This is a genomic window from Micromonospora sp. CB01531, from assembly GCF_001905095.1.
Taxonomy (GTDB): Bacteria; Actinomycetota; Actinomycetes; order Mycobacteriales; family Micromonosporaceae; genus Micromonospora.
In genome coordinates this window covers 120,514-178,184 of the sequence record NZ_LWLS01000013.1, presented here as the reverse complement: position 1 = coordinate 178,184, position 57,671 = coordinate 120,514, and the positions used below count along the sequence as shown (strand labels likewise).

General features: G+C 72.2%; 35 protein-coding genes, 1 tRNA gene and 2 pseudogenes (1 of these 38 running past the window's edge). 29 read left to right on the top strand and 9 right to left on the bottom strand.

Annotated features, from left to right (window positions below):
* Positions 1 to 215 precede the first annotated feature (215 nt).
* Positions 216 to 1,802: a beta-1,3-glucanase family protein gene (locus A6A27_RS04800; protein ID WP_073833246.1), complete on the bottom strand. Its 1,587-nt coding sequence runs from the start codon at positions 1,800 to 1,802 to the stop codon at positions 216 to 218.
* Positions 1,803 to 1,990: 188 nt separating this feature from the next.
* Positions 1,991 to 3,523: a ricin-type beta-trefoil lectin domain protein gene (locus A6A27_RS04795; protein ID WP_073833244.1), complete on the bottom strand. Its 1,533-nt coding sequence runs from the start codon at positions 3,521 to 3,523 to the stop codon at positions 1,991 to 1,993.
* Between the two features lie 334 nt (positions 3,524 to 3,857).
* On the opposite strand from A6A27_RS04795, the gene A6A27_RS04790 reads away from it, so the two are divergent.
* The 15 genes from A6A27_RS04790 (at position 3,858) to A6A27_RS04725 (ending at position 34,389) form a co-directional block, all read left to right on the top strand.
* Positions 3,858 to 5,246 carry an IS701 family transposase gene (locus tag A6A27_RS04790; RefSeq protein WP_073833243.1) on the top strand — a complete coding sequence of 463 codons (1,389 nt, stop codon included), beginning with the start codon at positions 3,858 to 3,860 and terminating at the stop codon, positions 5,244 to 5,246.
* A gap of 222 nt (positions 5,247 to 5,468) precedes the next feature.
* Complete coding sequence (locus A6A27_RS44825) at positions 5,469 to 6,008, top strand: FAD-binding oxidoreductase (protein ID WP_198940188.1); 540 nt, start codon at positions 5,469 to 5,471, stop codon at positions 6,006 to 6,008.
* Positions 5,957 to 6,841 carry an FAD-binding oxidoreductase gene (locus A6A27_RS44820; protein WP_198940187.1) on the top strand — a complete coding sequence of 295 codons (885 nt, stop codon included), beginning with the start codon at positions 5,957 to 5,959 and terminating at the stop codon, positions 6,839 to 6,841. The genes A6A27_RS44825 and A6A27_RS44820 overlap by 52 nt, the downstream gene beginning before the upstream one ends.
* Positions 6,842 to 6,918: 77 nt before the next feature.
* Positions 6,919 to 7,494, top strand: a complete 576-nt coding sequence (locus A6A27_RS04780; protein WP_073833241.1) for a DinB family protein — start codon at positions 6,919 to 6,921, stop codon at positions 7,492 to 7,494.
* A 214-nt stretch (positions 7,495 to 7,708) separates the two neighbouring features.
* Positions 7,709 to 8,479, top strand: a complete 771-nt coding sequence (locus A6A27_RS04775; protein ID WP_241825072.1) for a thioesterase II family protein — start codon at positions 7,709 to 7,711, stop codon at positions 8,477 to 8,479.
* Between the two features lie 247 nt (positions 8,480 to 8,726).
* Positions 8,727 to 9,653, top strand: coding sequence for a class I SAM-dependent methyltransferase (locus tag A6A27_RS04770; RefSeq protein WP_241825071.1), 927 nt, complete (start codon positions 8,727 to 8,729; stop codon positions 9,651 to 9,653).
* Positions 9,650 to 12,283 carry an amino acid adenylation domain-containing protein gene (locus A6A27_RS04765; RefSeq protein ID WP_241825070.1) on the top strand — a complete coding sequence of 878 codons (2,634 nt, stop codon included), beginning with the start codon at positions 9,650 to 9,652 and terminating at the stop codon, positions 12,281 to 12,283. The genes A6A27_RS04770 and A6A27_RS04765 overlap by 4 nt, the downstream gene beginning before the upstream one ends.
* Positions 12,264 to 13,439, top strand: coding sequence for a potassium transporter TrkA (locus A6A27_RS04760; protein WP_073833237.1), 1,176 nt, complete (start codon positions 12,264 to 12,266; stop codon positions 13,437 to 13,439). Before A6A27_RS04765 ends, A6A27_RS04760 begins: the two co-directional genes overlap by 20 nt.
* Positions 13,430 to 14,791, top strand: coding sequence for a DUF6002 family protein (locus A6A27_RS04755; RefSeq protein ID WP_073833235.1), 1,362 nt, complete (start codon positions 13,430 to 13,432; stop codon positions 14,789 to 14,791). The genes A6A27_RS04760 and A6A27_RS04755 overlap by 10 nt, the downstream gene beginning before the upstream one ends.
* Positions 14,785 to 17,157: a non-ribosomal peptide synthetase gene (locus tag A6A27_RS04750; RefSeq protein ID WP_143193879.1), complete on the top strand. Its 2,373-nt coding sequence runs from the start codon at positions 14,785 to 14,787 to the stop codon at positions 17,155 to 17,157. The genes A6A27_RS04755 and A6A27_RS04750 overlap by 7 nt, the downstream gene beginning before the upstream one ends.
* The gene (locus A6A27_RS04745; RefSeq protein ID WP_073833232.1) at positions 17,154 to 18,833 is read left to right on the top strand and encodes a beta-ketoacyl synthase N-terminal-like domain-containing protein; all 1,680 of its coding nucleotides are present in this window, start codon (positions 17,154 to 17,156) and stop codon (positions 18,831 to 18,833) included. Before A6A27_RS04750 ends, A6A27_RS04745 begins: the two co-directional genes overlap by 4 nt.
* Complete coding sequence (locus A6A27_RS04740; RefSeq protein WP_083672420.1) at positions 18,830 to 22,333, top strand: non-ribosomal peptide synthetase; 3,504 nt, start codon at positions 18,830 to 18,832, stop codon at positions 22,331 to 22,333. Before A6A27_RS04745 ends, A6A27_RS04740 begins: the two co-directional genes overlap by 4 nt.
* Complete coding sequence (locus A6A27_RS04735) at positions 22,330 to 24,645, top strand: lantibiotic dehydratase (protein ID WP_073833230.1); 2,316 nt, start codon at positions 22,330 to 22,332, stop codon at positions 24,643 to 24,645. Before A6A27_RS04740 ends, A6A27_RS04735 begins: the two co-directional genes overlap by 4 nt.
* Positions 24,642 to 29,009, top strand: coding sequence for a type I polyketide synthase (locus A6A27_RS04730; protein ID WP_073833228.1), 4,368 nt, complete (start codon positions 24,642 to 24,644; stop codon positions 29,007 to 29,009). Before A6A27_RS04735 ends, A6A27_RS04730 begins: the two co-directional genes overlap by 4 nt.
* 55 nt (positions 29,010 to 29,064) lie before the next feature.
* The gene (locus A6A27_RS04725; protein WP_073833227.1) at positions 29,065 to 34,389 is read left to right on the top strand and encodes a non-ribosomal peptide synthetase/MFS transporter; all 5,325 of its coding nucleotides are present in this window, start codon (positions 29,065 to 29,067) and stop codon (positions 34,387 to 34,389) included.
* Here the strand turns inward: A6A27_RS04725 and A6A27_RS04720 are convergent.
* Positions 34,351 to 36,672, bottom strand: coding sequence for a lantibiotic dehydratase (locus A6A27_RS04720; RefSeq protein WP_073833225.1), 2,322 nt, complete (start codon positions 36,670 to 36,672; stop codon positions 34,351 to 34,353). The genes A6A27_RS04725 and A6A27_RS04720 overlap by 39 nt on opposite strands.
* Before the next feature lie 30 nt (positions 36,673 to 36,702).
* Here A6A27_RS04720 and A6A27_RS04715 point away from each other — a divergent pair, with 30 nt between their 5' ends.
* The 4 genes from A6A27_RS04715 (at position 36,703) to A6A27_RS04700 (ending at position 41,099) form a co-directional block, all read left to right on the top strand.
* A complete protein-coding gene (locus A6A27_RS04715) occupies positions 36,703 to 37,728 on the top strand; it encodes a 3-oxoacyl-ACP synthase III family protein (protein WP_241825069.1) in 1,026 nt (341 codons plus the stop codon).
* A 73-nt stretch (positions 37,729 to 37,801) separates the two neighbouring features.
* Complete coding sequence (locus tag A6A27_RS04710; RefSeq protein ID WP_073833222.1) at positions 37,802 to 38,035, top strand: acyl carrier protein; 234 nt, start codon at positions 37,802 to 37,804, stop codon at positions 38,033 to 38,035.
* Positions 38,032 to 38,937 carry a thiamine pyrophosphate-dependent dehydrogenase E1 component subunit alpha gene (locus A6A27_RS04705; RefSeq protein WP_073833220.1) on the top strand — a complete coding sequence of 302 codons (906 nt, stop codon included), beginning with the start codon at positions 38,032 to 38,034 and terminating at the stop codon, positions 38,935 to 38,937. Before A6A27_RS04710 ends, A6A27_RS04705 begins: the two co-directional genes overlap by 4 nt.
* A complete protein-coding gene (locus A6A27_RS04700; RefSeq protein ID WP_073833219.1) occupies positions 38,934 to 41,099 on the top strand; it encodes a 2-oxo acid dehydrogenase subunit E2 in 2,166 nt (721 codons plus the stop codon). The genes A6A27_RS04705 and A6A27_RS04700 overlap by 4 nt, the downstream gene beginning before the upstream one ends.
* A 148-nt stretch (positions 41,100 to 41,247) precedes the next feature.
* Here A6A27_RS04700 and A6A27_RS04695 read toward each other — a convergent pair whose 3' ends face one another.
* The 4 genes from A6A27_RS04695 to A6A27_RS45665 all read right to left on the bottom strand — a co-directional run bounded on the left by A6A27_RS04695 (position 41,248) and on the right by A6A27_RS45665 (position 43,898).
* Positions 41,248 to 41,661: a TrmH family RNA methyltransferase gene (locus A6A27_RS04695; RefSeq protein ID WP_198940186.1), complete on the bottom strand. Its 414-nt coding sequence runs from the start codon at positions 41,659 to 41,661 to the stop codon at positions 41,248 to 41,250.
* Between the two features lie 238 nt (positions 41,662 to 41,899).
* Positions 41,900 to 42,577, bottom strand: a complete 678-nt coding sequence (locus A6A27_RS04690) for a response regulator (RefSeq protein WP_198940185.1) — start codon at positions 42,575 to 42,577, stop codon at positions 41,900 to 41,902.
* On the bottom strand, positions 42,574 to 43,332 hold the full coding sequence (locus A6A27_RS45670; protein WP_241825068.1) for a sensor histidine kinase: 759 nt from the start codon (positions 43,330 to 43,332) through the stop codon (positions 42,574 to 42,576). The genes A6A27_RS04690 and A6A27_RS45670 overlap by 4 nt, the downstream gene beginning before the upstream one ends.
* The gene (locus tag A6A27_RS45665) at positions 43,326 to 43,898 is read right to left on the bottom strand and encodes a DUF7134 domain-containing protein (protein WP_241825067.1); all 573 of its coding nucleotides are present in this window, start codon (positions 43,896 to 43,898) and stop codon (positions 43,326 to 43,328) included. The genes A6A27_RS45670 and A6A27_RS45665 overlap by 7 nt, the downstream gene beginning before the upstream one ends.
* 222 nt (positions 43,899 to 44,120) lie before the next feature.
* Between A6A27_RS45665 and A6A27_RS04680 the strand changes: the two genes are divergently transcribed.
* From A6A27_RS04680 to A6A27_RS42845, 3 genes and pseudogenes are all read left to right on the top strand, one after another.
* Complete coding sequence (locus A6A27_RS04680) at positions 44,121 to 44,825, top strand: ABC transporter ATP-binding protein (RefSeq protein WP_073833215.1); 705 nt, start codon at positions 44,121 to 44,123, stop codon at positions 44,823 to 44,825.
* Positions 44,822 to 45,922 (top strand): annotated as a pseudogene (locus A6A27_RS47075) (FtsX-like permease family protein); the annotation flags it as partial. The gene A6A27_RS04680 and the pseudogene A6A27_RS47075, both read left to right, overlap by 4 nt.
* A 424-nt stretch (positions 45,923 to 46,346) precedes the next feature.
* A pseudogene (locus A6A27_RS42845) lies at positions 46,347 to 46,463 on the top strand (SDR family oxidoreductase); the annotation flags it as partial.
* Between the two features lie 21 nt (positions 46,464 to 46,484).
* On the opposite strand, the gene A6A27_RS04665 reads toward A6A27_RS42845, so the two are convergent.
* Positions 46,485 to 47,138: a nucleotidyl transferase AbiEii/AbiGii toxin family protein gene (locus tag A6A27_RS04665; protein ID WP_073833214.1), complete on the bottom strand. Its 654-nt coding sequence runs from the start codon at positions 47,136 to 47,138 to the stop codon at positions 46,485 to 46,487.
* Positions 47,135 to 47,461, bottom strand: coding sequence for a hypothetical protein (locus A6A27_RS04660; protein WP_073833212.1), 327 nt, complete (start codon positions 47,459 to 47,461; stop codon positions 47,135 to 47,137). Before A6A27_RS04660 ends, A6A27_RS04665 begins: the two co-directional genes overlap by 4 nt.
* 1,100 nt (positions 47,462 to 48,561) lie before the next feature.
* Between A6A27_RS04660 and A6A27_RS04655 the strand changes: the two genes are divergently transcribed.
* From A6A27_RS04655 to selB, 7 genes are all read left to right on the top strand, one after another.
* Positions 48,562 to 49,146 carry a hypothetical protein gene (locus A6A27_RS04655; protein WP_073833211.1) on the top strand — a complete coding sequence of 195 codons (585 nt, stop codon included), beginning with the start codon at positions 48,562 to 48,564 and terminating at the stop codon, positions 49,144 to 49,146.
* Between the two features lie 611 nt (positions 49,147 to 49,757).
* A complete protein-coding gene (gene fdh / locus A6A27_RS04645) occupies positions 49,758 to 53,021 on the top strand; it encodes a formate dehydrogenase (RefSeq protein WP_143193878.1) in 3,264 nt (1,087 codons plus the stop codon).
* Positions 53,018 to 54,061, top strand: a complete 1,044-nt coding sequence (locus A6A27_RS04640; protein ID WP_073833206.1) for a 4Fe-4S dicluster domain-containing protein — start codon at positions 53,018 to 53,020, stop codon at positions 54,059 to 54,061. The genes fdh and A6A27_RS04640 overlap by 4 nt, the downstream gene beginning before the upstream one ends.
* On the top strand, positions 54,058 to 55,212 hold the full coding sequence (gene nrfD / locus A6A27_RS04635; protein WP_073833205.1) for an NrfD/PsrC family molybdoenzyme membrane anchor subunit: 1,155 nt from the start codon (positions 54,058 to 54,060) through the stop codon (positions 55,210 to 55,212). Before A6A27_RS04640 ends, nrfD begins: the two co-directional genes overlap by 4 nt.
* Before the next feature lie 138 nt (positions 55,213 to 55,350).
* Positions 55,351 to 55,446: transfer RNA gene (locus A6A27_RS44105), tRNA-Sec, on the top strand.
* Positions 55,447 to 55,496: 50 nt separating this feature from the next.
* On the top strand, positions 55,497 to 56,789 hold the full coding sequence (gene selA, locus A6A27_RS04630; RefSeq protein ID WP_073833203.1) for an L-seryl-tRNA(Sec) selenium transferase: 1,293 nt from the start codon (positions 55,497 to 55,499) through the stop codon (positions 56,787 to 56,789).
* Position 56,790: 1 nt separating this feature from the next.
* On the top strand, positions 56,791 to 57,671 hold the 5' end (the start) of the coding sequence (gene selB / locus A6A27_RS04625) for a selenocysteine-specific translation elongation factor (protein ID WP_073833202.1). The gene runs 883 nt beyond the window's last position; only the first 881 of its 1,764 coding nucleotides appear in the window; it begins with the start codon at positions 56,791 to 56,793; its stop codon lies beyond the right edge, outside the window.

The window sequence follows — 57,671 nt, the reverse complement described above, 5'->3', positions numbered from 1 at the left end:
CCAGGCGGTCGGCACCACGGTGACCGGGACGTACGGCACGAGCAACGTCTGGAACCGGATTGGCGCCAACCGCTATGTGTCCGATATCTACGTCTACGCCGGATACGATGGCTTCGTCCTCAACGTGCCCCTCTGCTGAACCGCCGCGCCGCCGGCAGGGTCTCCTATCGGACCCGGCCGGCCGCCGGCAGTGCGATGAGGTAGCCGTCGGGTCGTCAGCCCTTGTGCCACTTCTGGTTGGCCGTGCCCGCGCAGTCCCAGATCTGGAGTTTCGCGCCGTCGCTGCCGTTCCAGTCCTTGATGTCGACGCACTTGTTGGCCTGGAGGTTGACCAGGTCCCCGGCCGCGTTGAGGGTGAACTGCTGGGCGCCGGTGCCGTTGCAGGTGTAGAGCTGGACGACCGCGCCGTTGGCGGTGGACCCGGCGTCGACGTCCATGCACTTGTTGTTCTGGCTCTGCAGGGCCGTGCCGGTGAACGTCCACTTCTGCGCGTTGGTGCCGTTGCAGGGCCACATCTGCAGCTGGGCGCGGTCGACGAAGTTCGCACTCGGCACGTCGATGCACTTGTTGTTCCAGTTGCTGACCACGGCCACCCCGGTGCTGGGGCTGCCACCGCCGGTGAACGGGCTCAGGATCAGCCCGGCGGCGCGGGGGTCGCCGTCGTACACCAGGGATTCGAAGCCGCCGACGTCGTCGAAGGCGAACGCGTACGCCTTGCCGTCGGCCATGTTGGCGTGGATCAGGCGGGCGTACTGGTTGGTCGGGTTGTTGCGGTAGAAGTCGGCGGCGTTGGTGCTGGGCTGGGTGTCGATGGTGCCGAGCGTTCCCCGGTTGAGCGCGGCGCAGAGCGTACGCGAGATCGGGCCGACCACCTGATCGTTCGGCGCGGGCAGGTCGCCGTCGCAGCCCCAGACGCTCGCCGAGGAGGGCCGGTTGAAGGAGGCGACCACCTGGCCGCTGCCGTTGGTGAAGGTCATGGTGCTGCCCGAGGTCCGCCCGTAGTACCGGATGCTCGGCTGGTCGGCGAAGGGCAGCACGGTCAGTGTCTTCGTGGTGTACGCGTTCCACGCCGCGGCGATGTAGGAGTCCAGGTAGGTGGGGCTGAGCAGGCCGGCGCCGGCGGCCTTGCCGGGGGCCAGGACCCGCAGCACGGTCCCGTCCGACCGGGTGTACAGGGTGTTGGCCCAGCCCGGCTGGGCGCGGATCCCGTCGATGACGGCGGTGCGTCCGTTGGCCACCGGGTCGCCGGTCCTCTTGGTGACGCCGTTGGCGCCGGTCACGGTCACGGCGTGCGGCACCGCGAACATGTCCACCTGAGAGCTGTTCAGCCACAGCCCGGCATCGTTGTAGGTGAACTCGCTCCAGTCGAAGAGGATGTCCCGGTTGGCGTCGCCGGCCGCCCATGGGGCGGGCTGCACCAGCCCGTCCGGCGTGAGGAAGAACTTCAGCTTCTGCCCGAGGGCGAAGTAGACCCGGCCGGAGAAGCCGCGCGGGACCTGGACGGTGGTGCTGCCGCCGGTGCCGGGACCTGGGATGGAGGCGTCCGGCGCGGGTGACGGCGGGATCTGGCCGCCGGTCCAGGGGACGAAGGTGCCGCCGGAGGTGACGTAGCCGTTCCGGCCGGTGGCCAGCTGGGTGCCGATGACGTACAGGTAGACCGGGTCGGCGCGGCCGGTGGTGTTGGTGACGGTGACGGGCAGCAGCGCCGGACCGACCGCGCGGGCCGGGGTGGCGACGACGGTGCCGGCGAGGCCTGCGAGCAGGGCGGACGCAACGGCGAGCAGCTTTCTTCGGAGACCCATGGATACCACCTCGGAGGGACGATGACGGGAGAGGGCGTTATCGGCGTGATCGACTCGGGTTGCGGCAGGTCGGGATGTCTGGGCGTGGGATACCGCCGATGGCGGCAGCTGGGTTGGGTTCCGCTCGCCGGTGGAGGCCAGCGGGCATGATCGCGGCCGGGCCGGCGGCGCTCACCGCCGGCCCGGCCTCAGCCGGTGCGCCACTTCTGGTTGGCCGTGCCCGCGCAGTCCCAGAGTTGCAGGCGGGCGCCGTCGGAGTTGTTCCAGTCCTTGATGTCGACGCATCTATTGGCCTGCGGGTTGACCAGGTCCCCGGCGGCGGAGAGGACGAACTGCTGGGCTCCGGTGCCGTTGCACCAGGCGATCTGGATGACCGCGCCGTTGTCGCGCGAGCCCCAGGCGACGTCCATGCACAGGTTGTTCTGGGTACGCAGCGTGCCGCCGGTGAAGGTCCAGCTCTGCGCCAGGGTGCCGTTGCAGGTCCAGGTCTGCAACGGCACGCCGTCGGAGAAGTTGGAGAACGGCACGTCGATGCACCGGTTGTTCCAGTTGCTGATGATCCGCGTCCCGCCGCCGGTCGTGGTCAGCGACAGCCCGTAGACGCCGAGGATCTCGTTGACCGGCTGGAACCACATGGTGCCGCCGGTCGTGCAGTTGCCGGTGCCGCCGGAGGTGACGCCCTGGGCCTGGTCGCCGGAGAGCCAGGACCCGCCGGAGTCGCCCGGTTCGGCGCAGGCGTTGCTGCGGGTCAGCCCGTAGACCGCGCCCTGGGCGTAGTTGACGGTCTCGTCCCGGCCCAGGATCGTGCCGCACCGCCAGCCGGTGGTCCGGCCCGACCGGCACACCGAGCTGCCGATCACCGCGTCCCGCGAGCCGGCCACCGGCGCGTTGCCGCCGGCGTAGTTGTTGACCCACGGGCGCGGGGTCCAGTTGCTGTTCGTGCGTACCCACGCGTAGTCGTTGCCGGGGAACGACGAGCCGGCGAAGGTGCCCTGAGCCACGTTGTTGTAGCCGAGGGTGGAACTGCCCGTGCCGCCGCAGTGCCCGGCGGTCACGAATCCGCCCGCGACGGCGAAGCCCACCGAGCAGAGCACGTTTCCGTTGATCACGAACTGGTCGCCGCCGCGGATGTCGTACACGGGCCGGGGCACGTCCGCCTCGGTCACGTAGCGGACCAGGGCGCGGGGTGCTCCGCTGGCCGCCACGAAGGAGGCGGCCGCCGCCGTGTGGCCCGGCTCGACCAGCACGACGACGGAGTTGCCGACGGTATCGGCGTACCAGCCACGCACGGCGGCGGCCGGCCGGTGACGCGCCGCGTACCGGTCGAGGGCGGTCCGGGCGGCGTCGAGGGTGGCCAGGCTGTGGGCGACTAGCCGGGGCTCGGCGCCTTCGGCGCGGACGGTAGCGGCCGCCGCCTGGTCGGTGACCGCCACGGTCAGCCGGCGGCCGTCGGTCAGCCAGGAGCCGGCGTACCGCGCGCCCAGCCGGGCCCGCAGCCGCCGGTCGATCACCGCCGCTCCGGCCTCGACCCGCAGCCGGGCGGCCACCTCACGGTCGGTGAGCCCGAGATCCCGGCGCATGGCCTCGGCCATGCCGGAGGCGAGACCGGTCGCGTCGGCGGCACCGGAGGTTCGTGGAGATTGCGCCGTCGCGGCGGCGGGTGGGGCGGCCAGGCCGGCGGCGAGGACCGCGGTGGCGAGGAGCCCGAGGAGCTTGTTCATCGATCTCCTTCCGGCCGGGCCCGACGAGCGCGGGACCGGTGTGAGACGGGGGAGAGAGCGCTCTCTCATAGAAGACTGCCGATTGGTTAACTTTCTTGTCAAGTCACGTCGGGGGCGGGCCGGGTGGGACCAGGCCCGCCGCCGTCCACTGCTAGGCGCGGACCTAGTCCACGAGCGCGCGGGACGGAAAAGGCGCCGACGCGTCGGACGGGCCCGGCCAGTCGCCACCCGCCGTCAGGTTGCCGACCTAACAAAAGCACTACTAATAGTGCTTTGTTAGGTCGTTGTGGCGTGTCGCTTGAATGAGCGTCGTGCTGGTGCTTGGGTCCGGTGCGTGGATGAGCGGGAACTCGTTCGGGTGCGGGCGCAGTTGGAGGATTTCGCGGCAGGGGTGTTCGCGGGGTTGCGGCGGTCGGACCAGCGTGCGACCGGCTTGCGGTATCTGCGGGGGTTGATGCTGGACGGCCGGCGTAAGTCGATGCAGCCGATGGCCGAGCGACTCGGGGTCGATCACCAGCAGTTGCAGCAGTTCCTGACCTCGTCCACTTGGGATGTGGCCGGTGTGCGACGGCGACTGGCGACGACTGCGGTCGACCTGGTGACGCCTCAGGTGTGGGTGGTGGACGACACCGGGTTTCCCAAGGACGGCAAGGCCTCGGCCTGCGTGGCCCGGCAGTACTCCGGCACGCTCGGCAAGGTCGCCAACTGCCAGATCGCCGTCAGCGTCCACGCGGCGACCGACGCCGCCTCGGCGGTGCTGAACTGGCGACTGTTCGTGCCGGAGTCCTGGGACGACACCTGCGTCCCCGGCCCGGACGGCAAGCCCGCGAACCCGCACGCCCGCAGGCTGCGCCAGCAGCCGGTCACCCTCGACCAGGCCGGGGCGAAGAAACCACACCCGCGCGTGCAGCTGCCTCGCGAGGAACAGATCGACCAGATCCGCCGGCGGCGCACCGCATCGAAGGTCCCCGACGCCGAGCGGTACCGGCCGAAGTGGCTGATGGCCCTGGAAATGCTCGACGAGTTGGCCGCGTGGGGGCTGCGTCCGCCGCTGCTGACCGCCGACGCCGGCTACGGCCAGGTCGCGGAGTTCCGCCAGGGCCTGACCGAACGCGGCATTCCCTACATCGTGGCGACCACGTCGAGCACCACCGCTCAACCCGGCGACGCTCAACCCGTCGAGGTCCCCTACGCCGGAATCGGCAAGCACCCCACACCGAAGTACCCCCATCCTGCTCGCAGCCTGAAGGACCTCGCCCTCGCCCACGGCGCCGACGCAACACGTTTGGTGCGCTGGCGTGCCCGGCTACCCGCGCCCGACCGCGCCCCGGACCGGCCAGTCGGTGAGCTGTCCGGGCACTTCTTCGCCCTGCGGGTGCGCCCCGCGGGCCGGGTGATCCGACGCGGACCCCACCGCGGCGATGACGGTGTCCTGCCCGACTGCTGGCTGCTCGTGCAGTGGCCTCCCGGCCAGGGCGAGCCCACCGACTACTGGCTGTCCGACCTGCCCGCCGACACACCACTTGCCGAACTGGTCCGCCTGGCCAAGAGCCGCTGGCGCGTCGAGCACGACTACCGCGAACTCAAGACCGCCCTCGGACTCGACCACTTCGAAGGCCGATCCTGGATCGGCTGGCACCGCCACGTCACCCTCGCCGCAGCCGCCCAGCTGTTCCTCACCCAACTACGGCTCACACGCCCAAAAGCAACGGGGCAGACCTGAGCCTCTACGCCGTCCTCCGGCAACTGCAGTACCTACTCGCGACCTGGCTCGGGTTCTGCCCCCTCTGCCGCCAACTCGTCCCAACCTAACAAAGCACTACTAAGGGTCCGGTTCCGGACAGCGGCATCCGCGTGGCGATGTTAGCGTCGCCGCCACCCCCGGATTCCCGCCAACCGTCACACCTCCTGTATGGCGGGGGCCGCTGCCTCGTCGGGAGCCGCAATGACCTCGATCAACGCCAGCGCCGACGTGGCTCGGGCCACCGAGCGGCTGCGCCCCGTGTTCGGTGACCGGCTACTGCTGCCCACACACAATGGGTTCGCGTCGGCTACCCGGATCTGGAACTGTGCGGTCACGCACCGGCCCGTCGCGATCGTCCGGTGCCTTGACAACGACGACGTACGCGCCGCCGTGTTGACCGCCCGCGAGTACGACGTGCCGCTCTCCGTCCGTGGCGGGGGCCACGACTGGGCAGGGCGGGCGCTGCGCGACGGCGGGTTGGTGCTTGACCTGTCCGGCATGCGGCAGGTGGCGGTGGATACCGAGGCGGGTACGGCCACGGTCGGGGGCGGCGCGCACATCGGCGATGTTTCCGGCGCTGGGCAGCAGTACGGCTTAGCCACGCCCACGGGGACCGTACGGACGGTCGGGATGGCCGGTCTGACCTCGCCGGCGGTTACGGTCCACTCTGCGGGCGGTACGGGCTGGCGGTGGACAACCTGCTGCGCGCCGATGTCGTACTGGCCGACGGCCGCCTCGTGACCGCCAGCCCGGACGGCGACGCCGAACTGTTCTGGGCCTTGCGCGGCGGCGGCGGCAACTTCGGTGTGGTCACCAGCCTGATGTACCGGCTGCACGAGCTGCCGACCGTGCTGGCCGGGATGACGCTGTTCCCGTTCGCCCAGGCGGCCACCGTGCTGACGGGGTACCGCGAGATCGTGGCCACCACCGCCGACGAGGCGACGATCATGGCGGGCTTCCTGCCCAACCCGGACGGGCCACCCCTGGTGTTCCTCTGCCCCATGTGGAGCGGAGCTGACCTCGCCGAGGGCGAGCGGCTCATCGCGGGGCTGGAGCGGCTGGGCAACCCGATCATGAGCCAGATCGCCGCAACGCCGTATCACGACGCGCTGAGCATGTTCGACGGCGCGATGCGTGAGGGCAACCACTACCGGCTGCGTACCCGCTGGCTGTCTCACCTGTCCGAGGCCGCCGCCGAGGAGCTTACTGACGCCGCCGCGCAGATCGCCTCGCCGTACTCGGCCATCTCCATGCACCACTTCCACGGCGCCGCCGCCCGAGTGGGCCAGGCCGAGACCGCCTTCGGGCTGCGCACGGACCACCTGCTTGTCGAGATCGTCGGGGCGTGGGCGCCGGAGGACGCCGAAGCGGGGCACGGCGACTGGGCCGACCAAACGTCGCAACGGTTGGCGCCGTTGGCGTTGCCCGGCGGTTACCCGAACCTGCTCGGCGCGGATGAGCCCGAGCGGATCCCACCGAGTTACGGCCCCAACTACGAGCGGCTGGTCAGCGCCAAATGCCGCTACGACCCGGACAACATCTTTGCCTCCGCCGTACCGACCCTTGCGGTCTAGGGCGTGCCCGGCCGATCATGAGCGCTGTGGATTGTCCGGGGCAGCGCCGACACCCGACCGGATGCCATAGTGCCGTCGTGAAGGCAGACCTGCACAGGTACTTGAAGGGCGGCCGCGACGCGCTGCTGTGGAAGCTCGATGGGCTCAGCGAATACGACATTCGGCGTCCGTTGACCCGGACCGCAACCAACTTGCTCGGCCTGGTGAAGCACTCGGCGGCCATGGAGATCCTCTACTTCGGCGTCGTGTTCGGCCGACCGTTCGAGCAGGAGCTGCCGTACGTCGGCGACGGAGCGGAAACCAACGCCGACATGTGGGCGACCGCGGATGAGACCCGCGAGGAGATCGTCGCACTGTACCGTCGCGCGATCGCCCACGCCGACACCACCATTGAAGCCCTTGCAATGGATGAGGTCGGCCGCGTGCCGTGGTGGGGCGATGCGGCGGTCACGTTGCACCACGTCCTGGTCCACGTCACCGCGGAAACACAACGGCACGCCGGCCACGCTGACATCGTGCGCGAACTCATCGACGGCGCGGCCGGGCTGCTGCCCAGGAACGACAACTTGCCCGCCGCCGACGAGTCATGGTGGCTGGACTACCGCCAGCGAGTGGAGCAGGCTGCCCTCGACGCCAGCAAACGCAGCAACTAGGTTTCCTGTCGATCTTGGAGCCAGATGATGGCGGCGATGAGGACCAGGCTGGCCGGTAGAGGGATGCGCGTTTGGCGTAGCGGGTGGCCAGGTCACGCCATTGCTTGCGGCGGTTGAAGCAACGTTGCTGGCCGCCTGACCGTTATCCGTTGCGGAGCCGCCCGGGGTCACGGCCTGGACGGCTCTGCACCTTGGTTGACCTATGCTCGCGGTCATGTCCCCGGTGAGTGCGGGCGGCGCGAGCCGCTGGTTCGGGTCGCTGGCGCAGTCCACCGGCGATGCGCAGGTCTTCGTCTTCCCGTATGCCGGTGGCATCGCCGCGTCGTTCATGGAGTGGCAGGCGATGGCTGAGCCGGAGCTGTCGTTGCAGGTCGCGCTGATGCCGGCCAGGGGAGTCCGGATGCACGAGCCGCCCGTGGACGACGTTACGGAGCTAGTGGATCAGCTGACGACGGCCGTCATCGAGCGGGCGTCGGGGCCGTTCCTGCTGTTCGGGCACAGCCTGGGTGCGCTGCTGGCGTTCGAGGTGACCCGGGAGCTGCGCCGCCGGGACGCGCCCGATCCGCTGGCGCTGCTGGTCAGCGGGGCCGAGGCGCCGCAGACCCGGCTGATCACGCAGCGTTATTCTGAACTCGACGACACCGGCCTGATCGAGGCGTTGCGCGACTTCGGGGCCACCCCGGCCGGATTGCTGGCGGACCGGGAGATGATGGAGATCATCCTGCCGGGCATCCGGGCCGACTTCGCCCTGTCCGAGCGGTACACCTACCGTGCCGAGCCGCCGCTGGAACTGCCGGTGCACGTGCTGCTCGGCGAGCGGGACGGGCACGTGGACCTGGACCGGGCGGCCGGGTGGGCGCTGGAATGCGCGGCCCCGCCGCAGCGACATGTGTTCGCCGGTGGGCATTTCTTCCTGACTGATTACCAGTCGGAAATCTTGGACCTTATGCGACGCATCGTCGCCACTCACACCGCTGCGGCGTAATCATCGACAATGGATGTATATAAGGACTCTTGCCCACCCGAGGGCTTCCATTGTGTCGGGTGTTCGACGTAGCCGCCCGGCGAGATGCGGTGCTAAAGTTCGCCATCCGTTTCATCAAAGGGACGTCGCTGACGAGGCGGCAAACCTTTCGTGCGCCGAGGTGCTCATGAGCCCGTCGTACTTGCCGTCCTTGATTTTGCGTGAGTACTTGCATGTGGTGGCGACCGTCCACCCTCAGCTGCGCGAGATGCTTGATTTCGAGCGGCCGGGTGCGGCTGCGGCGTTGGCGGAGCTGGCCGCCACGGTCAGCGAGTTCGACACCGACTCCACCGGCCGGGGCGACTCTTATCGCCGGGCCCAGCGCGACACCCTGGTGCGCTGGACCGGAATGCGGCACCTGCTGGAGCTGGCCACTCCGGCCGGATCCGAGGCGGTCACCGTCATCCTGGACGTGCTCGGCGGCGACGGCACCGTGGCGCGCGCGGCGAGCAGCCAGTCTGCCTGTTTCGAGTCCAAGCTGGCGTTCATCACCGGCGACCTGTCCGGCCACATGGTCGACAAGGCGCTCGCGCACGGCCTGCCCGCCGTACGCCAGGCCGCGCAATTCTTGTTTCTGCGCGACGCCAGCCTGGACGCGGTGCTGCTCGCCTACGGAACGCATCACATCCCGGGACACCAGCGGCCGCTGGCGGTGGCGGAGGCGGCCCGGGTGGTCCGCCCCGGTGGCCGGATCGTGCTGCACGACTTCGACGAGTCGAGCCCGATGGCCGGATTCTTCGGTGAGGTGGTGCATCCGCACGCCTCCGGTGGCCACGACTACCAGCATTTCAGCCGGGCGGAACTGGCCCGCCTGTTCGCCGAGGCCGATCTGCCGGTGCGCATCGTCGACCTCTATGACCCGCTGATCGTGCGCGCCGACACCGCACAGTCCGCGCACGCGCGGATTCGCGACTATGTCGGCGACATGTACGGGGTACGGGAGTTTCTCGCGACGCTGAGCGATGACGAGGTGTGGCGGCTGCTGACGCACCACTTCGACCACACCGGCTACCTGGCCGCGCTCGGTGGCCGTGACGGCATCCCGGCGCGGCCGGTGGTCTACCGGGCCGACGGGCAGTTCGTCGCCGAGGTGCCCCGGATGGCGATCGTCGCGGTCGCGACAAGGACGGCATGACCGCCATGTCCAGCCCGCGCTACCTGCTCGATCTGGTACACCGCCCCTCGGGCGCCGACGCCGGCCGGCCCGCGATCGTCGCCCCTGACGGTGAGCTGAGCTACGCACAGCTGTGGGAGCGGATCGACGCGACGGCCGAACTGCTGCGCCGGGCCGGGATCAGGCCGGGTGACCTGGTCGGCCTCTACCTGCACCGATCCGCCGACTACGTGACGTCGCTGCTGGCGACGCTCACGGTGGGCGCGGTCGCGGTGCCGATCGATCCCGAGCTACCCTCCGGCCGGGCCGAGCAGATGCTCGCCATAGCCGCACCCCGGCTCGTCCTGTACGCGGACCGGCCCGCTACCGTCGCCGCGCCGGCGGGCACGCGCTGGCGCGATGTGGGTACCGCCAAGGCGGTGCCGGGAACCGACCTGCCGGATCGCGCGGGCTGGCTGCCGCCGGGGGAGCAGGCCGCGCTGGTGTTGTTCACCTCCGGTTCCACCGGCCAGCCGAAGGGTGTCGTGCTGCACCACGCCGGGCTGGTCAACCGGCTGGCCTGGGGCCACGACTGGTTTGGTTTCGCCGCCGACGACCGGGTGCTGCACAAGGCGTCGATCGGGTTCGACGCGTCGGTGCACGAGATCTTCTCCCCGCTCATCGCGGGGGGCACCGTGGTCATCGCGGGCCCGGGCCTGCAATTCGACAGTCTCGGCCTGGTCCGGCTGATCCAGCGGGAAGCCGTCACTACCGCGCATTTCGTGCCGACCATGCTGCGGCACGTCCTCGACGAGCCGGAACTCGCCGGATGCGTCACGTTGCGGCGGGTGCTGTGCGGTGGTGAGGCGCTGGACATGCAGCTGGTCCGGCGGTGGCGTGAGGCGCTGCCGTGCGGGCTGTTCAACGGGTACGGCCCGAGCGAAACCTCGATCAACGTGTCCTACTGGGACTGCTCTGAGGCGTACGCGGGCAGCATCGCCCCGGTCGGCCGGATCATCGCCGGCGTGTCGGCGCGGGTGCTGGACGAGCAGTTCCGGCCGGTCGCCGACGGCGAGACCGGTGAGCTGTGGATCGGCGGGGTCGCGGTCGGCCTGGGCTACCTGCGCGACGACGAGCGGACAGCGGAACGTTTCCGGCCCGATCCGGCACAGCCGGGTGCCCGGCTCTACCGCACCGGTGACCTGGTGCGGGTCGCGCCGGAGGGTTTCCTGGAGTTCCGGGGCCGGGTTGACGACCAGATCAAGATCCGAGGCATCCGGGTGGAGCCGGGCGAGGTCGCCGCGGTGCTGCGCAAGCATCCCGCCGTGCACGACGCGGTGGTCGTGGCCGTGCCGGACAAGGATTCCGAGCCGCGCCTGGTCGGGTACGTGGTGCCGCAGCCACGGCGGGCCCCGGCGATCGGCGGGCTGACCCGGTACCGGCTGCCCAACGGCATGGCGGTGACGGCGGCGTCGCCGGACGAGGCGGTCTTCCTCTACCGGCAGATCTTCGACCACGCGGAGTACTCGCGGTTCGGCGTACATCTCGGTGACGGTGCGGTCGTTGTCGATGTGGGCGCCAACATCGGCCTGTTCTCGCTGTGGGCGACCCGCCAGGCGCGCGACGTGCACCTGATCGCGGTCGAGCCGAACCCGGACACCCTGCCTTACCTTCGGGCCAACCTCAGCCTCTACGCCGAGTCCGCATGCATCGTGGAGGCTGCGGTGACCGATGTGGCGGGCACGGCCAAGCTGATCTCGTTTCCCGAGCTGAGCTACCTGTCCGGCCTGGGCGCCGACCGGGTCGAAGCCGCGTCGGACCTGGTCCGATCGCACTACCGGCAGGGTGGCGGCGGCGCCGACGAGACCGAGCAGGCCGCGCTGCTGGCCGACGCGCACCGGCGCCTGACCTCCGTGGCGCACGTGGTGCCGACGATGACCCTGTCCGAGCTGCTGGACCGGTTCGGGCTGGACCGGGTTGACCTGCTGAAGGTCAACACCGAGGGCGCCGAGCTGAGTGTGCTGCGCGGCCTGCGCCCGGAGCACTGGCCCCGCATCCGCCAGGTGTGCCTGGAGGTCGAGCGCAGCAGCGTGACCGCGCCGCAGGTGCGCGAGCTGCTGTCGACGGCCGGGTTCGAGGTGCACGAGATCGGCGACTGGAACGTCGGCGCGGACGCCGATGTCAGCTACATCTACGCGATGCGGCCGCAGGATCCGCCGCCGGTGGCCTCGCCCTGGGATGAGCCCGCCGACCAGCTGCTGACAACCGGGCTGCTCCAGGGATACCTGGCGTCGGTGCTGCCGCCCGCGATGCACCCGGACCAGCTCGTCTTCGTCGACAGCCTGCCCCGCCTGCCCAACGGCAAGGTGGCCCGGCTGGAGCTGCCGCCGCCACCCCGGCGGCACGCGGAAGCGGCCCCGGAGCAGGGCAGCGCCCTCGCCGACCGGCTGCGCGAGGCGTGGCGGGTCACACTCGGCGTCGATGCCGTCCATGACGACGACAACTTCCTCGCCCTCGGCGGGCACTCGCTGACCGCGCTGCGGGTGGCGCACCGGGTGCGCGAAATGACCGACCTGGAGGTGTCCCCGGCGAGCTGCCTGCGCGCCGGGTCCTTCGCCGACTGGTTGGCCCGGGTCACGGACGCGAGACGCGATGTCAGCCCCCCTCGGTAACGCGCCGCGGCACGTCGTCGTGGTGGGCAGCGGCCAGCTCGCCCGCTCGCTGTGCGATTCCCTGGCCTCGATTCACACCCCCCAGCGGGTACGCGTGACCGTGCTGGCCCGTGACCTGACCGCCGCCCTCGGCGCGGCCCGGGGCGCGCAGGTACGTGCCACGGTCGCCGGGACCGGGGTCAGCTTCACCGCCGAGCCGTTCACCGCCGAATCGTCCACCGACCCCGGCGACGGGTACGCCGCCGACGCCGTGTCGATGGCCCGACTCCGCCCCGACGTGCTGGTCTGCGCCGCGTCGGCACAGTCGCCGTACGAGCGGGTGCACGCGCCGTCGGCCTGGACGGAGCTGGTCGCCACGGCCGGCTTCGGGGTGACGCTGGCGTTGCAGGCCGAGCTGGTGTCCCGGCTAGCCGCCGCGCTGGCCGGCGGCGCACCGGACGCGTTACTGGTCAACGGCTGCTTCCCGGACGCGGTCAACCCGCTGCTGACAGCGCTGAATCTGCCCGTGCTGTGCGGCATCGGCAACGTGGCGACCCTGGCCGCGTGTCTGGACGCCGCGCTGGGCCGTCCCGGGCCGCGCCGGCTGGCGGTGCTCGGCCACCACGCCCACCTCGCCGCGCCCGGCCCGAACAGCCTTGGGGACGACGCCGCCGAGGTACGCGCCTGGCTGGACGGCCTGCCCGTCCCGGACGTCACCAGGCTGCTGGCCGGCTACCGTGCCCTGCCCCGGCCGGAGCTGAACGCGCTGGCCGGACACGCCGCTGCCGCCCTGGTGGCGGGGCTCGCCGCCGACGCGGATGAGGTCATGGCGAACCTGCCCGGGCCGCTGGGGCTGCCGGGCGGCTATCCGGTCCGGCTCAGCGGCGGCCGGGCCGAGCTGCGGCTGCCGTCCGAGGTCAGCACGGCGCAGGCCGTCGCCTGGAACACCGCCGCCGGGCACCGTGACGGCGTCGAGGTCAGCGACGGTCACGTGCGCTATCCGGAGCGTGCCCGGGCGGCGCTGTCGGCGTACCAGCCGGAACTGGCCGAAGGCTGGCCCGTCACTGAACTGCCTGAGGTCTTCGCCCGGTTCATCGCCCTGCGCGACCATCTGCGAACGGCGCCCCCGACGCCGGCGCAGGCCTCTCGTGTGCTGGAGGAATCCCGATGTCCGTGACCGCCCCGACCACACGCAACCTGATCACCGACTATTACGACGTCATCACGTCAGCCGTGGATCAGTGCGGCGCCGTCCCCGGCGGCCCCGCCGGTACGCCCGGCTTCGCGCCTGGCTTCGACCTGCCCGAGCTGACCCCGGCTGTGCGCGAGTACTACTCCGCCGCCACCGCGAGCTGGTCCCCGCTGGGCGAATACGGCGGGCACCACCTCCAGCTGCTCGACCTGACCGCGAACCCGGGCACCCAGACCACCAAGACGTTCGCGTCGATGGTGATCGTCGCCCGCGCCGTGGAATACATCCGGCGCACCGGAACGCGGCTGTGCATCTTCACGCCGACCTCCGGCAACAAAGGTGTCGCACTGCGCGACTCGGTGGCCCGTGCCTACGCAGCCAGGCTGGTGACGCCGCAGCAGCTGTCCATCGTGGTGCTGGCGCCACAGTCGACCCGGCACAAGTTCCGCCACGACGCGCTCGCCGCCGACCCGCAGTCGCGCCAGGTCAACCCGCTGCTGCGGTACACCGGTAGCGACCCGGAAGGAGTGAAGTCGCTCGGCCGCGCGTTCGTCGACGAGTACGCCGCCACGATGCACGACAAGCACGGCGTCACGCTGTGGTACACCCTGGACCTGAAGAACTACCTGGTCGCGGACGCCGCCCGGGCCGCCTTCGAGGCTGACGTGGCCCCGGCCAGCGCTGCCCGCCCGCGCTGGCACGCGCACGCCGTCTCCAGCGCTTTCGGCCTGCTCGGCTACAACCTGGGCCGCGACGTGCTCGAAGCGGCCGGCAAGGCCAGCCCAGCCGACCGTCCCGGCTTCCTGCTCGTGCAGCACCTCGGTACGCCCGACATGGTGCTCAGCCTGCGCCACGGCTCGTTCGAGCGGAACAACTGCCCGACCTACACCCTCGATGAGAGCGCGGGCACCTGGACGCAGGACAAGGACCCGCACTTCCCGGCCGTCACCGATGACCCGACCGAGGTGCTCGACCCCACCTTCTACACCCACCGCCCGGTGACCTCCCCGGCGATGAACGCGTTGATCGAGCGGCACGGCGGCGACGGCATCGTCGTGTCGCGACGCGAATGCGCCCAGCGCTACCCGGCGGCCCGGGACTGGCTCGCCAACGCCGGGCTCAAGCTGCCCGCCGACCCCGAGCAGCTGCGGGAGTGGTCGGTCGTGATGGCGCTGACCGGTGTCTGCAACGCCATCGACCGCGGCCTGGTGCCGGTCGGGCACGACATCGTGGTGCACGGCACCGGGAGCTACTCCAACGACTTCGCCGTCGCCGACGCGGACGCCGAGGTGTCCACGGTCGCCGACGTCGTGGCCGCCGTCCTGAACCGATGGTGAGCCCGGCGTACTCCGACCGCCCGCTCGGCCTGTCACCCGAGCGGACTGCCTGGCTTGCCGCGCAGGCCCACGCCGCCGGGGTCACCCCGGCTGCGGTGGTCCTCACCGCGACCGCCCTGCTAGTACGCCGGTACACCGGCGCCCAGGTCGTGACGCTGCGGCACGGCGACGACCTGGTGACGTTGGACCTGACCGCCGACGCCCCGATCCGCGAGCTGTGGCGGTCGGTGCGCCCGGCACCGCCGGGTTCCACCGCCAACGCCAGCGTCCAGATGCGCCCTGACCTGGGCGAAGGCACCCTGTCGGGGCTGCCCGGTGACTACGCCGACGACCTGTGCGCCGACCTGGCCGAGTTCCTGTCCGCCCTGGACCCGGCCGCGTCGTCGGCCGACGCAATGCCGTCGGCCCGCTACGAACAGCGCCCTACACCACCACTGGCCCGGCTGCACGGCGGCGACGGCACCGAAGCCGACGGCGTACGCGGTGACACGATCCCGACCGCGTTCGCATCCGTCGTCGCCGCCTACCCGCAGCGCGTGGCGGTGCTGGCCGACGACGCGACCGTGACCTATCACGAACTCGCAGCCGCCGTAGCCGCCACCACCGTGGCCCTGGCTGACCCGGACAACGGGCCGCCGCCTGCGCCGGTCGGGGTCCTGTGCCGCCACGGCGTCGCCACGATCACCGGCATCCTGGCGGTGCTGGCCTCGGGGTCCGCCTACGTGCCGCTGGACACCGTGTTCCCGGCGGTCCGGCTGGCCGGGATGCTGCGCGACGCCGGCGTGCGGGCCATCGTCACGGACCCCGAGCACACGCGGCTCGCCGCCACGCTGGCCGCCGAAGCCGGGCTGCCGCAGCTGCCGATCGTGCACCTCCAGCCAGGCACATCCCAGCCGGACCTGTCGGTGCTGAGGGGGCTCGCCCGGCCGGACGACCCGGCGTACGTGCTGTACACCTCGGGGTCGACCGGGACGCCGAAGGGTGTGGTGCAGAGCCACCGCAACGTGCTGTTCGGCGTACGCAATCACGTGCGCAACCTCGCCATCCGGCCGGATGACCGCACCAGCGTGCTCACCTCGTTCGGCTACGACATGGCGGTCACCGACACGTTCAGCGCCCTGCTGTCCGGTGCCGCCGCCGTCCCCGTCGACGTACGCGCACACGGCCTCGGCCACCTGAGCAACGCCCTCGCCGAACGCAGCGTCACGATCTACCACTCCACCCCGACCGTCTACCGATACCTGGTGGCGAGCCTGGGCGAGGGTGGGCGGCTGCCGTCGATCCGAGCCGTCGTGCTCGGCGGCGAGGAGGTGACCAGGCACGACGTAACGCTGGCCCGCCGGTCGTTCGCGCCTAGTGTGGTGTTCGTCAACGGGTACGGCACCACCGAGATCAGCTTCGCCGCGCAGCACCACCTGCCGCCCGGTGCGGAGCTGGAACAGGCCGTTGTGCCGATCGGGCACCCGCTGCCGGGCATCGAGGTGGTGCTGGCCGACCCGGCCGGACGCCCCACCTGCCTGACCGGCGAGGTGATTGTGCGTACCCCGCACGTCGCGCTGGGGTATCTGGGCCTGCCGGAGCTCACGGCGGCGCGGTTCATCGAGCACGGCGGGGTGCGGGCGTACCGGACCGGGGACATCGCGCGGCGGCTGCCCGACGGGTCGCTGGTCTACCTGAGCCGCAGCGACCGGATGGTGAAGATCCGCGGCTATCGGGTGGAGCTGGGCGAGATCGAAGCCCACCTGGCCGGGTTGCCCGGGGTGGGCCAGGCCGCCGTGGTGGCCCGGCGCAGCGCGGCCGCGTCCGGCACCGACGAGCACGAGATCATCGCGTACGCGGTCCCGGCTGTGGGGGCGAGCATCGCGCCGGGACGGTTGCGGGAGCGGTTGGCGGCGGTGCTGCCGGACTTCATGGTGCCCCGGGCCGTGGTGGCGGTGGCGGAGCTGCCGATGGGCCCGACCGGCAAGCTTGACCAGGCCGCCCTGCCCGACCCGGATGCCGAGGCCGTGCGAACCGTCGCGGGGACGGCCGGGCTGCCGTCGGGGCCGCTTGAGGAGACGATCGCGGCGGTCTGGTGCGCGGTGCTGGGGCTGCCCGCTGTAGACCGCCAGGTGAGCTTTTTCGAGTTGGGCGGGCATTCGCTCCAGCTTGCCCTGCTGCAGCGGCACCTGGAGCAACGCCTCGACCGGCGGGTGCCGCTGGCCCGGCTGGTGGAGTTCCCGACGGTGGCGGCGCTGGCGGCACACCTGGCGGTGGCGGTGGGCGTGGATGGCGTACCGGCGGATGGTCGTTTGGCGGCAGTCGGGAACCGGATGGCGCGGCGCAGAGCCGCGCGGGCCGGTGGTGGCGGGGAGGGGCAGACGTGAGCGAGGACGACCAGATTGCGGTGGTGGGCCTGTCCTGCCAGGTGCCCGGCGCGGAGGACGCAGCCGCCATGTGGCGAAACCTGCTGTCCGGAATCGACTCGGTGCGCCGGTTGACCGCCGCCGAGGGTGCCCTCACCGACCCCGATTGGGTGCCGGTGTTCGGGCGGCTCGACGACCTGGACGGCTTCGACGCGGACCTGTTCGGCTATCCCGCCGAGCTGGCGGCGCTGCTCGATCCGCAGCACCGGCTGTTCCTCGAGGTCGCCTGGCGCGCTCTGGAGGACGCCGGAATCAATCCCGACCGTGACCCGGCCCAGGTCGGCGTGTTCGCCGGGTGCGGCCCCAACCGCTACCTGCACCATCACCTGCTGGGCAATCCCGCTCTGAAGCCGGGCTTCGGTGGCCTGGCCGAGGACTGGGACGACGCGCTGACCGGCTCGGGCTGCGACTACCTGCCGACGCGCACCGCGTACGCGCTGGGGCTGGCGGGACCGGCCGTGGCGATCCAGACCGCCTGCTCGACATCGCTGGTCGCGGTATGCCAGGCGGCGCAGAGCCTGCTGGACTACCGCTGCGACGTGGCGATCGCGGGTGGCTCGGCGGTGGTCTCGACCCGGCAGGCCGGTTACCGCCTGCGGCCGGGCGGCCTGCTGGCCACGGACGGGGTGTGCCGTCCGTACGACGCGGCCGCCACCGGGCAGGTGTTCGGCAACGGTGCCGGTGCGGTGGTGCTCAAGCGCCTCGCTGAGGCGCGTGCCGACGGCGACAACGTCTACGCCGTCCTCCCGGGCTGGGCCGTGAACAACGACGGCGCCGACCGGCCCGGCTTCACCATACCGGGCGTGGCGGGGCAGGCGGCGGTGCTGGCGGAGGCGCTGGCGTCGGTGGGCTGGGACCCGGCCGATGTGGGCTACCTGGAGGGCCACGGCACCGGCACCCCGGTGGGGGACGCGATCGAGGTCGACGCCCTGACTCGGGCACGCCGGGGCAGCCGCAGCCCGCTGCTGCTCGGCTCGGTGAAGGGCAACCTCGGCAACCTGGACGCCGCCGCCGGCGTGATTTCCCTGATCAAGGCCGTGTACGCCGTGCACACCGGACAAGTGCCGGGCACGGCGCACTTCACCGGCGCGCAGGGCGACGTCGACCTGGCCGCGGCCGGTGCGCAGGTCAGCGCGCAGACCCGGCCGTGGGCCGGGCAGCGGCGGGCCGGGGTCAGCTCGTTCGGCCTCGGCGGCACCAACGCGCACGTGCTGGTGGAGCAGGCGCCCGGTGCGAACGACCATGCCGAGCCGGACAGCCCTGACGGCGCGCTCGGACAAGAACGCCATGATCGGGTGGTGCTGGGGCTGTCGGCGGGGAGCCCGGCGGCGCTGCGGGAGCTGGCCCGGCGGCTGGCCGAACGGCTGGCCGTGGGTGACCTCGCCGTGGCGGATGTAGCGCACACGCTGGCGGTGGGACGGCGGCGGCTGGCATACCGGGCTGCAGTCGGGTGTACCGACGCCGAGGAGGCGGTGGGGCAGCTGACCGCGTTCGCGCAGGGTGGACCGGTGGCCGACGACGCCGGTGCGCGCTCCTGGCTGGACGGTGGCGACCTGCCCGTGGTGCGGGGGCGGCGGGTTCCGCTGCCCGGCTATCCGTTCCAGCGGACCAGACATTGGATCGAGGCAACCCGGTGAACGGCCCCCACCTGCCCTATCCCGAGCTGTGCCTGCCCGACCTGGTCGCCGGGCACGCTCAGCGGCGTCCCGACGCGCCCGCGGTCGTGCAGGGTGACCTGACCCTGAGCTACGGTGACCTCGTCGGCCGGGCCAGCGCCCTCGCCGCGTCGCTGTGCGCTCACGGCATCGCCCCGGACGACCTCGTCGGTGTCTGCGTGGATCGCCGTCCGGACCTGGTGGTCGCCCTGCTCGGCGTGCAAGCGGCGGGCGCGGGGTATGTCCCGCTCGACCCGGCGCTGCCGCCGCAGCGGTTGCGTGAACTGTCCGCCGAGGCCCGCCTGCACGTCATCGTGGGTACGCCCACCGCCGCGACCGAAGCCTTCGGCGACCTGACCGTGCTGGGCGTACCAGCCGAAACGGCGCCCTGGCAGCCGACGCCCGCCACGCTGTCCACCACGGCGTACGCGATGTTCACGTCCGGGTCGACCGGGCAGCCCAAGGGTGCGGTGATCGAGCACCGGGCGCTGACCGAAAAGGTCACCAACATCGCCGACTTCGCCAACTACAGCGGGGCGACCCGGTGCCTGGCCTTCGCCTCGATCGGGTTCGACGCCTCGGTGGCCGACCTGCTCGCACCGCTCGCCGCCGGCAGTACGGTCGTACTGGCCGGCGACGCCGAACGGGCCGACCCGACCGGGCTCTACCGGGTGTGCGCCGAGCAGGACGTCGACGTCGTGGTGCTGCCACCGCCGATCCTGCCGCTGCTGGACCCGGACCGGCTGCCCGGCGTACGGCTGGTGATGACCGGTGGGGAAGCGACCGGCCCGGAGCAGGTCGGCCGGTGGACCGAGGGGGGCCGCCGGTTCATCAGCGTCTACGGCCCGACCGAGGCGACGGTGCTGGTGACCTGGTTCGAGGGCAGCGGCAGCTGGACCCGGCCCATCCCGATCGGCAAGCCCGCCGCCAACCACCGCATTCACCTCGTCGACGACAGCCTGCGCGAGGTCGGTCCCGGTGAGATCGGCGAGGTGCTGGCCGGCGGGCCGGGGCTCGGCCGCGGGTACCTGTTCGACCCCGCGCTCACCGCGCAGCGGTTCATCCCGGATCCGTTCACCGAGCAGCCCGGGCAGCGGCTCTACCGCACCGGCGATCTGGCCCGATGGTTGCCGGACGGGAGCCTGGAATTCCTCGGCCGGGCCGACCGGCAGGTCAAGATCCGGGGACAGCGGATCGAGCTCGGCGAGGTGGAGGCGGTGCTGCGCCGCCACCCTGAGGTGGGCAACGCCAGCGTCCAGGCGCGCGGCGGCCCCGCCGGCCAGGAACTCGTCGCGTACGTGGCGACCGGCCTGGACGTGGCGGACCTGCGCGCCTACTGCGCGCGGCTGCTGCCGGCCGCGGCCGTCCCGGCGCGGATGTTCACCATGGCCGCGCTGCCGATCACCATCAACGGCAAGATCGACACTGAGCGGCTGGCCGCACCCACCGCCGCCGAACCCGCCCCGACATTGCAGGGCGAGGCGCCGGCCACCGACACCGAGCGCCTGATCGCGCAGGCCTGGGCGGTGCTGCTGGACGAGCCGGCCGTCGGCCGCGACGCCGACTTCTTCGACCACGGCGGACACTCGATCACCGCGATGCGGCTGGTCGCCGACCTGCGGGAGCGGCTGGGCCGGGACATCGCGATCGAGGACGTGCTGATCGGGCGTACGCTGCGCGGCATCGCCGCCCGCGCCGACGCCGCCGCCGAGGCCAGCCCGGCCACCGTCACCCGGGGCCGTCCGCCGGCCCTGTCCCCGGCGCAGCAGCGGCTGTGGTTCCTCGACCGCTACTTCCACGCCGCCGCGTCGGCCTACAACGTCGCCTTCGCCGAACGGCTCACCGGCCCCCTCGATATCGCGGCGCTGGCCGCGGCGCTCACCGCCGTCGCGGACCGCCAGCAGATCCTGCGCTGGCGCATCCCGGACACCGACGGCGTCCCGTACGCCGTGGTCGACCCGCCCACGCTGGTGCCGTTGCCCGTGCGCGAGCTGGCCCCGGGCACGGACCTCGCCACACACCTCGCGGCGGGTGCGGCGACACCGTTCACGCTGGCCACCGACACGCTGTGGCGGGCCGAACTGATCCGGACCGGCGCCGACGAGCACGTGCTGGCCGTCTACGCCCACCACGCCGTGTTCGACGGCTGGTCCCAGTCGCTGTTCTACGCCGACCTCGCCGCCGCCTACCGCGCCGTGCTCGGCGACGGGGCGCCGCTGCCGCCACTGCCCGCCACCTACGGCGACTATGTCGCGTGGCGCGCCGACCGGTCCCGGCGACGCGCCGAGCAGGACCTTAACTGGTGGCTGGAGCACCTGACCGGCGCACCCGTCGTGGTGGAGCTGCCCGGGGGACGAGACCGGCCCGCCGAACAGACCTTCAGCAGCGCGACCGTGACCACCCGGCTGGACCGGGCCGCGACGGCCGCCCTCACCGACCTCGCCGCCGGGCTCGGCGCGACCCCGGCCGCTGCCGTGCTGGCCGCGTTCGCGCTGGTGCTGGCCCGCCGCACCGGCCACCCGGACCTGGTCATCGGCACGCCCACGGTGGACCGGCGAGCCGCCGACTTCGAGCACATGGTCGGGTTTTTCATCGAGATCGCACCGCTGCGGCTGCGTCAAGCTCCCGAGGCGGGCTTCGCCGAGCATGTGCGCGCCGCGTGGGAGGAACTCCTCGCCGCGCTCGCGCACCCGGAAGCGCCGGTGGAACGCATCGTCGGCGGGTTCGGCCTCGGCGGCCTGCTGGACCGCAGCCCGCTGGTGCAGGTGCTGTTCAACATGTACACGTTCGACGAGCCGAAGCTGGACCTGGCCGGGCTCGGCAGCGAGCCGGTGCCGGTGGCCGCGCCCGGGTCGCCGTTCGACCTCACCCTCTACGGCGTGACCCGGGACGGGCAGCTGCGAGTGGAGATCGTCTTCAACCCGGATGTCTACGGCACTAGCCTGATGGCGGCCGTGCTCGGCGAGGTCGAGCAGATGCTGCGGGCCGGAGCCGCCGATCCGCAGCAACCCGTGTCACAGCTGCCCGGCTGGACGGCCATCCCGGCCGGGAGGCCGGGCGACGTTACCCGGGCCGCCCGGGTCAAGCGGGCCGTGGGCCGGTCGGGCGCGATCCCCGAACGCCCGGCCACCGCCACCGAACGCCAGATCGCGTCGGTCTGGTGCAACGTGCTCGGCGTACCAGAGGTGGCGGCGACGGACAGCTTCTTCGACGTCGGCGGTGGCTCGTTGGCCGTCGCCGTCGTGCAGCGGCAGCTCAACCGGCTGCTCGGCACGAACCTGCGGGTGGTGGACCTGTTCCGCCATCCGACCGTCCGCACGCTTGCCACGCACCTGGACGACGCCCGCGCGTCCACGGAATCGTCTGGTGACAGCGCCGAGGACGCGGCGGTGGAACGGGCCGCGCGCCGCGGTGCCGTCCGCCTGCAACGCGCCCGGCGTCGCCCGACCGGTGAGCCCGCCTTGGAGGAGGATCCGGCGTGACGCACCTGGTCCCACTCGGCGACACCGGCTGGTCGGTCTGGCGTGACGCGCTGCTGCGCAGCGCCGGGTTCCCCGCCGACGGCCTGGACCGCTTCGCCGCACCGGACTGCGCCGACGCCGCCGACCGTCACCTCGCCGGTGACCTCGACGCGTCGGCGTTCACGGCCGCGTACGCCGAGGCCACCCGGGCGTCCTCGGCGGCGGTGTGCGAGATCGCCGCCGACCCGCTGTTCCGTGAGGCCGTGACCTGGCAGAACCCGGATGTCCTGGTGGCGCTCGACGGGCTGGTCAACGACGGCCCGGACGGGCCACGCAACGTCCGCCGCCGAGGCCGGGAGAACGTCGTCGCCGGGTACTGGCAGCGCTATGTCGCCAAGTGCGAAACCATCGGCTTCTTCGGGCCGGTGTGCTGGGGCACCGTCGAACCCGGCCCGGCCACCATCACCACCAAGCCCGGCCCCGGCCTGCTCCGCCAGCGCGCCGTCTACCTCGAATACTGGGCCCTGGCCGCGTACGCGGACAAACTGACGGCAGACCCGCGGGTGCGGGCGTGGCTGCCCCCGGCCCTGGCGCCGCACGCCTGGCTGGATGGGCGGGTCGTGCACCGGCCCGCCCAGCGCCCGACACCGGTGTCGCTGACCGAGTCGATCGCGCTGACATGCTGCGACGGCAGCCGCCCCGCGCGGGAGATCGTCGACGACCTGGTCCGCGACGAGCAGGCCGGCGTACGCCGGGCCGAGGAAGGGTTCCTGCTGCTGGCGCACCTGGCCGAACGCGGCCTGCTGCGCTGGGACTTCGACCTGCCGCAGGGCCTCGCCGCAGAGGCGCGCCTGCGCGAGCGGATCGACGCCATCGGCGACCCGACGCTCCGGGAAAACGCCCTGGCCGGGCTGAACCGGCTGACCGGAGCCCGGAGCAGGGTCGCCGACGCCGCCGGTGACCCCACCGCGTTGACCGACGCGCTGTCCGCATTGGACGCCGAGTTCACCGACCTGACCGGGTTGCCGCCACGCCGGCGGGCCGGGCAGAACTACGCCGGGCGGGCGCTGTGCCACGAGGAAACCGCCCGCGACGTGGAGTTCACGGTCGGCACCGGCCTGCTCGACTCCCTGGCCCCGGCACTGGCCCTGCCGTTGCAGGCGGCGCGCTGGCTTACCGCCGAACTGGCCACGGCGTACGGCGACGCGCTGCGCGACCTGTACGCCGAGTTGAGCGGCGACGGACCGGTCCGGCTCGGCGACCTGTGGTTCTTCGCCCAGGGGCCGCTGTTCGGGCCCGGCGACCGCCCCGTCGACCGGGTCGCGCACGAATTCGCCGCCCGCTGGGAACGGGTGCTCGGGCTCGCCGACCTGCCCGCCGACGCCACGCGACTGCAGGTCAGCTCGGCCGAACTGGCGCCCCGGGTGGCCGAGCAGTTCCCGGCGACCCGTCCCGGCTGGAGCGCGGGCCGGGTGCACAGCCCGGACCTGCAGATCTTCGCGGAGTCGCCGCAGGCGCTGGCCGACGGCGAGTTCGCCGCGGTGCTCGGTGAGCTGCACGCGGCGTTCGCGACGTTCAACGCCGAACTGTTCACGCACTGCCATCCCGACCTGGACCGGCTGCGGCGCGCGTACGCGGCGGACCTGGGCTCGGGACGGCTGCGCCCGATCTACCCGGTCGATTTCCCCCGGGTCGGCGGCCGGTTGTCGGCGTCGCTGTTCGCGCCGGGCGACTACCAGTTCGCGTTCGCCGACGCGCCGGGTGCTTGGCGGGACCGCCTCATGCCGGCCAGCGCCGTCCTGGTGTCCGACGCGGACGGTGCCGTGGTGGCGACCGGACCCGACGGCGCCCGCTGGCCGCTGGTCGAGGTGTTCTCCGACCTGATCGCGGTGCACGCCGCCGACGCGTTCAAGCTGATGACCGAGCGCCCGCACAGCCCCCGGGTCACCGTGGACAAACTGGTGCTGGCCCGGGAGGCGTGGCGCACCACGGTCGGGCAGACCGGCCTGACCAGCGCCATCGACCAGGCACAGCGTTACCTCGCGGTGCGCCGGTGGCGGGCCGCGCTGGGCCTGCCGGAGCGGGTCTTCATCCGCGTGGCCACCGAGCTCAAACCCACGTACGTCGACCTGACCAGCCCGCTCTACGCCAACCGGCTGTGCCTGCTGCTGCGCGCGGCACACCAGGCGGGCGGCGACAACGTGCCGGTGACGGTGTCGGAGCTGCTGCCCGGGCTGCCGCAGGCGTGGCTGCCCGACGGTCAGGGCCGCCACTATGTCAGCGAGTTGCGCCTGCACATCCGCGATTCGGCCGAGCCAGAGGGGATGTCGTGACGAACGAGACAGTGGAGCCGATCGCGATCGTCGGGCTCAGCCTGCGCGTACCTGGGGCGTCGTCGGCGGAGGAGTTCTGGCGCAACCTGGTCGACGGCACCGAGTCGTTCACCCGGTTCAGCCGGGCTGAGCTGCTGGCGCGCGGGGTCAGCGAGGACGAACTCGACGATCCGGCGTACGTGCCGGTGGCGGCCGTGCTCGACCAGTTCGACTGTTTCGACGCGGGCCTGTTCGGCATGAGCCCGCGCGACGCGGAGCTGGCCGACCCGCAGCAGCGGCTGTTCCTGGAGCACGCGCACGCCGCTCTGCTCGACGCGGGCTGCGACCCGGCCCGCTACGACGGCGAGATCGGCGTCTACGCGGGCAGCAACGCCGACCTCTACCAGTGGCTCAACGTCCGCCGGAACCCGCAGGCGCTGGCCGGCGCGGGTGAGCTGCGGGTGTCGCTGGGCAACAAGCCCGACTACCTGGCCAGCACCGTGTCGTTCCGGCTCAACCTGCGCGGCCCGGCGATGACCGTGCAGACCGCCTGCTCGTCGTCGCTGGTGGCGATACACCTGGCCAGCGAGGCGCTGCGCAACGGCGAGTGCGACACGGCGCTTGCGGGCGGGGTGTGCGTGGAGCTGCCGCACGCCGTCGGGTACGTCGCCGACGACGGGTACACCTCCGCCGACGGGCACTGCCGCCCGTTCGACGCGCACGCCAACGGCACCGTCTACGGCAGCGGCGTCGGGGTCGTCGTGCTCAAGCGGCTGTCCGACGCGCTCGCCGACGGAGACGACATCCGGGCGCTGATCATCGGCAACGCCGTCAACAACGACGGCATGACCAAGGCGAGCTTCACCGCACCCAGCGTCACCGGGCAGTTGGAGGTCGTCGTGCAGGCCCTCGCGGTCGCCGGGATCGCCCCGCGCTCGGTCAGCTACGTGGAGGCGCACGGCACCGGCACGGTCCTCGGCGACTCGATCGAGATCGCGGCGCTGACGGCGGCCTACGGGCGGCGCACCACCGAGCGGGGCTGGTGTGGCGTCGGCTCGACCAAGGCCAACATCGGCCACCTCAGCGCGGCCGGCGGCGTGATCGGTCTGATCAAGACCGTGCTGTCGATGCAGCACCGGCTCATCCCGCCCAACATCAACTACGACCGGCCGCACCCGGAGATCGACTTCGACGCGAGCCCGTTCTACGTGGTGTCGACACTGACCAAGTGGGAGCCCGAGGAGCAGCGGCCGCTGCGGGCTGGGGTGAGCTCACTCGGCCTCGGCGGCACCAACGCCCACCTGGTGCTCCAGGAGCCACCGCCCCCCGCACCCGCCGCGCCGCCGGATCACGATGGTGGCGAGCTGATCCAGGTGTCCGCCGCGACCCCGGCCGCGTTGGCGGCGGCGTGCGCCCAAGTGGCCACCCGGCTCACCGACCGACCGGAGCTTCAGCTGCGCGATGTGGCATACACGTTGCGGGAGGGACGGCCGGTCTATCCGCACCGGGCCGCCGTCGTCGCGGTGGACCGGGCCCAGGCGGCCGCAGCGCTGGCCGACCCGAAGCGTCGGGCCAGCGGGGACGCCGCCACGGTGCCCCGGGTGGGCCTGCTCTTCTCCGGCCAAGGCTCGCAGCACCCCGGCATGGGCGCGCGCCTCGCCGCTACCGAGCCGATATTCGCGGCCGCCGTGGACGAATGCGCCCGGATCCTCGGCTGGGACCCGCACGAACTGATCTTCAGCACGACACCCGGCGCCGACGAGCGACTGGCCGAACCCCCGGTGCTGCAACCCGCCCTGTTCACCGTCGAATACGCCACCGCGATGCTGTGGCGACACTGGGGTGTCACGCCCGCCGCGATGATCGGCCACTCCATCGGTGAGCTGGCGGCGGCGACCGTGGCCGGGGTCTTCGACCTGCCCGACGCGCTGCGGCTCGCCGCTGCCCGGGGCCGGCTGGTCCAGGCCGCGCCGCAGGGCCGCATGCTCGCCGTACAGCGCGGCGCCGACGAGATCTCGCCCCTGCTGCCCGCCGGCGTCGCCGTGGCGATCAGCAACGGGCCCCACACCTGCGTGCTGGCCGGCGCACCAGAGCCGGTGACCGCCTTCGCCGACACGCTGCGCGAACACGGCGTCAGCTGCACACTGCTGCGGACGCCGTACGCGATGCACGTGCCGCTGCTGGACCCGGTGCGCGACGAATTCGCGGCGCTGGTGGCGGCGGTGCCGCGCCGGGCGCCGAACCTGCCGGTGTGGTCGACCGCGACCGCCGCACCCTTCACCGACGGGCAGATCACCGATCCGGCGTACTGGGGGGAGCAGCTGTGCCGGCCGGTGCGGTTCAGGGCCACGGTGGCAGGGCTCGCCGCGACGGGTGCCGCCGACGAGTGGCTGCTGCTGGAGTGTGGTCCCGGCCGCCAGCTCGCCGGGCTCGCCCGGCTCAGCCTGCCGCAGGGGGCCAGGGCGCCGCTGCGGACGCTGCCCACGCCGGGGGAGAAGCTGACCGACCGGCAGACCGCCTACGAGGCGGCGGGCCGGTTGTGGACGGCCGGGGTCCCCGTACGCGTGCCCACGCCCGACAAGCCACGCCGGGTGCCCCTGCCCGGGTACCCGTACCAGCGGACCCGGCACTGGATCGACCCGGCGCCGATGGCCGCACCTGCCGAACCGGCCGCCGACCGCCGCTACGACGACGGGATCGTCGAGGTACCGGTCTGGCACCAACTGCCCGCCACGGCACCCGCCGAGGCGCCCGCTCAGCTGCTGCTCTTCGCCTCCGGTGAGCGCGGAACGGCCCTCGCGGCCCGGCTACGTGAGCACGGCACCGACGTCACCGTGATCCGCCCTGGGGCTGCCTTCGCCGTCCGCCCCGGCGGCTACCAGCTGCGTGCGACCAACGCCGCCGACTATCAGCGGCTGCTCGACGAGTGCGCCGACGACGGTCGTGCCGCCCGGATCGTGCACGCATGGGCGCTGGACGGCGACCCGGCCGACTCCGATGTGGATGCCGTGTCGGCGGCCCAGGAGCACGGGTATTACGCGCTGCTGACGCTGCTGGACGCGCTGCCGGCCGCCGCCGGCGTGCAGCTCGATGTGGTCACCGCCGGAGTGGCCGACGTGACCGGGGCCGACCTGGTGCGCCCGGAGCACGCCACGGTGGCTGGGGTGGTGCGCTCGGTGCCGCTGGAACGCCCGCAGGTGTGCTGCCACTGGGTCGACGCCGACCCGGGCGACCCCGGTGTGGACGCGGTGGTGGACGAACTGCTCGGCACCGAGCGGGCCGAGGCGGTCGCGCTGCGGCTGGGCGGGCGCCGCTGGACCCGCGAGTTCGCGCCGGTCCGGCCGGGTGGCCGTACCACCTCCGGGTTGGGTATCCGCGACGGCGGGCGTTACCTGATCACAGGCGGGCTGGGCCGGGTCGGCGGCGCGTTCGCCGCCGAGCTGGCCCGGCGTGGCGCGCAGCTGGTGCTGGTGAGCCGCACCGCGCAGCCGCCGCTGGCCACGATCGAGGCCCTGGAGCAGGCGGGCGCCCGGGTGCGTCACCTCACCGCCGACGTGGCCAACGTAGCCGCCATGCGGGCGGTCCGCGCCGAAGTCCTGCGCGACCTCGGCGGCCTCGACGGCATCATCCATGCCGCGAAGCTGCCCGACACCGGCCTGTCCGCCGGGTCGCGGCTGGCCGAGGCGGCGGCGGAACTGCGGCCCAAGGTCACCGGCACGCTGGTGCTGCGCGAGGTCTTCGGTGACCTGCCGCTGGACTTCGTGGCGCTGACCTCGTCGGTGACCGCCCTCGCGGGTGGCCTGGGCCGGGCCGACGACACGGCCGCCAACGCATTCCTCGACGCGTACGCGCGCAGCCCGCACGGCTGGCCGGCCCGCCTCGTGTCGCTGGCCTGGGGCGCGTGGCAGGAAGAGGGCGTGCCCGAACACGACGGGCTGCCCCCCGCGGCGGCGGTCGCCGCGGGGCAGCGGGTCCTCGCCGAGGGCCGCACCGGCTCGGTGGCGATCGGCGCCTACACGGTGGCCGCGGTCGCGGGTCACGAGCGGCGACTGGGCTCGGCCGCCGCCACGGTGACCTCCACCGTGGCCGCCGCTGACGGCGACCTGACCGCCACCATCGCCCGGATCTGGGGTGACGTCCTCGGTGTCACCGAGGTCAGCCCGCACGACAACTTCTTCCGACTGGGCGGCACATCGCTGGTGGCGGCGCAGCTGGTGCTGCGCATCCGCCAGGCCGTCGGCGCCCGGCTGTCCATGCGGGTGCTGTTCGACGCGCCGACGGTCGCCGCGATGGCCGCCCGGATCGAGTCGCTGCGCGGCGCCCCGCCGGCCGCCGACGCGGAGGCACCCATCCCGCGCCTACGCAGACCAGGCCAACCGGCATGACCGACTGCACCGAAGCGCAGCAAGGGCCAGGAGAACACGCCGAGGAGAACACCGCATGACCGAGGTGCGGCACGACCTCACGGCGGTGGGCGACGTCTACACCGTCCCCGCCTCCTACGCTCAGGAGCGGGTCTGGTTCACCGCCCAGCTCAGCCCCGCGCAACCGCTGTTCACGATGACCGATGCGGTCACCCTGCCCCCGGGCGCGGGGCCGGAGCAGGCGCTCGCCGCGCTGCGGGCGGTCACCGAACGGCACGAGGCCATGCGCACCACCCTGCGCCTCACCGACGGCGAGCTCTACCAGGACATCCACCCCACCGTGCCGATCGAGCTGCCGGTGACCGACCTGTCCGGGCTGACCGAGCCGGACCGGGAACGCGCCCGCGCCGAGATCGTCGCCGAGTACGCCCGCCTCGACCTGCCGATGGACAGCGCACCGCTGTGGCGGGCGCGGCTGCTGCGCCTCGGCGCGGACACCTGGTGGCTGCTGTTCGCCGGGCACCACGTCATCCTTGACGGCACCTCCCTGCTCAACCTGCGCACCGAGCTGACTGAGCTGTGCGCCGCCGCCGTCGCGGGCCGGGCGCCGGACCTGCCCGACCTGCCCATCCAGTACGCCGACTACGCCGCCTGGGAACGCGACCGCCTCGACGGCCCTCGGTGGGGTCAGCTGCGCGACTACTGGCGGGAGACGCTGACCGGCCTGCCCGCCGTGCACGCGCTGACCACCGACCATCCGCGCCCGCCGACCCGCACGTTCAACGGCAGCGACGTCCGCCGCACCCTGCCCGAAGGCCTGGCACAGGCGCTACCCGAGCTGTCCCAGCAGGCCGCCGCGACCCCGTTCATGGTGCAGCTGGCCGCCTATGTCGCGCTGCTGCAACGGCTCTCAGGCAGCGACGACATCGTGGTCGGCATGCCGGTGGTGGGCCGCGACCGTACCGAGTTGGAGCCGCTGCTGGGCATGTTCATGAACATGCTGACGCTGCGGGTCGACGTCTCCGGTGATCCGCCGTTCCTGACCCTGGTCCGCCGGGTGCGCCACGTCGTGCTCGACGCGTGGGACCACCAGGACATGCCGTTCCAGAAGCTCGTCGAGGACCTGGCGGTGCGGCGCGACCCCGGCGTACCGCCGCTGTATCAGCTCACGTTCCACCATCTGCCGACCGGCCGCGGTGAGGCGTTCGGCGGCGCCATGGACGACCTGTCGCTGGAGATCGCCGGGAACGAACTGCGGCTCGAGTACAACACCGCACTGTTCGCCGCCGCCACCATGGAGGCGTTCGCGGAACGCTACCTGCTGCTGCTCACGGCCGCAGCCGCGGCACCGCGGACCAGGGTGGGCGCGCTGCCGATCATGTCGGACGCCGAACGCGCCCAAGTCGTGACCGGCTGGAACGCCACCGACGCCCCGGTGCGCCAGACCACCCTGGCGGTGCTGTTCGACGGCCAGGCCCGGCGTACGCCGGACGCGGTCGCGCTGGTCGACGGCGACACCCGGCTGACCTACGCCGAGTTGGCCGCCGCCGCCGAGCAGGTGGCACGGCGGCTGATCGCGCACGGCGTGGGACCTGAGTCGATCGTCGCCATCCACGAGCCCCGCTCCAGCCGCCTGGTCGCCGGACTGCTCGGCATTCACCGGGCCGGTGCGGCGTACCTGCCGTTGGATCCGGACTACCCGGCGCAGCGGCTGGCCTACATGCTCGCGGACGCCGGCGCCGAGGTGCTGCTGGCCGACGAGGTGCCGCAGGGGCTGGCGGCACCAGGCGTCGTGCTGCCGCTGACCGGTCCGGACCAGCCCGAGACCGCTGCGAGCACAGCCGCTGGGCCGGGCAACGCGGCATACCTGATCTACACGTCAGGGTCCACCGGGCGGCCGAAGGGCGTAATCAACGAACACGCCGGCATCGTCAACCGGCTCGACTGGATGCAGGACACCTTCGGGCTCGGACCGGACGACGCCGTGCTGCACAAGACACCGATCGGGTTCGACGTGTCGGTGTGGGAGGTGTTCTGGCCACTCATCGTGGGTGCCCGGCTGGTACTGGCCCAGCCCGGTGGACACCGCGACCCGGCGTACCTGCGGAATCTGATCGAGCAAGAGCAGGTCACCACCGTCCACTTCGTCCCATCGATGCTGGACGCCTTCCTGGCCACGGCCGATCCCGCCGACCTCGCCCGGTGCGGGTCACTGCGGCGGATCGTGTGCAGCGGCGAAGAGCTGCCGCTCGACCTCGCCCGCCAGACCGTGGCCGCCCTCCCGGCCGCCACGCTGCACAACCTCTACGGGCCCACCGAGGCCGCGATCGACGTCACCGCCTGGGCGGCTACGCCCACCGCACTGGCCGGGGTCACCCGGGTGCCGATCGGCGGGCCCATCCGTAACGTCCGTACCTACGTGCTCGACCAGGATTCGCAGCCGGTACCGGTCGGCATCGCCGGGCAGCTCCACCTCGGCGGCGTGCAGGTGGCCCGGGGCTACCTGCACCGCCCCGAACTCACCGCCCGCACGTTCGTCCCCGACCCGTTCGACGACACCGGCGGGCGGCTCTACGCCACGGGTGACCTGGCCCGCTGGCGCACCGACGGCACGCTGGAGTTCCTCGGCCGCATCGATGACCAGGTGAAACTGCGTGGCCTGCGGATCGAGCTGGGGGAGATCATCGCCGTGCTGCGCGAGCAGCCGGGCATCGGCTCCGCCGCCGTCGCCGTACGCGGCGCCACGCCCGCCGAACAGCGCCTGGTGGCGTACGTGACGCTGGCAGCCGGGACCGAACCCCTGGACCAGGCCGCGCTGCGGCAGGCGCTGAAGCGGCAGCTGCCGGAATACATGGTGCCGTCGGCGTTCGTGCCGCTGAACGCGCTGCCCCTGTCTGCCAACGGAAAGCTGGACACCGCCGCGCTGCCCACGCCCGTGCACGACGGCAGACCCGCCGCCGAACGCCGGCCACCGGTCACCCCGGTCGAGCAGGCCATCGCCGCCGCCTGGCAGAACGTACTGGGGGTCACCGACGTCGGGCTCGACGACGACTTCTTCGAACTGGGCGGGCACTCGCTGCTGGCCATCCGAATGCTGGCCAAGCTGCGCGACGCGTACGGGCACATCGACGTCGGCGTGATGGACGTGTTCCAGCACTCCACCGTGCAGGGCCTGGCCACGCTGATCGACAACCCGACAGAAGAGCGCCGGCGACCGCTGCTCTACGAACTGACCAAGCCGGTCCCGGCGGGGCAGCGGGTGCGGTCCTACGTGTGCGTACCCTACGGTGGCGGGCTGGCCAGCATCTACCAGCCGCTCGCGGACGAACTGCCGCCCGGGCACACCCTGTACTCAGTGGCGGTCCCGGGACACGACGTCGGGGTCAGCGACACAGAGCTGCCGTTCGGCGAACTGGTCGACCGATGCGTGGCCGAGATCCAGGACCGGGTGCACGGCCCGCTGGTCCTGTACGGCCACTGCGTCGGCGGCGCCCTGCTGACCGGTATCGCCCGGCGGCTGCACGAGCAGGGCCGCCCGATCGAAGCGATCTACGCCGGCGGCGTCTTCCCGACGGCCCGGCCGGACAACATGCTCGGCCGCCTGGTCGACTGGGTCGACTCCCGCGGCGCGGACCGGCGTTACGAGACGTTCCTACGCTCGATCGGCGCCGAACTGGCCGACCTGGACCAGGCCCAGGTCGACCGGTTCGTCCACCACGTGCGGCGCGAGGCCGCCGAGGCGCAGGAGAAGTTCACCGAGTGGCTGGAAGCTGCGCCGCTCCAGGTGACCGCGCCGGTGATCTCCGTCGTGGGTACCCACGACATGCTCACCGAGTACTACGAGGAGCGCTACCGCGAGTGGAGCTTCCTCGGCGAATCCACCGCGCTGGTGGCCCTCGACCAGGCCGGGCACTACTTCATCAAGCAGCGGGCCAAGGCGCTCGCCGAGGTGGTCACCCAGACCCATCTCCGCCTGGCCGAACCCCGCGCCGCGCAGGACCGGCTCGCCGGTGACGCCTGGGAACTAGCCGCCACCAGCGCCGACCCCGTCACAGCCGACGCCGGCGCGCAACCCGGCGTACGCCGCTTCCTGGCGCTCACCGCCAGCCAGCTGATCTCGGCCACCGGCTCGGCGCTGACCCAGTGGGCCGTACCCGTCTGGGTCTACCTGACCACCGGGTCGATGCTGTCGTTCGGCCTGTCCGGGGTGATCGCCTACCTCCCGGCACTGCTGACGCTGCCGGTCGCGGGTGCCGTCGCGGACCGGTTCGACCGGCGCAAGGTGCTGCTCGCCGCGTGCGCGGCCGCGGTGACCGCGGAGGCGCTGCTGGCCACGCTGCTGTGGACCGATCAGCTGGGGCTGGCCGCCGTCTACACCCTGGTCTGTGTGCTCGGCGCGGCGTCGGTGTTCCAACGCATCACCTACCTGGCCGCCATCCCGCAGGTCATGCCGAAGCGCTACCTGGGGCACGCCAACGGCATCGCCCAACTCGCCGTCGGGCTCAGCTCGCTGGCGGTACCGCTGCTGGCGGCAGGCCTGCTCGCGGCGATCGACCTGACCGGCATACTCCTGATCGACATCGTGAGCTACGCCGTCGCGATGACCGTGCTCGCGGCGGTGAAGTTTCCCAAACTGCTCGGCCGCCGCCGCAAGGAGCCGTTCCTGGCCGAGCTGATCGGCGGAGCGCGGATGACGTGGGCGGAGCCAGGGTTCCGGGCCATGCTGGGCTTCTTCTCGCTCTACAACCTCTGCCTGGCCAGCCTCCTGCTGGTGCCACCGATGGTGCTCGCCTTCGGCACGATGGGCCAGGTCGGCACGGTCGCGTTCGCCGAGGCGCTGGGCGCTGTCCTGGGCGGACTCGTGATCGCGGCACGGGGCGGCCCGACCAGGCGCCGGATGCCCGCCCTGATCGCGATCGCGTTCGGGGTCGCGATCAGCCTGGTGCTCAGCGGCGTACGCCCGAACCTTGTGCTGGTCGCGCTCGGCAGCTTCGGCGTGGGACTGGGCCTGGGCCTGCACAACGGCATCTACTTGTCGATCATCCAGGTGAAGGTGCCGCAGCGGTTCCACGGCCGGGTGCTGGCGATCATCCAGACGCTGACCTGGGCGACGTTGCCGCTGGGCTTCGCCGTACTGGTGCCGCTGAGCGGGTCGGTGCTGGAGCCGATGTTCGCTCCGGGCGGCGCCCTGGCCGACAGCGTCGGTGCCCTGATCGGGACCGGCGCCGGCCGAGGGCTCGGGTTCGCGTTCGTCATGTCCGGGCTGGCCCTGGCCGTGGTGTCGCTGGGCGCCTACGGCCAGCGCCGGTTGCGCCTGTTCGACACCGAGACCCCCGACGCCCCGGCGGATGCGACCGAGTGGCTACCGCACCTGCGCCGCCGCCGGGTCGACGATCTGTAGCCGCAGTTCCGAGGCGTACGCCTGGCCGGCCGCGTCGGTCAGCCAGGCGTCGCCCGGGCCGGGCAGCAACTCGGTGATGGTCAGCCCGACCCCGTCGCCGCCCTTCTCGTGCGCGCCGCGCAGCAAAGTGCACAGCAGCCGCGTGTAGACACCGCTGGTCAGGTCGACGAAGCTGGGTTTGAGCTCGGTGTCGACCCGGACGAAGATCTGCTCGGGCAGGCCGAGGGCGAGCCTCCAGCGCCGCACCGCGAGGTAGCGTTCCCGCTCACCCTTCACCCTGTGCAGCCCGGTGTCGCCGACCGTGGTGCGCCAGGTCTCCCGGACCAGCACGAGGCCGTCGACGACGATACGTGGGGTATGCCCCGCGTTCCCGGCCAGCTTCCACGTGTCCAACACCTGGTAGTCGAAGAGCGGCGCGAACACCTCCAGCAGCGGCCACTGCCGTCCGTCGCCCGCGTGCACCCGCAGGCTGCCGTCGGCTTCCGGTCGCACGGTGAGGCCGGTGATCGGCACGAGCCGGTCCGGGTCAGCGCCGGGGGCGCTGACGAAGCCGAGCTGCGCATCCGCCGGTCCGTGCAGCCATTCCGCGATGCGGGCCGTGTGCCGGGGCCAGTCCACCGGGGCCAGCAGCCGCACCCGGCCCTCGGGCAGGTCAGCCCGCATACCGTCCCGCAACCGCTGCGGATCCGGGTGCCCGTACGCGAAAAAGTGCGTGTCGAACGCGGCCAGCGCCACGTGCAGCTCGCCGAGCACGACGGTGAAGTCCCCCCGCAGCAGGGCCGCCGCGTCCGGGGCGCACAGATGCAGGTCGGGGCTGTGAATCCGGGCGGCGGCCCAGCCGGGCGCGGTGGCCGGGAACGCCGCGGCGACCCGCTCGGTCAGCTCGGCGGCGCCGAACCGCAGCTCCCGGGCGTCGGCATCGGCGTCGGCCAGGCCAAGCACCTTCGCCCACCGGGCCAGGAAGTCGGCGGTGACGGCGGCGCCGGGCGGGATCGCCCCGAACACGACCGCCTGAGCCAGGAACCACAGGTCGGGCAGGGGAACATCCGCACTGGCCGAATCGGCCGACAAATCGCGGTAGACGGCGGCCAACGCTTCGGCGTACGCGTCGCCGATCGCCGCCGTCAACCACCGGACCGACACCAGCAGCGGCTCCAGCGGAGCAAGCCGTTCCAGCAGCGTGTCACCGAAGCTGACGTCCAGGTCGCGCACGGTTTCCAGGTGGCACAGAGTGCGCCCGGCGTACACCTCGCCGGGGTGTTGCCGCGCGGCCTGACCGGTCAGCTCGACGAACTTCCGCTCCAGTGCGGACATCGCTGCGGCCAGGGCGTCCGGGCCGTCGGCGGCGGCCACCGCGTCGCGCAGTGCGCCGATGGTGGCCAGCTCACCGAGCACCCGTTCGCGAACCAGATCGTCGCCGATCGCGGCGAGCTGATCGCGCAGCACATCCTCGGCGGTGAGGTCGATCGGCAGGTCGAACCCGATCCGCAGCACGCCCCGCTCGGCGAGTTCGTCGAGCTGCGCGTACACGTCGGCGGCGCGGCGGAACCCGCTCGCCGGGTCCGCGACCAGCGCGGAGGCGAGGTCCGCGACGCGCGATCGCCGCTGCGCCCCAGCGAGCAGCGCGGCCGCCGCCGCCGGCAGCGCCTGCGGCGCGCGGTGCGGATGCAGCAGCACCCCGTCCCGCAGCGTCAGCTGCGGCGCCAGCCGCACCGGCAGCCAGTCCCGCACACCCTCCCCGCGGGCGAAGGCCTCGCCGAGCGCGTCCAGCGCCCACCGCTCCAGAAAAACCCGTCGGGTACGCGTCAAAGCCGCACCCGGACGCACCGTGGCGACGGGACCGGGACCGCCCAGTTCTGCCCAGCAGATAGGACCGAAGAAACCGACGGTGTCGTTCTTGAGGCAGTAACGCTGCCAGTATTTCGCGATGACCTCCTCGCGGTGCCGTCGACGCAGATTGCGCCGGGCGTGCGGGCCGTCACGCCGGATCGCGTCGACCGCGAGCAGGACAGCCGGATTCTGCCAGGCCAGCGCAGTGCGGAACGTATCGTCGCAGGCGATGTCGTAGACGGCCCGGCCGAGATCCGCTGCGGCGGCGTCGAACGCGGCCTCGAAGGCGGCCGCGCCGGAGACACCGGTGAGATAGCTGTCGGCGGCCGCCGCGAGCGCGGGCGCGGCGAACCGCTGCATCCCGGCCACTGGGAATCCGGCCGACCGCAGCAGCGCTGAACGCCACACGTGCCACGGGGTTCCGGCGAGGGGCGTGAGATGCTCTGAGGGCACCCGGCAATGGTATGCATCCAAGGATCTGCGGTGGGACGGGCAATAATGAGCTTCGGGCTGGTGTCCTTTGGCGAGGCTCTCGGCGATGCGGTACCAGTGGCGGACGTGGTGGGGCAGTACACCGACGACGTGAACCGGGTCCTCGGATACGGCTACCGCCAGGTGCACCGCAGCGCGCCGGAGGTTGGCCTGACCGACCTCGCCGAGCGGGCCGCCCGCCAAGCCCTCGACGCCGCCACGCTCGCCGCCGCGGAGGTGGACCTGCTGGTGCTGGCCATCACCGACCTCACCGAGTACCTCTACTGGGACGCCGCCGCCGACCTGGCGCACCGGCTCGGCGCGGTCAACGCCGAAGCGGTGCTGCTCACTCAGGCATGCACGACGGGCGTGCTCAGCTTCGACACAGTCGCGGGCAAGTTCGCCACCCACCCGCGGTACGCCACCGCCCTCGTGGTGGCCGCGAACCGGACCAGTGAGGCGTACTGGAACCGGATGGACACGCAGCCGATGGTCTTCTCCGACGGCGCGGTCGCCACCGTGGCCCGACGCGGGCAGTCCCGGCTGCGCTGGCTCACCACGGAGGCCGCCACCGACGGCCGCTACGCCCCGTTCTACCGGCTCGACGTGGGCGGCGCGGCGGCCCCCTTCGGCCCTGGCGCCGAGCCGCCTGCCGCACGCGACGTGTGGAACGTGATGGAGTTCTTCGACTACGACGCCGAGCAGTTCGCGCAGTTCGCCCGGGACCTCGACGAGCGGGCCGTGCGGGTCACCGAGCGGGCCTGCGAGCGCGCGGACATCAAGGTCGCCGACCTCGCGCGCCTGATCCTGGTCAGCGACAACGAGCGGTCCATGGCGTCCCTGGCGCAGGCGCACGGGGTGCCACTGGCGCGAACCAACCGGGAACTGGCGGCCGAGCACGGTCATCTCGGTGCGGCGGACCAGCTTTTCGGGCTGAGCCGCCTGCTCGCCACCGGTGAACTCAGCGAAGGCGACCGGGTCGCGCTGATCGCGCTAGGCCGGGGAATGCACTGGGCCTGTACCATCCTCGAGGTGTAAGCATCGACCGCTCGATCGGTTTGACAGCGCGCCGCCGCTGCCGCCTGAAATCCGTTCTGGGAAGGGACACTTGATGTCCAGTCGCCTGGTGCGGCTCGTCGCCGACGTCCTGGCGTTGCCGGTCGATCAGGTCGACGCGCAGACCGGTCCCGCGACCACAGCGGCCTGGGTGAGCTTGCGACACCTCCAAATCGTCGCCGCAGTCGAGGACACGTACGGGATCGCCATCACGCCACGGGAGATCCGGGCCGTTCGGTCGGTGGCGGACCTGCGCGAGCTGCTCGCGCAGCGGGGCGTCGAGGAATGACATCCGCCGCGCCGTCTCCGCTTAGCGACGCCGACCTCGGCACCGGGCTGCTCATCCGCCGATTCGAGGAGGAACTGCTCCGCCTGTACGCGGACGGCCACATCACCGGCACCACGCACACCTGCCTCGGCCAGGAATACATCCCGGTCGCACTGGCCCCGCTGCTGACCGGGGACTTCGTGTTCAGCAACCACCGAGGGCACGGGCACTACCTGGCCCACTGCACTGACCCGGACGGCCTGCTGGCGGAACTGCTCGGCCGGGAGGGCGGGGTGTGCCATGGGCGCGGTGGCAGCCAGCACTTGCGCCGGGAACGGTTCCTGTCCACCGGCGTGCAGGGCGAGAGCCTGCCCGCCGCAGTCGGCGTGGGGCTGCACCTCAACCGCACCGGGCAGGACGCGATCGTGGTGACCTACATCGGTGACGGCACCTGGGGCGAAGGCGCCCTCTACGAGGCGCTCAACATGGCGCAGCTGTGGCGGGTGCCGCTGCTGGTCGTGGTCGAGCACAACCGGATCGCCCAGTCCACCCCGACCACAGAGCAGCTGGCCGGGACCATCGGCGGCCGGGTCGCCGGTTTCGGGATCACCTTCAGCGAGTCGGATTCGCTGGACCTCAACGAGGTGCGCGCCGCCGCCGCGCCGCACATCGAGCGGGTCCGCGCCAACCGACAGCCGCATGTGCTGGTGCAGCACACGGTCCGGCTCGGCCCGCACAGCAAGGGCGACGACTCCCGCCCGGCCGACGAGATTCGCCGGCTGCGCCACCTCGACTGGCTGCAGCGGTACGCGGCCGCGTACCCGGCACAGTTTTCGGCCGCTGACACGCAGGCCCGGCAGCAGGTCGCGGAGATCTCGGCCGCGGCGCTGGCCCGGCCCCTGGCGAGCGGCGGCGTGGCGTGACGCGCCCCGAACGAATGAGCCAGAACCTCAACCGCGCCCTGCACGAGCTGTTCGCCGCTGACGAGCGGGCCTGGCTGCTGGGCGAGGATGTCGTCGACCCTTACGGCGGCGCCTTCAAGGTCACCCAGGGCCTGTCGACGGCCTACCCGGACCGGGTGCTGTCCACGCCGTTGAGCGAGAACGGCATCACCGGCGTCGCGGGTGGCCTGGCGCTCTGCGGTGACACGGTCATCGTCGAGATCATGTTCGGCGACTTCGTCGGCCTCGCCTTCGACCAGATCATCAACTTCCTCACCAAATCCGTGACCATGTATGGCGAGCACACCCCGATGCGGGTCGTGATCCGCTTCCCCGTCGGCGGTGGGCGGGGCTACGGCCCGACGCACAGCCAGAGCGTGCAGAAGCACTTCATCGGCATCCCGCACCTCGCGCTCTTCGAGCTGTCGCCACTGCACGACGCGGCCGACGTGCTCGCCGCCGCGCTGCACCGCGGCGAACCGTCCATGCTGTTCGAGGACAAGATCCTTTACACCCAGCGGAGATACGTGGACAACCGCGTCGACGACCGCCTCGCCTTCGCGCTGCTGGGCGCGGACCGCAACTGGGCCCGCGTCTACGACCCGGCTGCCACCGCCGCGCCGACGCTGGTCATCGCGCCCGGCGGGGTCGCCAACCGGGCGATCGCCGCCGCCCAAAAAGCCTGGGAGCAGGGGCGCAATGTCGAGGTGCTGGTCCCAGCCCGGCTCTACCCCTTCGATGTCGACGGTGTGCTCGGCCTGCTCGACAGTGCGGACGGCGTGATCATCGCCGAGGAGAGCACGGCTGGCGGCACCTGGGGAAGCGAGGTCGCCACCCGGCTCTACGCCGCCGCGTGGCCGCTGCTGCGTCGGCCGATCGAGCTTGTCAGCTCGGCCGCCAGCATCATTCCGTCGGCACCGCACCTGGAACGGGCGGTCCTGCTCAGCACAGACACGATCCTGGAACGGATCATGCACCGCTCCACTGGCGAGCCTGCCCCGTCGGGAGCGGCGAGTCGCGATCGGGCTGCGCCGTCATGGGAAACGCCCTGCACGCTTGTGGCGCAGGTGGCGGCGGTTGTAGCACTCGCTGGCCAGGCGCCCACCGAGCAGTCACACGCTGGTACGGCTCCGGCTCCCAGGGCCAGTTCGCCGCTGACCAGGTTGCGCCAGGCGCGGGCGGCGGAGCAGGGCGTCGCGGTGAGCGTACCCAAGCTCAACAACAACGACGACAGCTATGTGCTGCTGGAGTGGCTGGTCCCAGCCGGCGCCACCGTCGAAATCGGACAGGTGATCGCGGCGGTCGAGACCTCCAAGGCGATCGAGGAGCTGGCAGCGACGCACGCGGGTGTCCTGCGCCAGGACCTCGCCGCCGGAGCCAACTGCGTCCCGGGCTCGACCATCGGCTACATCCTGTCCGCCGGTGCCGTCCCTGCTGCGGCACCCCCGGCCGCTGAACCGTCCGCGGTGACGCAACCGGCGCTGCCGGGGCGGCCGCTGCCACCGTCGCAACGCCGCATCGCCGACGTGGTGGCCACCTCACACCGGGAAATCCCGGTCGCCTTCACCGCCGTGCGGGTCGACGTGACCGCCGCCCTCGCGTACGCGCGCAGGGCCGCCGACGAGACCGGCGCCGATGTCAGCCTGACCGAGGTTGTCATCGCTGCCGTGGCCAAGTTGCACGAGCAGTTCCCTGCCCTCTACGCCGAGCTCACCGGGGACGGCCGGGTCATCGAGGCGGCACAGCCGTCGGTCGGGCTCACCGTGGACGTCGGCACCGGGCTGTTCCTGCCGGTCATCCGCGACGCGGCGAACCAGGCCTTGGGCGACCTCGCCGACACCGTGGTCGAGCTGCGAATGAAGGCGCTGCGCAACCGGCTACGCGAGGACGACATGGCCGGGATGAACTTCCTGGTCGCGCTCAACAACACCCCCGGCGTGATCTACGCCCAGCCGATCATCCCGCCCGGCGTCACCTGTGCCCTGTCGGTGCCCGACGTGCACCGCGAGGTCGTGCTGGACGTCGGAGGTGAGGTGCGCGAGCGGATGATGGCCGACCTCGGGCTGGCCTACGACCACCGGCTGGTCAACGGGGCGCAGGCCGGGGCGTACCTGGCCGCGCTCAACGCCGCCCTGCAACTGTAACCGTGGAGCCCACACGAGCACCATCACCGCGTACGCCCGGCGGTCCGGCGACGGGATCCCGCAGGTGCGCGCCAGGCGCCGGCGACTGGTCGTGGATCCGCTGCGCCGTCCCGTCCGCCTCCCACCTGGCGTAGTTGTCATACACCGTCTAGATGAGTCCAGCGAGCTTGTACAGCACGAGGGATCCAGCCACCGCGACGTTGAGGCTCTCTCCGGTGCCGAGCATGGGGATCTCCACGGCGGTGTCGAGCAGGTCGAGTGCTTCCGGTGGGATGCCGGTGGCTTCATGGCCGAGGACCATGACGGTTCGCCGGGAGGCGGTCGGCAGTTCGGCGAGCCGGATCGCTTCGTCGGCCAGCTCCACACCGACAATGTGCGCCCCACCGTCCTTCTGTGCCCGCAGCCAGCCCGCTGGGTCGCCAGCTCGGTGTATGCAGCTGGGCCGGCGTAGCGTGTTGCCGCGGACGATGGCCTCATCGACCCAGCCGAAGCGAGGTACGGCCAGGCATGCCCCGACGGCGTCGCAGGTACGCAGCAGAGTGCCGAGATTCGCACCGTGCATCGGCCACAACGGGGCGGCGATCAGATGGTCCCAACATCGGTGGGCGCGGGGTCGGCGGGCGGCCCGGATCTCTCGGCGGGGCCGTACCCGGATCGACGGGCTCACCGGACGGGAGCGCTCACGCTCCGAGGATCAACGTTCATGGGGGAGTGGTGCTTCGCGGCGCACCCGACCATCGACGAGTCGTTCAGAACAGCGAGCGTAGCGTGAGCCATCCGGCGGCCCATGTCAAGGCGGGCTATGGCGATGTTGCCGGGTTGATAAGCCCCGTTTGGTAGGCGAGGACGACGGCTTGGACGCGGTCGCGAAGTCCGAGCTTGGCGAGAATGTGGGCAACGTGGGTCTTGACGGTCGATTCGGAGACGGTGAGGCGGTCAGCGATTTCGGCGTTGTTGAGGCCCTCGGCCAGCAGGCGCAGGACATCGAGCTCGCGTGCGGTCAGGGCGGCCAGGTCGCGGGGAATCATGGGCGTCTCGCTGTGGTGGCGGCGGGCGAATCGTTCGACAAGGCGGCGGGTGATCGCGGGCGCGAGGAGCGCGTCGCCGGTGCGGACCAACCGGACAGCGGCAAGCAGGTGTTCAGGGCTGACGTCTTTGAGGAGAAATCCGTTGGCTCCAGCGGTCAGCGCCGCGTACACGTACTCGTCGAGGTCGAAGGTCGTCAGCATGATCACGCTTGGCTGGTCGGCGACGGCGCCGCTGAGGATGCGCCGGGTGGCCTCCAAGCCGTCCAGTTCGGGCATTCGAATGTCCATGAGGACCACGTCAGGGCGGGTGCGCCGGACGGCATCGACCGCTTCGCTGCCGTTGGTGGCCTCGGCGACCACGTCGACGCCGTCGCTGGTCAGAATCATCCGGAAGCCGGCCCGGACCAGTGCCTGGTCGTCGGCGATCACGACACGTAGCGGCAGGGTCACGGGGCCTCCAAGGGGATCTGCGCGCGGACGCGGTAGCCGCCGGTGGGGCGTGGACCGGCGAGCAGGGTTCCACCGTAGACGGCAAGCCGTTCCCGAAGCCCGATCAACCCGCGCCCGCTGCCGGTCGCTGCCGGCCCGCGCGGTGCACCGCTGCCGTTGACCACCTCTACGCGCAGGTGGTCGGCGTGGTAGTCGACGACGACAGTCGCGGACGCGCCGGCCGCATACTTGACGGTGTTGGTCAGCGCCTCCTGCACTACCCGGTAGGCCGCCAGCTGGATCCCCTCCGGCACGGGACGCGGCTGCCCGGCCACGCGTAGCTGGACCGGAACGCCGCTGACCCGTACGCCCGCGACGAGCGCGTCGAGCCGGTCGAGGCCGGGCTGGGGTGCGAGGTCGGCAGAGCCGGCCGGATCCGCGCCGTCGGCGTTCATCGTCAGCAGCCCCATCACGTGACGCAGCTCGGACATCGCCGCCCGGCCGCCCGCCTCGACCGCAAGCAACGCCTCGCGGGCCTGCTCCTGGTCCGCTGCCATCACCCTGCGAGCGGCGCCGGCCTGGATGACCATCATGCTCACGTTGTGCGTCACGACGTCGTGCAGTTCCCGGGCGATGCGGGCGCGTTCCTGTTCGGCAGCGTGGCGGAGGGCCTCCTGCCGTTCGCGTTGCAGCGCGGCCGTCCGCGCGCGTTCCTCTTCGGCCCGGCGCCGCCACCTGCGCAGCCCGTCGGTCGCGATGGCGATGGGGATCAGCACCAGGAAAGGGACGGCATCGGCGGAGACGGTGGGCAAAGCCGACGATGCCTGAAGCTGGTGTACAGCAGGGCCGCTGCGGACTGGCTCGCCAACGCGGGAAGCCGGTACGGGCTGTAGACCGCCGCGCTGTACGCGGCAATGACGCAGGCGTAGAACGAGAATCTCAGCGTGGCGCGGTCGTCCGTCACCGTGGCCACCGCCACGGCCGTGCCCATGACGATCCAGAGCGCCGCCAACGGATAGCGGCGGCGCACCGCCAGTGGCGCCGCGATGAGCAGCATCACGATCGCCCAGATGAGGTGATGCTGGGCCAGCGCCGGAACGTTCGCCGCGAGGGTGCCCGCCGGTTCCAGCGGGATCGGTGGTTCCGGGGGATCCGGCCGTCCCGGCACGGCGATGTCCCCGGTGACGGCGATAGAGGACACGCCGTAGCTCGCCCGGATCGCGACGAGACCGAGGCCGAGCGCGAGGACCGCGTCGAAGACGTGGGTGCGCCGGGAGAGCCGTGGCAACGGACCCGATGGGCGCAGCAGCTGACCCAACCATGCCCGCAGCTGGTGCGTCATCGATGCCACCTTGTCACCCGGCCCATTCTGGCCCTGCGCCACGGCCGACGGCATCGGTCTGAAGATCCACTGGGCTCACGCCGAGAGCGTAGGCCGTAAGGATGACCTGCATCGCCGTCATCCCGCAGGGCTGCCGAAGATCGCTCGCCGGGCCGACGAGTCCGGATACCGACCGCGCCTAGCGTCGTCCACCAGCGCATCAGCAAGCCGAGGGAGACGACGATGACCGTGCCAGCCATCGAGCTGCACGACGTAACGCGCCGATACGACGACGGGCCGCCCGCACTGCATCACACGATGCTGAGCATCGCGCCCGGCGAGGCGGTCGCCGTCCTCGGGCCCTCCGGCAGCGGCAAGTCCACGCTGCTCAACCTGATCGCGGGTCTGGACCGGCCGAGCGGCGGCACCGTGACCGTGGACGGCGTACGCGTCGACAAGCTCAACGAGGCGGGCTCGGCCCGCTACCGGCGCGACAAGATCGGCATGGTGTTCCAGTTCTTCAACCTGCTCGACGACCTGACCGTCATCGACAACGTCGTCCTGCCCGCGCAGCTGTCCGGCATGACGCGCGGTGCGGCCCGCCTCCGCGCCGAGGAACTGCTGGACGCGCTCGGCGTTGCCCGGCACGCCGCCGCCTATCCCGGCCGACTCTCCGGCGGCGAACGGCAACGCGTCGCCGTAGCCAGGGCGTTGATGAACCGGCCAACGCTGTTGCTGGCCGACGAACCGACCGGCGCGCTGGACACCGCCTCCGGTGACGAGGTCAAGCGGCTGCTCAACGACCTGCACGCCGACGGCCAGACGATCGTCCTGGTCACGCACGACCTGGCCCTGGCGCAGTCGTGCGCAACCCGCACGATCCGACTCGTGGACGGCCGGGTCGTCGCCGACAAAACCCGAGCTGTCACCGTGGGGCGGGCCCGATGAGCGCGATGGGCCGCGTGGTGCGCTCCGGCGTGGCACGCCGCCGGATACAGACCGTGGTGATCGGGCTGGCCACGATGATGACGGTGACCGCTTCGGTGCTCGGCGGATCCCTGGTGGCCGCCTCCAGCGGGCCGTTCGACCGCGCGTTCACCCAGCAGCACGGCGCGCACCTCACGGCGCAGTTCGACGCGGCCAAGACGACGCCCGCGCGGCTGGCGGCCTCCGCGCGGACCACCGGTGTCATCGCGGCCGCCGGCCCGTTCCCCACCGCGACCGCCGCGCCACGCGATGCCACCGCCGACATCGACCTGCCGCCGATGACGATCGTCGGCCGCACGACGCCCGGCGGAGAAGTGGACCGCGTGCCGCTGAGCCAGGGACGGTGGGTGAACCGCCCCGGCCAGATCGTGCTCTCCGCCGACTACCCCGTCGGGCCGTCCCCGCTGGATACCGTCCTGCGCTTTCCCGACCTGCCGGGGCAGCCGACGCTGACGGTGGTCGGCGTCGCCCGGTCGGTCACCCGTACCGCCGACGCCTGGGTGTCACCGTCCGACATCGCCACGTTGGCCGCATCCGGCGCGACCGGCGGGTACCAGATGCTCTACCGCTTCGCTGAGGCGAGCACCGCCGCGCACGTCGACCGGGGTCAGGCGGCGGTGGTCGCCCTCGTCGGATCGCCGGCGCTGGCCGGGGCGCAATCGTGGCTCACCGTCAAGGACGCCAACGAGCGCGAAGTCGCGCTGTTCCTGCCGTTCCTGGTCGCGTTCGGGATACTGGGCCTGGTCATGTCCGTGCTCGTCGTCGGCACCGTGATCGCCGGCGCGGTCGGCACCGCAACGCGACGCATCGGCGTCCTCAAGGCCATCGGGTTCACTCCCGCGCAGGTCGTGCGGGCCTACGTGACCCAGGCGCTGCTTCCGGCCGCGGTCGGCATCGCGACCGGGGTCGTGGCCGGGAATCTCCTGACCATCCCAGTACTGGCCGACACCGATCAGCTCTACGGCACGACCACCGCCGGCGTCACCTGGTGGGTCGACGCCGTCGTGGTCGTCGGCGCGCTGGGCATGGTGACGCTGACCGCGTGGGCCGCGGCGCTACGGGCCGGCCGGCTCCGCACCGTCGATGCGATCGCCGTCGGACGTACGCCCCGCCCCGGCCGCGGGCAATGGGCGGCCCGGCTGACCGCCCGGCTCCCGCTGCCGCGACCGGTCAGCCTCGGACTGGCCCACCCGTTCGCCCGGCCCGCCCGTGCCGCCGCGGTGCTCGCCGCGATCATGTTCGGCGCGGCCACGGTCACCTTCGCCGTCGGCGTGGCCGCTTCACTGAACCAGGTGCAGATCGCCAAGGACCACGCCGCCGCCGACGTCGTCATCGACACCTTCGCCCCACCGCGCGGAACCGGCCCTGCCCTCAACACCGCGCCGCGAGCGTTGAGCGCCGACGACACCGAGAAGATCACCGCGGCGATCCAGGCACAACCCGGGACGGGCAAGTACTACAGGGTCGCCACCACCCAGGTCGGGCCGCCCCGGCCAGCCGGCCGAGCTCGCCCCCGCGTACGTCTTCTTCGCCTCACAGGAGTCCAGCTACGTGACGGGGGAGATCCTCGGGGTTACTGGCGGCAAGCTCACCCGGTGAGGCGCAGCCGGAACTGCCCGGTCAGCGGGGCCAGGCGGCCATCCGGCGGCGCACCTCGGCCACCTGGTCGGCGTCCAGCCCGTAGCGGCTGAACCGCCGGTCCGGCACCTCGTCCAGGTAGCGGCCCGCCGCCCGGACGTCCTCGAGGTCCAGCGCCGGATCCACCTGCCGGGCCAGCGCCAGCAGCTCCGTCACGTCGTACCGGTCCAGGGCGGCGGAGACGTCGATGAAGTCGCGTACCTCCCGGCGGTTGACCAGCGCGGCGGTCTTGTTGGCGATCAGGTCGCGGACGTCCATCACCGGACCCAGGTCCATCACCACCGGGCTGCGGTACCGGTCCAGCCGGGCCAGGCTGAGCCGGATCTGCCGGCCGTCCCGGCTCACCACGAAGTCCCGCATGTCCCGGTCGAAGCCGTCGAAGAGCTCCGCCAGCTCGCTGCCCGGATCCGCGTCCACCACCTGATAGCCGGCCCGCTCCAGCGCGGCCCGCACCCCGGCCGCCGCCGCGGCGGCGGCGCCCTCCACGTCCGCGAACAGGTCCACGTCCTCGGTGGGGCGGGTGACCAGGCCGTGCGCCGCCCACGCCACGCCGCCGCCGAGCACGAACCGGTGCGGCCCGGCGGCAGCGAGGGCCACCCGGGCCACGTCCCGGTAGAAGTCGTGCAGATGGCTCACGCGGTACGCAGGTCCCGGTGCCGGCTCTCCCAGGCCAGGCGGACGCCCCGGGGCAGGTTCAACCGCCGCCACACCCGGCGCAACGTCCGCCCGTCGATCAGCTCGCGCAGGTCGTCGACGCGGGTGGTCTCCCGCAGCACGTTCTCGTACATCCAGAGCAGGTCGTCCGGCTCGCCGAGATCGAAGGCACGCTCGCTGCTCCACATCAGCCGTACCGGCAGCTCGACGATGCCGCGGGTGGGGCCGGTGAGCTCGGCGAGGGTGCGGGTCACCACGGCGGGACGCCCGGGGCGGGCGAGGTACGCGCTGGTGACGACCGACATGCTGTCAGGGTAACCCCTGTCTCCGGTTTTCCCGATGTCCTGTTCGTCGATGTGGTGCGGATGTGGCCCGCCGTGCCCGTCACGGGTCGCTGTCGCCGTTGGGGTGCGGCCTGCGCCCCGCCACGGGCCGCTGCTGTCCTTGGTTGCGGTTGGGGTGTGGCCCGCCGTGCCCGGCTCCCGGCGGTCAGGCTTGATCCCTTCGCCGGTCACGGCGGGCCACACCCGGGTCGTGGTCCGGCGCCGTTCGGGTGTGCGGTCTGCGTGGTTCGCGTCCGGTGTACGTCGTGCGCATTCGCCGTCCCGACCGGATGCGAGGCGTAGCTGATACCCAATCGTGGGTGGGCGGGGCGGGCTGCGTGACTCGTGCCTCGGGGTGCGGGCTGGGGCTCGCCCTGGTTGGCCGGTCGTGGCTGGCCTGTCTTCGGTCTGCCGGGGTGGGTGCTCAGGGCGCGCTTTCGCCGAAGGTGGGCCCTCGCGGCGTTCTGGGGCCACTTTCCCTGAAAGTGTCGCCTCGTTTGTTGTGCCGGGGCGGTGATCGACTCGGTGTGCGGTATGTGGTGGTGTCGCGGGTGCCGGATACCGCTCATGCGGTACGTGGAGTGGATCTACGGGGGTTGCCGGCCGCCCGCCCGAGCGTTGTGGTCGGCGATGCCCCGTTTGCGGGATCTGGAGTGGATCAACGGAGGGGGTCGGCCACTTGGCCGGGGGTTGTGGTGGGTGGTGTCCGGTTTGCGGTGACGGTCGGCATCCTCTGCCTGGAATCTCTGGCGGCCGGGGGTCGTTGAACACGGGTGCACGGCCGAGTAAGGCGCCCCGCAGGCCGGGGTGGCCAGGCCCGGAATGTTGGTGGGCCGCCGGTCGTTGCAGATGACTCGCGACCGAGGAAGCCGCCCGGTGTGGTGGGATGGCCAGGCCGGAATGTTGGCGGGCCGCCGGTCGTTGGATATGGTCCCGGCGCCGCGAAGAGGCGATCCCCCGTTGCCCCGCGAGCCAGCCGGTCGAAGACTTTCCCCTCTTTTGTTTGAGCGCCTGACGGTGCTTGCGCACATGTAGCCGACCCCCATCGGTGTGTGCGCCAACCCCCGAATGGAGCTTTCGTCATGAATTCGATGCTGCGTAAGAGTGTTCTTGGTGTTGCTGGTCTGGCTTTCACCGGTGGTGTGTTCGCCGGTCCGATCGCCGCTCACGCTGCTGAGCCGGTGCACGCCAACCCGGTGGCGGCGGTGCAGGCCGACAAGCCGGACATGGGCAAGCTGGTGCCGCATGGTGTGCAGGGCGCCCAGTCGAAGATCACCCTGAACGACGAGCAGACCGCGAATGCGAAGGCGATCATCGCCGCGACGAAGAAGGCCGGGCTGCCGGAGCGGGCCGCGGTGATCTCGATCGCCACGAGTCTGCAGGAGTCGAAGCTGGAGAACCTGGGCCACCTCGGCGACAAGAATGACCATGACTCGCTGGGCCTGTTCCAGCAGCGCCCGAGCTCGGGTTGGGGTACGCCGGAGCAGATCACGGACCCGGAGTACGCGACCCTGGCGTTTGAGAAGGGTCTGAAGCAGGTCGACGGGTGGCAGGACATGCCGCTGACCAAGGCCGCGCAGACGGTGCAGGTGTCGGCCTACCCGGACGCCTACGCCCAGTGGGAGCAGCAGGCCGCTGACCTGGTCGCCCAGCACTGGAACAGCTGACCCACCTGATCAGCTGACCAACTGAAGAACACGCACAAGCCGCTGGCCGGCACCCGAACGCGGGTGCCGGCCAGCAGCCGTTTCCGGAACCTTGGACAGCCGCCCGTCAGCGCTGACCGGAACCGTCAAAGATCCCGAAGCGCGCACTGGCGCAGCAGCGCCCACGGCCACGGCAGCAGGTCGTACCAGAAAGGAAGACCGCGACGCACGGTCGCCCCCAGCCCACAACAGCAACCACCTCACCGCAGCAACCAGCCCGCAAGAGCACCCAGCCCCACCACCAAAACTCAGGTGACTGCGGTCACGAAGCGCAGCGGAAGAACGGCACCCCTCGTACCGTTGTGCAGAGCGTCGGTGTGTCCAGTGTCCCCGGGCCTCACCCAAATTGCCTTCGCGGAATACCGTCCGGCTGGAGCCGCGTCGTGCCACTCGCCGAGAGGCGACCTGCACACCGACGCCCAGCGGCGCCCCGGCCATCCGGTCGGGGCGCCGCTGTTTTCCCCACGCTGAAGATTGCCGAAAATGATCCGCGACTCGACTCGCGGGGCCCCGGCGGCTGGCCTAATGTTCAGGAGGTCAGCATCCGCCAGCGGGGGAGGGGGTGTCGCGGGATGGGTCTGAAGACCTTCATCGAGGGTTGGCCGGTCTACCGGCAGCTCACCGGCACGGACCCGCTCGCGCGGGGCGCGGCGGCCCAGTCGGCCCGTTCGGCGGCGCTGACCGCGCGCACCGAGACCGCCGACAGCATGGCGCGCTCGGTCTGCCCCTACTGTGCGGTGGGCTGCGGGCAGCGGGTGTTCGTCAAGGACGGCCAGGTCGCCCAGATCGAGGGTGACCCGGACAGCCCGATCTCCCGCGGCCGGCTCTGCCCGAAGGGCTCCGCCAGCAAGAACCTGGTCACCAGTCCGCTGCGGCAGACCACCGTCCGCTACCGCCGGCCGTACGCGACCGAGTGGGAGGACCTCGACCTCGACACGGCGATGGACATGATCGCCGACCGGGTGCTCGCGGCGCGGGACGCCACCTGGGAGGACACCGACGAGCAGGGACGGGCGTTGAACCGCACCCTGGGCATCGCCAGCCTCGGCGGCGCCACGCTGGACAACGAAGAGAACTACATCATCAAGAAGCTCTTCACCGCGCTCGGCGCACTACAGATCGAGAATCAGGCGCGGATTTGACACTCCGCCACTGTCCCCGGTCTGGGGACCAGCTTCGGTCGCGGTGGCGCGACGGTCTTCCAGCAGGACGTCGCCAACGCTGACGTCATCGTCATCCAGGGCTCGAACATGGCCGAGGCCCACCCGGTGGGTTTCCAGTGGGTGATGGAGGCCAAACGGCGCGGCGCGAAGGTCTTCCACGTCGATCCCCGGTTCACCCGTACCAGCGCGCTGGCCGACACCTACCTGCCGATCCGGGCGGGTACCGACATCGCGTTGCTGGGCGGCATCGTGCGCCACATCCTGGAGAACGAGCTGGACTTCCGGGAGTACGTGCTGGCGTACACGAACGCGGCGACCGTCGTCAGCGAGGAGTTCGTCGACACCGAGGACCTGGACGGCCTCTTCTCCGGCTACGACCCGAAGACCCAGACGTACGGGCAGCGTAGCTGGCAGTACGCGGGCCACGAGAAGAACTCCGGCGACCGCGACACGCACAAGGAGCGGGAGACGGCCGCCGGCCTGCGACACGAGTCGCACGGCATGCCGGTCGGCGGCCAGGTCCAACGGGACGAGACGTTGCAGCATCCGCGCTGCGTCTACCAGCTCCTCAAGCGGCACTTCTCCCGCTACACCCCGGAAATGGTGGAGCGGACCTGCGGCATCCCACAGGACAAGTTCCTGGAGCTGGCCAGGGCGTGGACGGAGAACTCCGGCCGGGAGCGCACCGGGGTGCTGATCTACTCGGTGGGCTGGACCCAGCACAGCGTGGGCGTGCAGTACATCCGGACCGGCGCGATCATCCAGCTGCTGCTGGGCAACATGGGGCGTCCTGGCGGCGGCGTCCTCGCTTTGCGCGGCCACGCCAGCATCCAGGGTTCGACCGACATCCCGACGTTGTTCAACCTGCTGCCGGGCTATCTGCCGATGCCGCACTACATCGACCACACGAGCTTCACCGACTGGGTGGACAGCATCCGGCACCCGGGCCAGAAGGGCTTCTGGGACGGCGCCCGAGCGTTCGGCGCGAGCCTGCTCAAGGCGTACTGGGGCGACGCGGCGACGCCGGAGAACGACTTCTGCTACGGCTACCTGCCCCGGATGACCGGCGACCACGGGACGTACCAGACGGTGCTGAACATGATCGACGGCAAGGTCAGGGGATACTTCCTGCTCGGCCAGAACCCGGCGGTCGGCTCGGCGCACGGCAAGGCCCAGCGGCTGGGCATGGCGAACCTGGACTGGCTGGTGGTCCGCGACCTCTTCATGATCGAGAGCGCGACGTTCTGGAAGAACAGCCCGGAGGTGGAGACCGGCGAGATCGTGCCGGAGGAGTGCCGCACCGAGGTGTTCTTCCTGCCGGCCGCCTCGCACGTGGAGAAGGAAGGCACCTTCACCCAGACCCAGCGGCTGCTCCAGTGGCGGGAGAAGGCGCTGGACCCGCCGGCCGACGCCCGCTCCGAGCTGTGGTTCTTCTACCACCTCGGCCGGATCATCCGGCAGAAACTGGCCGCCTCGGACAAGGCCCGCGACCGTGCGGTGCGCGACCTCACCTGGGACTACCCCACGCACGGCGACCTAGTGGAGCCGAGCGCCGAGGCGGTGCTGCGGGAGATCAACGGGTACGAGGTGGCGACCGGCCGCCCGCTGTCGGCGTTCACCGAAGCCAGGGACGACGGCTCCACCGCAATCGGCTGCTGGATCTACACCGGGGTGTACGCCGACGGGGTCAACCAGGCCGCCCGGCGCAAGCCCGGACGCGACCAGGACTGGGTGGCCGCCGAATGGGGCTGGGCCTGGCCGGCCAACCGCCGCATCCTCTACAACCGCGCCTCCGCCGACCCGGAGGGCCAGCCGTGGAGCGAACGCAAGAAGTACGTGTGGTGGGACGCCGACCGGGGCGAGTGGACCGGCTACGACGTGCCGGACTTCGAGAAGAAGAAAGCGCCCACGTACCGGCCACCGGAGGGAGCCACCGGTGTCGAGGGGCTCGCCGGCGACGACGCGTTCATCATGCAGGGCGACGGGAAGGGCTGGCTGTACGTGCCGACCGGGCTGCAGGACGGACCGATGCCGACGCACTACGAACCGGCCGAGTCCCCGATGCGCAATCCGCTGTACGGGCAGCAGGCCAACCCGACCCGCAAGGTCTACGACAACCCGGTGAACTCGGTGAACCCGAGCCCGCCGCAGCCGCACACCGACGTCTTCCCGTACGTGTTCACCGTCAGCCGGCTCACCGAGCACCACACGGCTGGCGGGATGAGCCGGATGGTGCCACGGCTGGCCGAGCTCCAGCCGGAGATGTTCGTGGAGGTCTCCCCGGAGTTGGCGGGTGAGGTCGGCCTGGACCACCTCGGCTGGGCGCACCTGATCAGCGGGCGGGCGGCGATCGAGGCCAAGGTCCTGGTCACCGACCGGCTCACCCCGCTGCGGCTGGACGGCCGGGTGATCCACCAGGTGTGGCTGCCGTACCACTTCGGTCGCGAGGGCATCGTCACCGGCGACTCGGTCAACGACCTGTTCGGCATCACCCTGGACCCGAACGTGCTGATCCAGGAGAGCAAGGTCGGCACATGTGACATCCGGCCCGGCCGCCGGCCGACGGGACCCGCGCTGCTCGAACTGGTGGACGACTACCGGCGCCGGGCCGGGCTGGTCGGGGGCCGCCCGCCGATCGTCACCACCGACGCGTCCGAACGGGAGGTCGGATGATCGAGGCCAACAGCCTCTACGGGCCGCTCGATCCCGCGCCGGACGCCGGGTGGACCGACGCCCCGCCCCGGATGGGCTTCTTCACCGACACCAGCGTCTGCATCGGCTGCAAGGCGTGCGAGGTCGCCTGCAAGGAGTGGAACGGGGTACCTGACTCGGGCTTCGACCTGCTCGGCATGTCGTACGACAACACCGGCGCGCTGACCGCCAACTCGTGGCGGCACGTCGCCTTCATCGAGCAGCCGCGCCCGGCCGGGCACCGTACCCCGCCGTTCGAGGGGAACCCGACCGGTCCGGCGGCCAGCCCGGCCAGCGCCGCCACGGCCGCCGGGACCGGCACCGACACCGGCACCAACCCCGGCCTGCCCCCGGGTCGGCCGGATGCCGCCACCCGGATGGCCGCCGGGCCGGAGTTCCTCGGCATGCCCGGCTCCGAGCCGCCCGGCCGGGCCACCGGCGCCGAGTCGCGCACCGACTTCCGCTGGCTGATGATGTCGGACGTCTGCAAGCACTGCACCCACGCCGCCTGCCTGGACGTCTGCCCGACCGGGTCACTGTTCCGCACCGAGTTCGGCACCGTCGTGGTGCAGGAGGACATCTGCAACGGCTGCGGCTACTGCATCTCCGCCTGCCCGTACGGGGTCATCGACCAGCGCAAGGGCGACGGCCGGGCGTGGAAGTGCACGCTCTGCTACGACCGCCTCGGCGCCGGCATGACCCCCGCCTGCGCGCAGGCCTGCCCGACCGAGTCGATCCAGTTCGGGCCGCTGGACGAGCTGCGGGAACGCGCCGCCGCGCGGGTTGCCCAGTTGCACGACCGCGGGGTGCCGGAGGCGCGGCTCTACGGCCACGACCCCACCGACGGCGTCGGCGGCGACGGCGCGTTCTTCCTGCTCCTCGACGAGCCCGAGGTGTACGGCCTGCCACCGGACCCGGTGGTCACCACCCGGGACCTGCCGAAGATGTGGAAGCGGGCCGGGCTGGCCGCCCTGGCCATGGCGGCGGCCGCCGTCGCCGCGTTCGTCGGAGGTGCCTCGTGAGTCCGGACCGCGCCCCGGTGGGCGACCTGTTCCGCCGGTTCCGCGAGCGGCTCGCCGCCGACGGGCCGGAGCGCCTCGTCGGGCCGGGGCAGGCACCGCAGCCGTCGCGCGGCGTCGACCCGATCGAGCGGTCCCGACGCAAGGGCCGCAGGGGCGGCGGCGGGGAGCAGATCAACGTGCCGCCGGCCGAGTTCACCTCCTACTACGGCCGGCCCATCCTCAAGCCGCCGGTGTGGAAGTGGGACATCGCGGCCTACTTGTTCACCGGCGGCCTCGCTGCCGGCTCGTCGCTACTGGCCGCCGGCGGCCAGCTCACCGGCCGGCCGGCGCTGCGCCGGGCCGGCCGGGTCACCTCCCTCGCGGCGGTCAGCGCCAGCGCGTACTTCCTCATCCACGATCTGGGCAAACCGAGCCGGTTCCACCACATGCTGCGGGTGGCGAAGCCGACCTCGCCGATGTCGGTGGGCACCTGGATCCTGAGCACCTTCGGCCCCGCCGCCGGGCTGGCGGCGGTCGCCGAGGCGGTGCCCTGGCTGCCCGAGCGAGGCCTGCTCGGCGTCGGCCGGCGGCTGCTGCCTCCCGCCGGGCACGCGGCCGGGCTGCTCGCCGCCGCCACCGCACCGGGGCTGGCCACGTACACCGGGGTGCTGCTCGCCGACACCGCGGTGCCGTCCTGGCACGACGCGTACCCGGAACTCCCGATCATCTTCGCGGGCAGCGCGCTGGCCAGCGGCGCCGGCGTGGGGTTGCTGGCCGCGCCCACCGCGCAGGCCGGCCCGGCGCGGCGGCTCGCGGTCGCCGGCGCCGCCCTGGAGCTGTGGGGTTCGCACCGGGTGGAGAACCGGCTCGGCCTGCTCAGCGAGCCCTACGCGACCGGCACCCCCGGCAGGCTGCTGCGCGCCGGCCGGGCGCTGACCGCCGCCGGGGTGGCTGGCGCGCTGGTGGGGCGGCGCAGCCGGCTCCTCTCCGGCCTGTCCGGCGGGGCGCTGCTCGCCGCCGCGGTCTGCACCCGGTTCGGCATCTTCCACGGCGGGGTCGCCTCCGCCCGGGATCCGAAGTACACGGTGCTGCCGCAGCGGGAGCGCGCCCGGCAGCGGGAACTTCAGGCACCAGACGTCAACGGTCCGGGCGCCGACCCGACCGGGGGGTAGCTGCGCTGCCGCCGATCACCTGCCTGCCGACCACCTCCGGCCGGCGCCGGCCACGCTTCGGGACGCCCTGACCCTGACCGCGCGGCGGTTCGCCCCTCTCGCGGGCGGACGGAGATCGCATGTGGTTAAGTGCTCGGTGGAGGCGTTCAGGAGGCTGGTGCCCCTCCCGGTCTTCAAAACCGGTGTGGTCCGGGACCCGGGCCAGGCGGGTTCGATTCCCGTCCGTCTCCGCCAAGCAACCGTGCGGCTCCGCCGGCGCGAGGCAGGCCAGGGGGAGATGACCGATGCGTGACGCCGACCCGCGGCGGCGGGTGCCACGTACCGACACGTTGCTGGCCGACCCCGGGCTGGCCGCCGCCGTCGACACCCTCGGCCGCGACCGGGTCAAGGCCGCCATCGTCCGGGCCCAGCAGCGTGCCCGCCGCGGCGAGATCACCCCCGACGAGGTACGCGACGCCGCGCTGGCCGACCTGCCCGCGCCCGCCCCTCGGGCGGTGCTGAACGCCAGCGGCGTTGTGCTGCACACCAACCTCGGCCGGGCGCCGCTCTCCGGCCCTGCCGTGGCGGCCCTCGTCGCCGCTGCCGGGCACACCGACGTGGAACTGGACCTGCGTACGGGGCGGCGGGCCCGGCGCGGCCGGGACGCCCTCGACGCGCTCGCCGCCGCCGTGCCCGACGCGTCCGCCGTGCACGTGGTCAACAACGGTGCCGCCGCGCTGGTCCTTGCCGCGACCGCCCTCGCCGCCGGCGCGGAGATCGTGGTCAGCCGGGGCGAACTGGTTGAGATCGGCGACGGCTTCCGCCTGCCGGACCTGCTGGAGAGCACCGGCGCCCGGCTGCGCGAGGTGGGCACCACCAACCGCACCACCCTCGCCGACTACGCCGCCGCGCTCGGCCCGGATACCGGGTTTGTGCTGAAGGTGCACCCGTCGAACTTCGTGGTCCGCGGCTTCACCTCGACGGTGCCGGTGCGGGACCTGGCCACCCTGGGTGTGCCCGTGGTCGCCGACATCGGCTCCGGGCTGCTCGCCCCGGACCCGTTGCTGCCCGACGAGCCCGACGCCGCCACCACCCTGCGCGCCGGCGCTCACCTGGTCACCGCCAGCGGCGACAAGCTGCTCGGCGGCCCGCAGGCGGGTCTGCTGCTCGGTGCCGCCGACCTGGTCGACCGGCTGCGCCGGCACCCGCTCGCTCGGGCGCTGCGGGTGGACAAGCTCACCCTGGCCGCGCTCGCCGCCACCCTGCACGCCCCGACCACCCCGACCCGGGCAGCGCTGCACGCCGACCCGGCCGCGCTTCGGCAGCGGGTGGAACGGCTGCGCGACCGGCTCGGTGAGGACGGGTGCAAGGCCGAGGTGGTGCCCAGCATCGCGGTGGTCGGCGGCGGGGGCGCGCCCGGCGTGGAGCTCGACTCGTGGGCGTTGAGCCTGCCCGAGCGGTACGCCGAGCCGCTGCGCACCGGCGAGCCGCCGGTCCTCGGCCGGGTCCTGCACGGGCGGCTCCTGCTCGACCTGCGGTGCGTACCGGCCGACGCCGACCAGGCCGTCCGGGCGGCGATCCTGCGGGTGGGCGGCTGACATGTGGGTCGTCGCCACCGCCGGGCACGTCGACCACGGCAAGTCCACCCTGGTCCGGGCACTGACCGGGATGGAACCCGACCGGTGGGCGGAGGAACGCCGCCGGGGCATGACCATCGACCTCGGCTTCGCCTGGGCCGCCCTGCCCTCCGGCGGGACCGTCGCCTTCGTCGACGTGCCCGGGCACGAGCGGTTCGTGCCGAACATGCTGGCCGGCGTCGGCCCGGTCCCGGCCGCGCTGATCGTTGTCGGCGCGGACGAGGGCTGGATGCCACAGTCGGCTGAGCACCTGGCCGCACTGCACGCGCTCGGGGTGTCGTACGGGCTGCTGGCGGTGACCCGCGCGGACCTGGCCGACCCGGGCCCGGCGCTGGCCCGCGCCCGGGCGGAGATCGCCTCCACCTCCCTCGGCGAGGTGGAGGCGGTGGCGGTCAGCGGCACCACCGGCGCGGGCCTGCCCGAGCTGCGGGCCGCCCTCGACCGGCTCGCCACCCGGCTGCCCGCCCCGGAGCTGGACGCCCCGGTGCGGCTCTGGGTGGACCGCTGCTTCACCATTCGGGGCAGCGGCACCGTGGTCACCGGCACCCTCGGCGGCGGCCGGCTGCACGTCGGCGACCAGCTCGAACTCGCCGCCACCGGCGAGCCGGTGCGGGTCCGCGGCCTGCACTCCCTCGGCGTCGCGCGGGACCGGATCGACGCGGTCGCCCGGGTGGCGGTGAACCTGCGCGGCGTGCCCCGGGAGCGGATCGCCCGCGGCGACGCGCTGCTCAGCCCCGGCCGGTTCCACCGCACCGACCTGCTGGACGTCCGGCTCGCCGGCGATCCGGCCGCCGACCTGCCGGCCGCCCTCACCCTGCACGTCGGTTCCGCCGCCGTGCCGGC

Excerpts from the sequence above, each read along its gene's own strand:
- selA (WP_073833203.1), top strand. The coding sequence starts at position 55,497 with ATGCGTGACGCCGACCCGCGGCGGCGGGTGCCACGTACCGACACGTTG.
- A6A27_RS04800 (WP_073833246.1), bottom strand. The coding sequence starts at position 1,802 with ATGGGTCTCCGAAGAAAGCTGCTCGCCGTTGCGTCCGCCCTGCTCGCA.
- A6A27_RS45665 (WP_241825067.1), bottom strand. The coding sequence starts at position 43,898 with ATGACGCACCAGCTGCGGGCATGGTTGGGTCAGCTGCTGCGCCCATCG.
- A6A27_RS04750 (WP_143193879.1), top strand. The coding sequence starts at position 14,785 with ATGGTGAGCCCGGCGTACTCCGACCGCCCGCTCGGCCTGTCACCCGAG.
- A6A27_RS04680 (WP_073833215.1), top strand. The coding sequence starts at position 44,121 with ATGACCGTGCCAGCCATCGAGCTGCACGACGTAACGCGCCGATACGAC.
- A6A27_RS44825 (WP_198940188.1), top strand. The coding sequence starts at position 5,469 with ATGACCTCGATCAACGCCAGCGCCGACGTGGCTCGGGCCACCGAGCGG.
- A6A27_RS04770 (WP_241825071.1), top strand. The coding sequence starts at position 8,727 with ATGCTTGATTTCGAGCGGCCGGGTGCGGCTGCGGCGTTGGCGGAGCTG.
- A6A27_RS04640 (WP_073833206.1), top strand. The coding sequence starts at position 53,018 with ATGATCGAGGCCAACAGCCTCTACGGGCCGCTCGATCCCGCGCCGGAC.
- A6A27_RS04760 (WP_073833237.1), top strand. The coding sequence starts at position 12,264 with ATGTCAGCCCCCCTCGGTAACGCGCCGCGGCACGTCGTCGTGGTGGGC.
- A6A27_RS04755 (WP_073833235.1), top strand. The coding sequence starts at position 13,430 with ATGTCCGTGACCGCCCCGACCACACGCAACCTGATCACCGACTATTAC.
- A6A27_RS04655 (WP_073833211.1), top strand. The coding sequence starts at position 48,562 with ATGAATTCGATGCTGCGTAAGAGTGTTCTTGGTGTTGCTGGTCTGGCT.
- A6A27_RS04795 (WP_073833244.1), bottom strand. The coding sequence starts at position 3,523 with ATGAACAAGCTCCTCGGGCTCCTCGCCACCGCGGTCCTCGCCGCCGGC.
- A6A27_RS04695 (WP_198940186.1), bottom strand. The coding sequence starts at position 41,661 with ATGCACGGTGCGAATCTCGGCACTCTGCTGCGTACCTGCGACGCCGTC.
- A6A27_RS04725 (WP_073833227.1), top strand. The coding sequence starts at position 29,065 with ATGACCGAGGTGCGGCACGACCTCACGGCGGTGGGCGACGTCTACACC.
- A6A27_RS04710 (WP_073833222.1), top strand. The coding sequence starts at position 37,802 with ATGTCCAGTCGCCTGGTGCGGCTCGTCGCCGACGTCCTGGCGTTGCCG.
- A6A27_RS04705 (WP_073833220.1), top strand. The coding sequence starts at position 38,032 with ATGACATCCGCCGCGCCGTCTCCGCTTAGCGACGCCGACCTCGGCACC.
- A6A27_RS04660 (WP_073833212.1), bottom strand. The coding sequence starts at position 47,461 with ATGTCGGTCGTCACCAGCGCGTACCTCGCCCGCCCCGGGCGTCCCGCC.
- A6A27_RS04775 (WP_241825072.1), top strand. The coding sequence starts at position 7,709 with ATGTCCCCGGTGAGTGCGGGCGGCGCGAGCCGCTGGTTCGGGTCGCTG.
- A6A27_RS04765 (WP_241825070.1), top strand. The coding sequence starts at position 9,650 with ATGACCGCCATGTCCAGCCCGCGCTACCTGCTCGATCTGGTACACCGC.